Annotated in this window: 59 protein-coding genes, 2 tRNA genes and 2 pseudogenes (1 of these 63 running past the window's edge); 25 read left to right on the plus strand and 38 right to left on the minus strand. The window is 72.4% G+C overall.

The genetic code is table 11. From position 1 onward, the window contains the following. Positions 1 to 152: 152 nt before the first annotated feature. The 6 genes from AB0B35_RS37140 to AB0B35_RS37165 form a co-directional block, all read right to left on the minus strand. Positions 153 to 1196, minus strand: coding sequence for a hypothetical protein (locus AB0B35_RS37140; protein ID WP_361055148.1), 1044 nt, complete (start codon positions 1194 to 1196; stop codon positions 153 to 155). After that, the gene (locus tag AB0B35_RS37145; RefSeq protein WP_360541261.1) at positions 1193 to 1807 is read right to left on the minus strand and encodes a hypothetical protein; all 615 of its coding nucleotides are present in this window, start codon (positions 1805 to 1807) and stop codon (positions 1193 to 1195) included. The genes AB0B35_RS37140 and AB0B35_RS37145 overlap by 4 nt, the downstream gene beginning before the upstream one ends. A gap of 57 nt (positions 1808 to 1864) precedes the next feature. Further along, a tRNA-Asp gene (locus AB0B35_RS37150) sits at positions 1865 to 1937 on the minus strand. 19 nt (positions 1938 to 1956) lie between these two features. Continuing rightward, positions 1957 to 2029, minus strand: a tRNA-Trp gene (locus AB0B35_RS37155). Positions 2030 to 2284: 255 nt separating this feature from the next. Continuing rightward, positions 2285 to 3070, minus strand: a complete 786-nt coding sequence (gene yaaA, locus AB0B35_RS37160; protein ID WP_361055150.1) for a peroxide stress protein YaaA — start codon at positions 3068 to 3070, stop codon at positions 2285 to 2287. Between the two features lie 50 nt (positions 3071 to 3120). After that, positions 3121 to 3543 (minus strand): DUF1801 domain-containing protein, encoded by a 423-nt coding sequence (locus AB0B35_RS37165; RefSeq protein WP_361055153.1) that lies wholly within the window; start codon positions 3541 to 3543, stop codon positions 3121 to 3123. A 79-nt stretch (positions 3544 to 3622) separates the two neighbouring features. Here AB0B35_RS37165 and AB0B35_RS37170 point away from each other — a divergent pair, with 79 nt between their 5' ends. The 4 genes from AB0B35_RS37170 (at position 3623) to AB0B35_RS37185 (ending at position 6181) form a co-directional block, all read left to right on the plus strand. After that, positions 3623 to 4066: an NUDIX domain-containing protein gene (locus AB0B35_RS37170; RefSeq protein WP_361055156.1), complete on the plus strand. Its 444-nt coding sequence runs from the start codon at positions 3623 to 3625 to the stop codon at positions 4064 to 4066. Then, positions 4066 to 5022: a DUF1152 domain-containing protein gene (locus AB0B35_RS37175; protein ID WP_361055159.1), complete on the plus strand. Its 957-nt coding sequence runs from the start codon at positions 4066 to 4068 to the stop codon at positions 5020 to 5022. Before AB0B35_RS37170 ends, AB0B35_RS37175 begins: the two co-directional genes overlap by 1 nt. Positions 5023 to 5095: 73 nt before the next feature. Beyond that, complete coding sequence (locus AB0B35_RS37180; RefSeq protein ID WP_360541251.1) at positions 5096 to 5350, plus strand: hypothetical protein; 255 nt, start codon at positions 5096 to 5098, stop codon at positions 5348 to 5350. Between the two features lie 63 nt (positions 5351 to 5413). Further along, complete coding sequence (locus AB0B35_RS37185) at positions 5414 to 6181, plus strand: alpha/beta hydrolase (RefSeq protein ID WP_360541249.1); 768 nt, start codon at positions 5414 to 5416, stop codon at positions 6179 to 6181. A 47-nt stretch (positions 6182 to 6228) separates the two neighbouring features. Here AB0B35_RS37185 and AB0B35_RS37190 read toward each other — a convergent pair whose 3' ends face one another. Both AB0B35_RS37190 and tnpB read right to left on the minus strand, forming a co-directional pair. Beyond that, positions 6229 to 6663 carry an HIT family protein gene (locus AB0B35_RS37190; protein ID WP_360541247.1) on the minus strand — a complete coding sequence of 145 codons (435 nt, stop codon included), beginning with the start codon at positions 6661 to 6663 and terminating at the stop codon, positions 6229 to 6231. Beyond that, the gene (tnpB, locus tag AB0B35_RS37195; RefSeq protein WP_360541245.1) at positions 6656 to 8158 is read right to left on the minus strand and encodes an IS607 family element RNA-guided endonuclease TnpB; all 1503 of its coding nucleotides are present in this window, start codon (positions 8156 to 8158) and stop codon (positions 6656 to 6658) included. The genes AB0B35_RS37190 and tnpB overlap by 8 nt, the downstream gene beginning before the upstream one ends. Positions 8159 to 8299: 141 nt before the next feature. Here tnpB and AB0B35_RS37200 point away from each other — a divergent pair, with 141 nt between their 5' ends. Next, entirely contained in the window at positions 8300 to 8854 is a 555-nt protein-coding gene (locus tag AB0B35_RS37200; RefSeq protein ID WP_361055162.1) for a YbaK/EbsC family protein, read from the plus strand. Between the two features lie 47 nt (positions 8855 to 8901). On the opposite strand, the gene AB0B35_RS37205 is transcribed toward AB0B35_RS37200, so the two are convergent. Next, positions 8902 to 9618 (minus strand): hypothetical protein, encoded by a 717-nt coding sequence (locus AB0B35_RS37205; RefSeq protein ID WP_360541242.1) that lies wholly within the window; start codon positions 9616 to 9618, stop codon positions 8902 to 8904. Between the two features lie 158 nt (positions 9619 to 9776). Here AB0B35_RS37205 and AB0B35_RS37210 point away from each other — a divergent pair, with 158 nt between their 5' ends. The 3 genes from AB0B35_RS37210 to AB0B35_RS37220 all read left to right on the plus strand — a co-directional run bounded on the left by AB0B35_RS37210 (position 9777) and on the right by AB0B35_RS37220 (position 12564). Continuing rightward, entirely contained in the window at positions 9777 to 10226 is a 450-nt protein-coding gene (locus AB0B35_RS37210) for a DUF3307 domain-containing protein (protein WP_361055165.1), read from the plus strand. A 140-nt stretch (positions 10227 to 10366) separates the two neighbouring features. After that, positions 10367 to 11323 (plus strand): phosphotransferase, encoded by a 957-nt coding sequence (locus AB0B35_RS37215; protein ID WP_361055168.1) that lies wholly within the window; start codon positions 10367 to 10369, stop codon positions 11321 to 11323. A 212-nt stretch (positions 11324 to 11535) separates the two neighbouring features. After that, positions 11536 to 12564 carry a prenyltransferase gene (locus tag AB0B35_RS37220; RefSeq protein ID WP_361055171.1) on the plus strand — a complete coding sequence of 343 codons (1029 nt, stop codon included), beginning with the start codon at positions 11536 to 11538 and terminating at the stop codon, positions 12562 to 12564. Positions 12565 to 12657: 93 nt separating this feature from the next. On the opposite strand, the gene AB0B35_RS37225 is transcribed toward AB0B35_RS37220, so the two are convergent. The 3 genes from AB0B35_RS37225 to AB0B35_RS37235 are packed head-to-tail and all read right to left on the minus strand — an operon-like array spanning position 12658 to position 16054. Beyond that, positions 12658 to 13404, minus strand: a complete 747-nt coding sequence (locus tag AB0B35_RS37225; RefSeq protein WP_360541275.1) for a succinate dehydrogenase/fumarate reductase iron-sulfur subunit — start codon at positions 13402 to 13404, stop codon at positions 12658 to 12660. Between the two features lie 11 nt (positions 13405 to 13415). Further along, a complete protein-coding gene (locus AB0B35_RS37230; RefSeq protein WP_361055174.1) occupies positions 13416 to 15356 on the minus strand; it encodes a fumarate reductase/succinate dehydrogenase flavoprotein subunit in 1941 nt (646 codons plus the stop codon). Then, positions 15353 to 16054 carry a succinate dehydrogenase cytochrome b subunit gene (locus AB0B35_RS37235; protein ID WP_361055177.1) on the minus strand — a complete coding sequence of 234 codons (702 nt, stop codon included), beginning with the start codon at positions 16052 to 16054 and terminating at the stop codon, positions 15353 to 15355. The genes AB0B35_RS37230 and AB0B35_RS37235 overlap by 4 nt, the downstream gene beginning before the upstream one ends. Before the next feature lie 254 nt (positions 16055 to 16308). On the opposite strand from AB0B35_RS37235, the gene AB0B35_RS37240 reads away from it, so the two are divergent. Beyond that, positions 16309 to 17244: a LysR substrate-binding domain-containing protein gene (locus AB0B35_RS37240; RefSeq protein WP_361055180.1), complete on the plus strand. Its 936-nt coding sequence runs from the start codon at positions 16309 to 16311 to the stop codon at positions 17242 to 17244. A gap of 367 nt (positions 17245 to 17611) precedes the next feature. Here the strand turns inward: AB0B35_RS37240 and AB0B35_RS37245 are convergent, their stop codons facing one another. From AB0B35_RS37245 to AB0B35_RS37265, 5 genes are all read right to left on the minus strand, one after another. Continuing rightward, complete coding sequence (locus AB0B35_RS37245; protein ID WP_361055183.1) at positions 17612 to 18421, minus strand: GNAT family N-acetyltransferase; 810 nt, start codon at positions 18419 to 18421, stop codon at positions 17612 to 17614. 185 nt (positions 18422 to 18606) lie between these two features. Then, positions 18607 to 19257, minus strand: a complete 651-nt coding sequence (locus AB0B35_RS37250) for a nucleotidyl transferase AbiEii/AbiGii toxin family protein (RefSeq protein ID WP_361055186.1) — start codon at positions 19255 to 19257, stop codon at positions 18607 to 18609. Then, positions 19254 to 19619 (minus strand): hypothetical protein, encoded by a 366-nt coding sequence (locus AB0B35_RS37255; protein ID WP_361055189.1) that lies wholly within the window; start codon positions 19617 to 19619, stop codon positions 19254 to 19256. Before AB0B35_RS37255 ends, AB0B35_RS37250 begins: the two co-directional genes overlap by 4 nt. Before the next feature lie 199 nt (positions 19620 to 19818). Further along, entirely contained in the window at positions 19819 to 20727 is a 909-nt protein-coding gene (locus AB0B35_RS37260; protein WP_361055192.1) for a pentapeptide repeat-containing protein, read from the minus strand. 56 nt (positions 20728 to 20783) lie between these two features. Next, on the minus strand, positions 20784 to 21308 hold the full coding sequence (locus AB0B35_RS37265; protein WP_361055195.1) for a DinB family protein: 525 nt from the start codon (positions 21306 to 21308) through the stop codon (positions 20784 to 20786). A gap of 72 nt (positions 21309 to 21380) precedes the next feature. On the opposite strand from AB0B35_RS37265, the gene AB0B35_RS37270 reads away from it, so the two are divergent. Then, positions 21381 to 21842, plus strand: a complete 462-nt coding sequence (locus AB0B35_RS37270) for a GNAT family N-acetyltransferase (RefSeq protein ID WP_361055198.1) — start codon at positions 21381 to 21383, stop codon at positions 21840 to 21842. Here the strand turns inward: AB0B35_RS37270 and AB0B35_RS37275 are convergent. Next, a complete protein-coding gene (locus tag AB0B35_RS37275; RefSeq protein ID WP_361055201.1) occupies positions 21799 to 22386 on the minus strand; it encodes a histidine phosphatase family protein in 588 nt (195 codons plus the stop codon). The genes AB0B35_RS37270 and AB0B35_RS37275 overlap by 44 nt on opposite strands. 95 nt (positions 22387 to 22481) lie before the next feature. On the opposite strand from AB0B35_RS37275, the gene AB0B35_RS37280 reads away from it, so the two are divergent. Continuing rightward, positions 22482 to 22670, plus strand: a complete 189-nt coding sequence (locus AB0B35_RS37280; protein WP_203694847.1) for a DUF1918 domain-containing protein — start codon at positions 22482 to 22484, stop codon at positions 22668 to 22670. A gap of 87 nt (positions 22671 to 22757) precedes the next feature. On the opposite strand, the gene AB0B35_RS37285 is transcribed toward AB0B35_RS37280, so the two are convergent. Then, positions 22758 to 23516 carry a MerR family transcriptional regulator gene (locus AB0B35_RS37285; RefSeq protein ID WP_360541215.1) on the minus strand — a complete coding sequence of 253 codons (759 nt, stop codon included), beginning with the start codon at positions 23514 to 23516 and terminating at the stop codon, positions 22758 to 22760. A 152-nt stretch (positions 23517 to 23668) separates the two neighbouring features. On the opposite strand from AB0B35_RS37285, the pseudogene AB0B35_RS37290 reads away from it, so the two are divergent. From AB0B35_RS37290 to AB0B35_RS37300, 3 genes and pseudogenes are all read left to right on the plus strand, one after another. Beyond that, a pseudogene (locus AB0B35_RS37290) lies at positions 23669 to 24070 on the plus strand (ASCH domain-containing protein); the annotation flags it as partial. Between the two features lie 39 nt (positions 24071 to 24109). Beyond that, positions 24110 to 24751, plus strand: a pseudogene (locus tag AB0B35_RS37295) (maleylpyruvate isomerase N-terminal domain-containing protein); the annotation flags it as partial. Between the two features lies 1 nt (position 24752). Then, entirely contained in the window at positions 24753 to 26015 is a 1263-nt protein-coding gene (locus tag AB0B35_RS37300; protein WP_361055204.1) for an FAD-dependent oxidoreductase, read from the plus strand. A 96-nt stretch (positions 26016 to 26111) separates the two neighbouring features. Here the strand turns inward: AB0B35_RS37300 and AB0B35_RS37305 are convergent, their stop codons facing one another. Both AB0B35_RS37305 and AB0B35_RS37310 read right to left on the minus strand, forming a co-directional pair. Continuing rightward, a complete protein-coding gene (locus tag AB0B35_RS37305; RefSeq protein WP_361055207.1) occupies positions 26112 to 27068 on the minus strand; it encodes an XRE family transcriptional regulator in 957 nt (318 codons plus the stop codon). A 12-nt stretch (positions 27069 to 27080) separates the two neighbouring features. Further along, a complete protein-coding gene (locus AB0B35_RS37310) occupies positions 27081 to 28571 on the minus strand; it encodes a peptide MFS transporter (protein WP_361055210.1) in 1491 nt (496 codons plus the stop codon). 185 nt (positions 28572 to 28756) lie between these two features. On the opposite strand from AB0B35_RS37310, the gene AB0B35_RS37315 reads away from it, so the two are divergent. Next, positions 28757 to 29095 carry an RNA polymerase-binding protein RbpA gene (locus tag AB0B35_RS37315; RefSeq protein ID WP_360541067.1) on the plus strand — a complete coding sequence of 113 codons (339 nt, stop codon included), beginning with the start codon at positions 28757 to 28759 and terminating at the stop codon, positions 29093 to 29095. 49 nt (positions 29096 to 29144) lie between these two features. Here AB0B35_RS37315 and AB0B35_RS37320 read toward each other — a convergent pair whose 3' ends face one another. From AB0B35_RS37320 to AB0B35_RS37360, 9 genes are all read right to left on the minus strand, one after another. Then, on the minus strand, positions 29145 to 29660 hold the full coding sequence (locus AB0B35_RS37320) for an FxsA family protein (RefSeq protein WP_361055213.1): 516 nt from the start codon (positions 29658 to 29660) through the stop codon (positions 29145 to 29147). Between the two features lie 34 nt (positions 29661 to 29694). Continuing rightward, positions 29695 to 30480, minus strand: a complete 786-nt coding sequence (locus tag AB0B35_RS37325) for a polyprenol monophosphomannose synthase (RefSeq protein ID WP_361055216.1) — start codon at positions 30478 to 30480, stop codon at positions 29695 to 29697. Between the two features lie 11 nt (positions 30481 to 30491). Beyond that, on the minus strand, positions 30492 to 32093 hold the full coding sequence (gene lnt, locus AB0B35_RS37330; RefSeq protein WP_361055284.1) for an apolipoprotein N-acyltransferase: 1602 nt from the start codon (positions 32091 to 32093) through the stop codon (positions 30492 to 30494). Positions 32094 to 32653: 560 nt separating this feature from the next. Beyond that, positions 32654 to 33988, minus strand: coding sequence for a glutamate mutase L (locus AB0B35_RS37335; protein ID WP_361055219.1), 1335 nt, complete (start codon positions 33986 to 33988; stop codon positions 32654 to 32656). Continuing rightward, a complete protein-coding gene (locus AB0B35_RS37340) occupies positions 33985 to 34365 on the minus strand; it encodes a hotdog domain-containing protein (RefSeq protein ID WP_360541075.1) in 381 nt (126 codons plus the stop codon). Before AB0B35_RS37340 ends, AB0B35_RS37335 begins: the two co-directional genes overlap by 4 nt. Next, positions 34362 to 35123, minus strand: a complete 762-nt coding sequence (locus AB0B35_RS37345) for an OAM dimerization domain-containing protein (protein WP_203694802.1) — start codon at positions 35121 to 35123, stop codon at positions 34362 to 34364. The genes AB0B35_RS37340 and AB0B35_RS37345 overlap by 4 nt, the downstream gene beginning before the upstream one ends. Then, positions 35120 to 36706 carry a lysine 5,6-aminomutase subunit alpha gene (locus AB0B35_RS37350; RefSeq protein ID WP_361055221.1) on the minus strand — a complete coding sequence of 529 codons (1587 nt, stop codon included), beginning with the start codon at positions 36704 to 36706 and terminating at the stop codon, positions 35120 to 35122. The genes AB0B35_RS37345 and AB0B35_RS37350 overlap by 4 nt, the downstream gene beginning before the upstream one ends. Beyond that, positions 36693 to 38237 carry an amidohydrolase family protein gene (locus AB0B35_RS37355; protein ID WP_361055223.1) on the minus strand — a complete coding sequence of 515 codons (1545 nt, stop codon included), beginning with the start codon at positions 38235 to 38237 and terminating at the stop codon, positions 36693 to 36695. The genes AB0B35_RS37350 and AB0B35_RS37355 overlap by 14 nt, the downstream gene beginning before the upstream one ends. Positions 38238 to 38241: 4 nt before the next feature. Beyond that, complete coding sequence (locus tag AB0B35_RS37360; RefSeq protein WP_361055226.1) at positions 38242 to 39306, minus strand: L-erythro-3,5-diaminohexanoate dehydrogenase; 1065 nt, start codon at positions 39304 to 39306, stop codon at positions 38242 to 38244. Positions 39307 to 39459: 153 nt separating this feature from the next. Here AB0B35_RS37360 and AB0B35_RS37365 point away from each other — a divergent pair, with 153 nt between their 5' ends. Next, positions 39460 to 40824, plus strand: coding sequence for a lysine 2,3-aminomutase (locus AB0B35_RS37365; RefSeq protein WP_361055229.1), 1365 nt, complete (start codon positions 39460 to 39462; stop codon positions 40822 to 40824). Between the two features lie 65 nt (positions 40825 to 40889). On the opposite strand, the gene AB0B35_RS37370 is transcribed toward AB0B35_RS37365, so the two are convergent. Then, the gene (locus AB0B35_RS37370) at positions 40890 to 41750 is read right to left on the minus strand and encodes a methyltransferase domain-containing protein (protein WP_361055232.1); all 861 of its coding nucleotides are present in this window, start codon (positions 41748 to 41750) and stop codon (positions 40890 to 40892) included. A 168-nt stretch (positions 41751 to 41918) separates the two neighbouring features. Here AB0B35_RS37370 and AB0B35_RS37375 point away from each other — a divergent pair, with 168 nt between their 5' ends. Next, the gene (locus tag AB0B35_RS37375) at positions 41919 to 42482 is read left to right on the plus strand and encodes a histidine phosphatase family protein (RefSeq protein ID WP_360541087.1); all 564 of its coding nucleotides are present in this window, start codon (positions 41919 to 41921) and stop codon (positions 42480 to 42482) included. Positions 42483 to 42558: 76 nt separating this feature from the next. On the opposite strand, the gene AB0B35_RS37380 is transcribed toward AB0B35_RS37375, so the two are convergent. Further along, positions 42559 to 43395 (minus strand): oxidoreductase, encoded by an 837-nt coding sequence (locus tag AB0B35_RS37380; protein WP_360541089.1) that lies wholly within the window; start codon positions 43393 to 43395, stop codon positions 42559 to 42561. 157 nt (positions 43396 to 43552) lie between these two features. Here AB0B35_RS37380 and AB0B35_RS37385 point away from each other — a divergent pair, with 157 nt between their 5' ends. Then, positions 43553 to 44443, plus strand: a complete 891-nt coding sequence (locus tag AB0B35_RS37385; RefSeq protein WP_360541091.1) for a helix-turn-helix transcriptional regulator — start codon at positions 43553 to 43555, stop codon at positions 44441 to 44443. 39 nt (positions 44444 to 44482) lie between these two features. On the opposite strand, the gene AB0B35_RS37390 is transcribed toward AB0B35_RS37385, so the two are convergent. Both AB0B35_RS37390 and AB0B35_RS37395 read right to left on the minus strand, forming a co-directional pair. Continuing rightward, the gene (locus tag AB0B35_RS37390; protein WP_361055235.1) at positions 44483 to 44659 is read right to left on the minus strand and encodes a hypothetical protein; all 177 of its coding nucleotides are present in this window, start codon (positions 44657 to 44659) and stop codon (positions 44483 to 44485) included. Positions 44660 to 44679: 20 nt separating this feature from the next. Then, positions 44680 to 45300 (minus strand): TetR/AcrR family transcriptional regulator, encoded by a 621-nt coding sequence (locus tag AB0B35_RS37395; protein ID WP_360541094.1) that lies wholly within the window; start codon positions 45298 to 45300, stop codon positions 44680 to 44682. A gap of 82 nt (positions 45301 to 45382) precedes the next feature. Between AB0B35_RS37395 and AB0B35_RS37400 the strand changes: the two genes are divergently transcribed. The 6 genes from AB0B35_RS37400 to AB0B35_RS37425 all read left to right on the plus strand — a co-directional run bounded on the left by AB0B35_RS37400 (position 45383) and on the right by AB0B35_RS37425 (position 49840). After that, the gene (locus tag AB0B35_RS37400; protein WP_361055238.1) at positions 45383 to 46099 is read left to right on the plus strand and encodes an SDR family oxidoreductase; all 717 of its coding nucleotides are present in this window, start codon (positions 45383 to 45385) and stop codon (positions 46097 to 46099) included. Positions 46100 to 46128: 29 nt separating this feature from the next. Then, positions 46129 to 46368, plus strand: a complete 240-nt coding sequence (locus AB0B35_RS37405) for a 4-oxalocrotonate tautomerase family protein (RefSeq protein WP_360541098.1) — start codon at positions 46129 to 46131, stop codon at positions 46366 to 46368. Positions 46369 to 46443: 75 nt separating this feature from the next. After that, positions 46444 to 47829, plus strand: a complete 1386-nt coding sequence (locus tag AB0B35_RS37410; protein WP_361055240.1) for a ferredoxin reductase family protein — start codon at positions 46444 to 46446, stop codon at positions 47827 to 47829. Between the two features lie 3 nt (positions 47830 to 47832). Continuing rightward, positions 47833 to 48255 carry an FMN-binding protein gene (locus AB0B35_RS37415; RefSeq protein WP_361055243.1) on the plus strand — a complete coding sequence of 141 codons (423 nt, stop codon included), beginning with the start codon at positions 47833 to 47835 and terminating at the stop codon, positions 48253 to 48255. Between the two features lie 2 nt (positions 48256 to 48257). Next, positions 48258 to 49043: an FAD:protein FMN transferase gene (locus AB0B35_RS37420; RefSeq protein ID WP_361055246.1), complete on the plus strand. Its 786-nt coding sequence runs from the start codon at positions 48258 to 48260 to the stop codon at positions 49041 to 49043. Positions 49044 to 49231: 188 nt separating this feature from the next. After that, positions 49232 to 49840 carry a hypothetical protein gene (locus tag AB0B35_RS37425; protein WP_361055249.1) on the plus strand — a complete coding sequence of 203 codons (609 nt, stop codon included), beginning with the start codon at positions 49232 to 49234 and terminating at the stop codon, positions 49838 to 49840. A 25-nt stretch (positions 49841 to 49865) separates the two neighbouring features. On the opposite strand, the gene AB0B35_RS37430 is transcribed toward AB0B35_RS37425, so the two are convergent. The 3 genes from AB0B35_RS37430 to AB0B35_RS37440 are packed head-to-tail and all read right to left on the minus strand — an operon-like array spanning position 49866 to position 51889. Continuing rightward, a complete protein-coding gene (locus AB0B35_RS37430) occupies positions 49866 to 50405 on the minus strand; it encodes a winged helix-turn-helix transcriptional regulator (protein ID WP_361055251.1) in 540 nt (179 codons plus the stop codon). A 10-nt stretch (positions 50406 to 50415) separates the two neighbouring features. Continuing rightward, positions 50416 to 51468: a zinc-dependent alcohol dehydrogenase family protein gene (locus AB0B35_RS37435; RefSeq protein ID WP_361055254.1), complete on the minus strand. Its 1053-nt coding sequence runs from the start codon at positions 51466 to 51468 to the stop codon at positions 50416 to 50418. Positions 51469 to 51526: 58 nt separating this feature from the next. Further along, a complete protein-coding gene (locus AB0B35_RS37440; RefSeq protein ID WP_361055256.1) occupies positions 51527 to 51889 on the minus strand; it encodes a VOC family protein in 363 nt (120 codons plus the stop codon). A gap of 146 nt (positions 51890 to 52035) precedes the next feature. Between AB0B35_RS37440 and AB0B35_RS37445 the strand changes: the two genes are divergently transcribed. Continuing rightward, the gene (locus AB0B35_RS37445; protein WP_361055259.1) at positions 52036 to 53136 is read left to right on the plus strand and encodes a LacI family DNA-binding transcriptional regulator; all 1101 of its coding nucleotides are present in this window, start codon (positions 52036 to 52038) and stop codon (positions 53134 to 53136) included. A gap of 11 nt (positions 53137 to 53147) precedes the next feature. Here AB0B35_RS37445 and AB0B35_RS37450 read toward each other — a convergent pair whose 3' ends face one another. After that, on the minus strand, positions 53148 to 53693 hold the 3' portion of the coding sequence (locus AB0B35_RS37450) for an ATP-grasp domain-containing protein (protein WP_361055262.1). It continues 318 nt past the right edge of the window; 546 of the gene's 864 nt are visible here — the last part of the coding sequence; its start codon lies beyond the right edge, outside the window; the stop codon is at positions 53148 to 53150.

Below are 53693 nucleotides of genomic sequence, written 5' to 3' on the forward strand. Positions count from 1 at the left end.
GCGAAGGGCTTCACCGAGCTCACCAAGTCGCTGACCGTCGTCACCGGCGCGGCCGAGGGCCTGACCCTCTCGCCCCCCGAGGTGGGACGTCCCGCGAAACGTGCCCGGCGGCGGCCGATACGTGGCAGGTAGGAGGCGGCCGCCGGGAGTCTTTACCGTTCCAGCAGCTGCTGGTGGAAGTCGCGGTAGCGCTGCACGGCCAGCCGCAGCTGCTCGGTGTCCGCGCCGGCGTCGCCGAACGCGTCGTCCAGCTCCCGCTGCCGGTCGGCCAGCGACTCCTGCAACGTGCGTACGGCCTCACCGACCAGGTCACGCAGCTCCGCCGCCACCGCCGGCGGGTCGTCGACGAACCGCAGCTGCGCGGCCTGCCACCGGTCCCGCAGGTCCTCGGCGGCCGCCGCGGGCCACAGCGATGCCGCGGCGACCAGCGCACCGACGTCGGCAGGCTCGGCCGCGGGCGGGTCGACCGCGTCCGGGCCGCCCACGACCACCGCGTCGTCGGCGGCCGGGGTCTCGTCGGCCGTCGCCTCAGGGTGGTTCGTGTCGTCGGCACCGGTGAGTTCGGCGACGGCGGACTCGTCGACGGGCGTACCGGGCGTGGTCAGGTCCTCCACCGCCTGATCGGCCGGGGTGGGTTCGTCGTCGGGGGTGTCGTCGCGGGCCACGGCCTCGTCGGTGAGGGCGTCGTCGGCCGGGACCTCCACATCGGCCAGGTCGTCGAGCGTCCTGGTCTCGGTGTCGGCGGGCTCGTCGTCGGCGTTCACGGCCTGCGCGACCGTCTCGTCCTGCACCTCGTCGGCCGGGACGACCGGGTCGAAGCGCTCGTCCGGGTCCTCGCCGAGGTGCGCCTCGGGGTGAGCGGGGTCGTCGGTGGCGGCGGGCTCGGTGGCGGCGGTGTCCTCCAGAGCCGAAGTGTCGCCGTCGTCGGGGGTGGCGACGTCGTGGCCGCCCTCGGTGGTGCCGCCGAAGCCGTCGAGGTCCACCGGCTCGACCGGGTCACCATCGCGTGCCGCGTCCTCGGCGGATACGGCACCGTCCTGGTCGTGACGGTGCTCCGGCTCGTTGTCGACGAGTTCGCCGTCGACGACGTCGTCGGTGCGGTCCTGGTGCGGCACGCCGTCGTGCCGCGGCGGGCGGTTGTCGTCGTCGGAGTCGACGAGACCGTGGCTGAACTGGGCTCGGGTGTCGTAGGTCATGCGTGGACCTCCTCGTCACGGCGGGGGGTGGCAGCCGCGGCGGTGTCGCGCTCCGCGGCGGGGGTGGGGTTCGCGGGCACCGGGTCCTCGCCGAGCAGCTGGGCGACCAGCTCGCGGTAGCGGACCACCGCGACCCGCAGGTCCTCGGTGCCGGCTTCGCCGCGGCTGTTGCGGTCGGCGATCTCCTTGGCCTCGCGGTACGAGGCGAGCGTCGCGGCGTGGTCGACGGACAGCTGCGCGAGCTGCTCCTCGTCGTCGTCGGCCGGGTACCCACGCGCCGTGATCAGGTCGCGGACCAGCACGTCGGCCTCCCCCACCGCGTCGGCCGGGGCGTCGATGAAGTGCGACTGCAGCGCGTGCCAGCGGACCACGAACTGGGCGTGGTCCTGCGGGCTGAGCTCGCGCAGCTCCAGCTCCGCGTGGCGGCGCTCGCGGTCGCGCAGGTCGCGCTCGGCGTCGGTCCTGGTGTCGTGCTCGGCGACGGCGCGGTCGTACTCGGGGCCGAAGCGGCGGCGCAGCGACTGGCGGCGCATGGCCGTCCAGGCGACGTACGCGGCGGCCGCGACGGCGGCGAGCACGATCAGCAAGATGATGATCTGTCCGGTGTCCATCGAGTTCCTCCTTCGCAGGAGGAGATACCCCTTTTCACGGCGCTAAACCGTGCGCTGCGCCGGTGACGGGATTCGAACCCGCGACCCCCCGCTCGACAGGCGGGTGCTCTCACCACTGAGCCACACCGGCAGCGTATGAAGTTGTGTCGCACGGGCGGCAGGATTCGAACCCGCAACCTTCGGATTTGGAGGCCGGCGCTCTGACCGTTGAGCTACACCCGCGTGCGTGGAGAACAAGAAACCGCCCGTCCCCGGTGATCCGGGGCGCGGGCGGCGCAGGCCGTTCGCGTGGCGCTCAGCCGCGCCGGTCACCCGGGGTCGGATCGTCGGTGTCGGCCGTGGACCACGAGCGGGTCACGGCACGGCGGGACGGGGACCATCGCTGATCGTGCTGGGCTCGCATCGCTGTCCTCCTGTCCTGACCGGGTGGTGTGCATACCGTAGGCGGCGATGGCCGCCCGGCACAAAGGATTTAGTTCAGAGCTCGGTGACGACGATGTCGAGCTGCCAGGGGCGGCCGGGTTTGGCGGGCGGCAGCTCTTCGACGGTGTGTTTGAGGTCGCGCAGGGCGGTGGCGAGCTCGGCCGGGGTGCGCGGGTTGGCGCCGTCGAGGAGCAGGTCGCGGACGAGGCGGCCCTTGGTGGCCTTGTTGAAGTGGCTGACGACGGTGCGGGCGCCGTTGCGCTCGTGCAGGACGCGCACGGTCGCGGTGCGGGCGGCGACGTCGCCGCGGGGGGTCCACGCGGGGGTGTACATCGACGAGCGCAGGTCCAGGACCAGGCCGGTGCCCGCGGCTTCGGGCAGGGCCTGGGCCATGGCGTCGCGCCAGTGGGTGCTGAGCAGGCCGACGCCGGGCAGGCGGACGCCCATGGCGCAGCGGTACGGCGGGACGCGGTCGTCGATGCGCAGCGCGCCCCACAGCCCGGAGAAGATCAGCAGTGTGCGCTTGGCGCGGGTCTTGGCGGGGGCGGGCAGGTCGGCCAGGCCCAGGTTGTCGTAGAGCACGCCGGTGTACAGGCTGCCCGCGGGCAGTGCCCTGGCGGTGCGCAGCTGCGTGTTGCGGGTGATCTCGCCGCGCAGGCCGGGGCTGAGGCCGAGGGTGTCCGCGGCGGTGTCGGCGTCGCCGGCGCACAGCGCGATCAGCGCGTCGAGGGCCTGCTCGCGGGCGGGGTGCAGGGCGGGCAGGGACAGCCGTGCCAGGTCGAGCGGTTTGCCGGAGCCGGTGTCGGCCTTGCCCTCCGAGGGCGGCAGCAGGATCAGCACCGGCTCACTCTAGGTGACCAGCCGGGCGGGTCCGCCGTCGGCACGGCCGGTCAGCTGGTGATCGTCTTCCCGTGGACCTGGGTGAACGCCGCGGCGACGAGCTCGCGCAGGGCGGCGGTGTCGACGTCGGCGAGCTTCTTCACGTACACGCAGGCTTTGCTGGTGGTGACCGGGCCGAGCCGGGACAGCAGGTCGCCGTGCACGTCGAAGCCTTCGGCGACGTACAGGACCAGGGCCTGCTTGCGCGGGGAGAAGCCGACGGCAGGCCAGTCGCCCTGCTTGCCGGAGGCGTAGACGTAGCGGTACTGCCCGAAGCCGACGATGGCGCTGCCCCACATGACCGGCGGTTGGCCGGTGACGTCCTCCATCAGCTCGCAGACGGCCTGGGCGTCGGCGCGGCGGCGGGCGTCGGCGACCCCCGCGAGGAACTCCTCGACGTCGCCGTCGTTCTTCGTCGTCTTCGGTTCGGCCATGTGGCCAGACTATGCCGCCGGTCCGACAGCCGCCGTCGCGGGACAGCGCGGGGGTGACGATGCGAAGTAGGCTCGCCCCATGACCACCCGTATCGTGCTGACCGCCCTGGTGGGCCGGACCGGAGCCGTGCTGCTGCGGATGCGCGACGAGCAGTCCGCGGTGCGGGCCAACCGGTGGAGCCTGCCCGGGGGCGCGATCCGGCCCGGGGAGAGCCCGGTCAACGCCGCCAAGCGGCACATCGCCGAGCAGACCGGTCTGCCGGTCGACGGCGAGCCGGCGCTGTTCTGGCACGGGTTCCTGCCGGGCACCCGTACCGACGTGTTCTTCTTCGCCGCGGGCACCCCGGCGTGGAATCCCGACATCGTGGCGCAGCCGGGGGTGCTGGCCGAGTTCGTGGCGGGCGAGGACGTGCTCAGCGGGCGGGCGTTCACCCCGGCGTCGGGGTTCGTGCTGGGCCGGTTCCTGGAGTCCAACGAATACCTGGCGCTGGCCGGGCGGTACTTCCCCGCCGATCCCGTCTGATGGCGTCGCTGCGCACGCCGGGGCTGTTCGAGGCGCTGGCCGGATGCGAGCGTGTCCTGATCGCCGGTGCCGGGGGCGGCTTCGATGTGTACGCGGGACTGCCGCTGGCCCTGCAGCTGCACGGCGACGGCGTTCAGGTGCACCTGGCGAACCTGTCTTTCGCGGACCTGCACGCCCTGGACGTCGAGGTGTGGCTGGAGCCTGACCTGGCCGCGGTCGGCCCGGCGACCGAGGGCCTGGACGGCTACTTCCCCGAGCGGACCCTCGCGCAGTGGCTGGACCTCAACGGGCTGCCGTCGACGGTGTACGCCTTCCCGAAGACGGGCGTGCAGCCGCTGCGGGCGGCGTACCGGGCGCTGGTGGACCTGCTGCGGCCCGACGCGATCGTGCTGGTCGACGGCGGCACCGACATCCTGATGCGCGGTGACGAGACCGGGCTGGGCACGCCCGAGGAGGACATGACCAGCCTCGCCGCGGTCGCCGGGCTGGACGTGGGCATCAAGCTGGTCTGCTGCCTCGGGTTCGGCATCGACGCGTACCACGGCGTCAACCATGTGCAGGTGCTGGAGAACCTCGCCGAGCTCGACCAGGCCGGGGCGTACCTGGGCGCGCTATCGATCCCGGGCGACTCGCCGCAGGCGCGGGCATACGTGGAGGCGGTCGTGCACGCGCGGGCGCTGACGCCGGGCTGGCCGAGCATCGTCAACGGGCAGATCGCCGCGGCGCTGCAGGGCCTGCACGGCGACGTGCAGTTCACCCGCCGCACCGGCGGCAGCCGGCTGTTCGTCAACCCGCTGATGGCGGTGTACTTCACCGTCGACCTGGCCGGGTTGGCGGCGCGCAACCTGCTGCTCGACCGGATCGAGGGCACGCACGTGATGCGGCAGGTCAGCGTCGCGATCGAGGAGTTCCGCCACGAGACGGACACCCGGATCCCACGGGTGTATCCGCACTGAGCGCCCGAAGCGGGCGGACATTGTGGATGAATGAGGTATCGCACTGAGTCGATCGAGCCGTTATTTTTTGTGCATGTCCGGGGACGCGCTGATGATCGGCATTATCGGAGTGCTGCTGGGGATCCTGGTCGGCCGGCGCTGGCTGAAGATGCAGCAGGCGGGCGCCGGGTACAAGTCCGCGGTCGCCGGCGTGCCGAAGGCCAAGGCCGGGGTGAAGACGGCTCGCAAGGCGTGGATGCTGGCGATCCGGGCCGCGATGCTGGCCGTGGTGCTGCTGTTCGTGTACGTCCTGGCCACGACGACGGCGGTGTTCCAGTCGGCGCGGTGAGCAAGATCACCGGTGGGATAACTCGGAGGCGCGGCTCCGCCTTGATCACTAGCCTGGCCCGCGATGACTCTTTCACATGACGTGGCCGGTGACGGCCCGACGATCGTCCTGCTCCACTCCACGGTCTGCGACCGGCGCATGTGGGACCCGCAGGTGCCGGCCCTGACCGGCGCGGGTTACCGCGTGGTGCGCTGCGACCTGCGCGGCTTCGGCGACAGCCCGATGCCCGACCGGCCCTACAACAACGCCGACGACGTCGCCGACCTGCTCGACGAGCTCGGCGCCGAGCAGGCCGCGCTGATCGGCGCGTCCGGCGGCGGCCGGGTCGCGCTGGAGTTCGCGGCCCGCTTCCCGCAGCGCACGACCGCACTGGCGCTGCTGTGCACCGCCGTCGCCGACCACGAGCCGAGCGAGCGCCTGCGCGCGTTCGGCGACCAGGAGGACGCGCTGCTGGAAGCGGGCGACGTCGCCGGGGCGACGGAGCTCAACGTCACCGCGTGGGTCGGCCCGTTCGCCGACGACGCGACCCGCGACCTGGTGCGGCGGATGCAGCGGCACGCGTTCGAGGTGCAGCTCGCCCCGCAGGAGGAGGAGCACGGCTCGGTCAAGCACGACGTCGACCTCGCCGCGGTCACCGCCCCGGTGCTGCTGGTGTCCGGCGAGCACGACTTCGCCGACTTCCACGACATCGCGGTGCGGCTGAACAAGCAGTTCGCCGGGTCGCGTCATGTGCACCTGGACTGGGCCGGGCACCTGCCGAGCATGGAGCGGCCTGACGAGCTGAACCCGATTCTGCTGGACTTCCTCCGCGAGACCGTCCCGGCTCGCTGACCGCCAGTGCGGCGAGGGGGCGGCTGCCCCTTCGCCGCACGCCCGGTTCAGGCGGCGAGCGCGGCGGCGATGGCGTCGGCGTGCTCGCGGGCCTGGGCGTCGTCGGTGTACTTGGTGCGGGGCCAGAAGAAGCCGCGCAGGCCGTCGCCCTTGCGGCGCGGCACGACATGGGTGTGAAGGTGCGGCACACTCTGACTGATCTTGTTGTTGAGGGCGACGAAGGTGCCCTGGGCCGACATCGCCGACTCGACGGCCCCGGCGATGCGCTGCACCTGCTGGAAGTAGCCGCCCACGGCGTCGGCGGGCAGGTCGTGCAGGGTCGGCACGTGTCCGCGCGGCACCACCAGCACGTGCCCGGGGAACACCGGGCGGGTGTCGAGGAACGCGACGACCGTGTCGTCGGCGTGCACCAGCCACGCCGGGCGTGCCCCGGCCACGATCTCGCAGAACAGACATCCGTTGCTGATTCCATAGTCAGACATCAGCAATCCCGACCTTTCGATCGGGAAGGTTCATGCCTCGCCGAAGCGTGACCGCTTGGGTTTGGCGATGATCTCCCGTTTCTGTCCGCTGGTGCGGGATTGCGCCACCTGCCCGCCCACCCGGCCGCCGAGGCGGTCGGGTGGTGGTGCGGGTCTTACGGTCGGCTCCACGAGGTTTCGACGCTTGCGCGTCCTGGTCTCCGGCCCCTCCGGTACCAGTCGATCCAGCCGCCGCCGCCAGGGTGGCAAGGGCAGCAAGGTTACGGGCCGCGTTGGCATCACGGTCCATGACCAACGGGCACTGCCCGCATTTGAAGGTCCGGACGTGCAGCGGCAGCTTGGTCTTCACCGCGCCGCAGTCCGAGCAGGTCTTCGAGGACGGGAACCAGCGCGAGGCCGCGATGGTGACCCCACCGGCCCACTCGCCTTTATAGGTCAATTGTCGGCGTATCTGCCCGAACCCGGCATCAGCGATCTTGCGGGCCAGACGGCGGTTGGCCATCATCCCCGCCACGTTCAAGTCCTCGACCACCACCGTGGCGTAATCGGCCCGGATGCTGGTGGTGAGCTTGTGCAGGGCGTCAGTGCGCAGGTTCGCCACCCGGTGGTGGACTCGGTTGCGTTCGGCGTCGGCTTTGACCCACCGCCGCGACGGGGTGCGCCCGGTACGCCGGTCGGGGCCTTGGCGGCGCGAGACCCGCCGCGACAGTCGACGCAGCCGGCCCAGCGCGGCATCGAAGTACCCAGGATTGGGCACGTAAGTGATCTTCCCTGTGCTGTCGGCCAGCACCGCCAGATGCTTGACCCCCAGATCAACGCCGACGGCCGTGCCCGGCGGGGCGGGACGGGGGGCGTCGCGGATGATTTCGACCTGGAACGACACGAACCAGCGACCACGCGCGAAGCTCACCGTCGCCGACAGGATCCGGGCCGTGCCGGCGGCCAGGCGGCGCTGAAGTTTGCGAGTGTTCTCATGGACCCGGATCGTGCCCAACCGAGGCAACGTCACGTGCCTGCGGTCGGCCTCGACCCGGATCGCGCCGGTCGTGAACCGGCACGACAAGCGCGCCCGACGCTTGGACTTGCGCCGGGGCATTCCCATCGCCCTGCCTTTGCGCACGCCTTGGCGGGAGGCGGTGTAGTTGTCGAACGCCACCGCCGCATTGGCCAGACCAGTACTGTAGGCCTCTTTCGAATTTTCGGCCCACCAGTCGGCGAACCGCGGATCGGTGTGCTTGACCTCGTTGAATGCCTTCCGCAACGCAGGCAGCGACTGCGGCCGCCACGGGGTGAGCTGCTCCTCGTCGACGATGCCATAGGACTGCTCGGCCCTACGCTGCCACCATGACGCCGTCACCCACGACACCGCCCAGTTGTACGCAGCACGCGCCGCACCGCAATGCGAACGCAACCCGGCCTCCTGGCCCACGTTCGGGTCAAGAGCAAACCGGTACGCTTGCACCACAAAACCCGGCCGGAGCTCGAACTTCCTCACCCCCGGCCACCCCGGCCCACACGCCCCACCCCGGCACCATACATGCCCATGCCTGACGACCTTCGTCGGCACAATCGGGAACAGCTGGCAACCCTCCATGGCAACGCCGAGCTTATCGGTTGTCTGGGTAGCATCGGTCGCATGTCTGCTGCACCGATCGGGAACTTCGAGGCGGCCTGGCCCGCCGTGGACCGCGCCGACCTCGTCGCCGCGCCCGTGGCCGAGGCCCTGGCGGGTTGGTCAGGCACCGAGCCGGTCGAGTCGGTGCTGGTCGTCGACACCGACCCGGAGCTGGCCGACACCGGCAACTTCGGCCAGGCGTACGAGGTGGCCCCGGAGCTGTCCGCCAACTGCGTGGTGGTGGCCGCCAAGCGCGGCCAGGACGTGACCTACGCCGCGTGCATGGTGCTGGCCAGCACCCGCGCCGACGTCAACGGTCTGGTCCGCAAGCACCTCGGGGCGCGCAAGGCGTCGTTCGCGCCGATGGACGAGGCCGTGGAGCTGACCGGGATGCAGTACGGCGGCATCACCCCGATCGGGCTGCCCGACGGCTGGCCGGTGCTGGTGGACGCCGCCGTCGCGGACGCGCCGTACGTGGTGATCGGGTCCGGCAACCGGCGCGGGAAGATCATCGTGCCGGGCAAGGTGCTGGCCGGACTGCCCGGCGCGGCGGTGCTGGAAGGCCTGGGCCTGTAGGTCGCGGTGGGCCCGGGCCGCCGGGGAAGCGGCCCGGGCCCACCGGTTCAGTTCGGCAGGGCGGCCAGCAGGCCCAGCAGCTCCCAGCGCTCGGCGTCGGTCAGTGCGTCGTAGACCGGCTCGTCGCGGCGGTTCGTGTCCCGCTCGATCGACACCCGCACGGGGTCGGTCGGCGACAGGGCACGCAGCTGGTCCAGGGTCAGCCCGGCGGCGGCCCAGGCGGCCCGGTGCGCGTCGCCGCGGTGGTGGCGCAGCGCGCCCAGCCGGGTGCTGACCTGCATCGCGGAAGAGGCGCCGGCCGGCTCGTACACCGGCGTCGCCGCCCGGAACGCGGGACCGCCGGTGGCCTCACCGGCCTTGAGCAGCACGGCGAGCAGCTCGGCCAGCCGCGGCAGCGCCGCCTCGCCCGGCAGCGCGCCGCGGAACGTCTGGGCCCACCGCTCCTGCGCCGCGTCGGCGATCACCTGCTGCAACGCCAGCGTGTACGCCCGGCCCGAGTCGGTCAGCGACCACGTTCCGGCATCGTCGACGGTCATGATGGCCTGCTCCAATTCGTCGCTCATGTCACCCGCGCCGTAGGCGGTGACCGCGGCGAACGCGTCGGCGGGCATCGGCCGGGCGAGCAGCCCGAAGTAGAAGCTGCTGTTCAGACCCTGGCGCAGCCCGGTCTGCTCGGTCAGGCGGCGCACCGGGTCGCGGGCGGCGTCGCGCATTCCGATGTAGACGCGGTCGATCGCGGGCCGGACGAGCGCGGCGTACGACATGTGGACTCCCCGTGGTCGGTTTCGCTGAACCCGCCACCCTACCGAGCGGACCGAACGAGTTCCAGGCCACAATCCACGCTCACTCCGTAGTGCAGCACACATCGAAACTGTCGGCTGGATCGCAGCAGGACGCGCTGAAGCGAGCCACCATGGAGGGCATGTCCACCGTTGCCGACCCGATGGTGGTGGCCCGCGCGGCCACCTTCGCCGTGGTGCTCCTCGTGCTGTATGTCGGGCACCAGCTCGGCGACCACGTCGCGCAGACCGACCGGCAGGCGGAGGGCAAAGCCGCGCCCGGCCGGCGCGGCTGGGCGGCGATGGCCGGGCACCTGGCCGGCTACCACGTGACCATGGCCGTGCTGCTGGCCGGCACCACCGCCGTGCTGCGGCTGCCGCTGTCGGGCTGGGGCATCGCCGCGGGCCTGGCGTTCTCCGTGGCCACCCACGCGCTACTGGACCGCCGCTGGCCGGTTCGGGCCCTACTCCGGGCCACCGGCTCCCGCAACTTCGCCGAGCTGACCACCCCCGTGTGCGGCATGTACGCCGCCGACCAGGCCCTGCACCTGCTCGCCCTGCTCATCTCGGCCCTGCTCATCGTCGCCGTCTGAGGCGAAGCGCACCGTCAGAGGAAAGGAAGGGCACCTTCACATCGCTATGTGTTGTAGAAGGTGCCCTTCCTTTCCTCGCGCCGGGTGGGCAGGTAGAAATGGCGGGCGGGTCGGATGGGCGCGCCGGTAGCCTGCCCGGCATGGACAACACGGTGACACCCGACTGGGCCCAGGCCCTGGCCTGGATCGACGACACGCTGGCCGGAGCGGGGCTGACGGCCGCCGGGCCGGTCGAGCAGACGCGGGTGCGGCCATGGTCGGTGCTGGCCAAGGTTCCCGTCGGCGACACCGTGGTGTGGTTCAAGGCCAACGGGCACTGCTCGACGTACGAGGCCCGGCTGCTGGACGCGCTCGGGCGCTGGGCCCCGGGACGGGTCCTGGAACCGATCGCGATCGACGGCGAGCTCGGCTGGTCGCTGCTGCCTGACGGGGGCCGCACGCTGCGCGAGGTCGCCGCAGACGACCCGGCGCACTGGGAGGAGCTGCTGGCCAGGCACGCCGAGCTGCAGTGTGACCTCGTGCCGCGGGCTGCCGAGATGGTCGCGCTGGGCGTGCCGGACATGACCGCCGCGCAGCTGCCCGGCCATTTCGCGGCCCTGCTCGACGATCCGGGTGTCGGCGGAGCCCTGCCCGCGGAGCAGCAGGCTCGGTTGCGGGCCTACGAACCGGAGTATCGGCTGCTGTGCGAGCGGGTCGCGGCGAGTCCGCTGCCGGTGACGGTGCAGCACGACGACCTGCACGACGGGAACGTGTTGGTCGGCGACGGGTACCGGTTCTTCGACTGGGGTGACGCGTCGGTGGCGCACCCGTTCGCGGTGCTGCTGATCGCCATGCGGGTCGCCGCCGACCGCTACAGCCTCAAGCCCGGTGATCCGCTGCTGGCCCGGCTGCGCGACGCCTACCTGGAGCCGTGGACCGGGTACGGCAGCCGGGCCGAGCTGGCCGCCGAGGTCGAGCCCGCGGTGCAGGCCGCGAAGGTGAGCCGGGCCCTGTCCTGGCAGCGCTCCCTGGAGGGAGCGGACGCCGAGGCGCTGGAGAAGTACGGCCCCGCCGTGCCCGGCTGGCTGGAGGAAGTGCTCGTGGCCAACGTGCTGTGAGCATCCGGCCGCGCCCGCTCGCGGGACGCGGGTGTGCGTCGCCGGAGCCGCATTCGGCTCGGGCCATGAACCCGTCCCGCGACGAATACGCACGCGCGGGCATATACGCGGCTGCGGGCGACGGGCGGCCTGCCGTGGGGCGACGAGCCCGTTTCGACGCAGGTGGGCTGCGGGCCGTGTGCCTACGGCGTCGGCGGGGGTACCGTACGGCCGTGACGGCTGAGACTTCACCGCTGCCGCTGAAGGCGCGGCTGGCGGCGTGGCGGTACGCGTTCCTCACCACGAACCCGCCTGAGCAGGGTGTCGTCGACGGGGTGACCCGGTGGCTGGTGGTGACCCGGGCGGGGGTGCTGCCGATGACGCTGACCTCGGGCTTGCTGGCGGTCCTGCTGGCCGCAGTGTCCGACGCAACGGTCGACTGGCTCAACGTGACCCTGGCCGTGGTCGGCATCGTCGTGGCGCATCTGGCGAACAACCTCATGAACGACCTCGCCGACACCGAGGTCGGCAGCGACACGGCCGACTATCCCCGGGCGCTGTACGCCCCGCATCCGATCCTGGCCGGGCTGGTCACCAAGAAGCAGCTGGTGGTGGGCATCCTGCTCTGCCAGGTGATCGATCTGGCGATCATGGCGACGCTGGTGGTGCGGCAGGACTGGTGGATCGTCGCGTTCGCGGTCGGCGGGCTGATCCTGTCGTACGCGTACACGGCGCCGCCGCTGCGGTTGAAGAAGATCGGGCTGGGCGAGCTGGACGTGCTGATCACGTGGGGTCCGCTGATGGTCGGCGGGGTGTACTACGCGGGCACCGGCACGCTGCCGTGGCAGGTGGTGGCCGCGGCGACGGTGTACGCGCTGCTGCCGACGACGGTGCTGATGGCCAAGCACATCGACAAGCTGCCATACGACGGCCCGGCCGGCACGCGGACGTTCCCGGTGCTGATCGGCGAGCGGGCCGCCAAGCGGCTGACCCAGGCGATGATGGTCGCGTTCTATGTGGGCGTCGCGGTGCTGGTGGCGGTGCGGGCGCTGCCGTGGCCCGCGCTGCTGGTGGTGTTCGCGATCCCGCTGCTGGTCAAGGCGGTCGCGGCGTTCAACCGGCCGGTGCCCGCCGAGCCGTCTGCGCAGAACCCGGTGTGGCCGCTGTGGTGGGCCCCGATCGCGTTCCTGCACACCCGCCGCGCGGGCGGGCTGCTGCTACTCGGCCTGCTCGGCTGGACACTCTGGCTCACCACCCGCTGACCGCCCCGCCCCGCCGCCGCAGGCGGAGAACGAAGGAAGGGCACCTTCTTGACGGACGTCCGTTAAGAAGGTGCCCTTCCTTCGTTCGAGACCTCAGCTGGAGGCGCGCAGGGCCTGGCGGTAGTCCTTGTTGAGGCGGGCGATGGTCTCCAGGGGGATGCCCTTGGGGCAGACCGAGGTGCACTCGCCGGTGTTGGTGCAGCCGCCGAAGCCGGCCTCGTCATGCGCGTTGATCATGTCGATGACGCGGGTGTCGCGCTCGGGCTGGCCCTGCGGGAGCAGGCCCAGGTGGGTGATCTTCGCGGCGGTGAACAGCATGCCGGAGCCGTTCGGGCACGCCGCGACGCACGCGCCGCAGCCGATGCAGGTCGCGGCCTCGAAGGCGAGGTCGGCGTCGGCCTTGGGCACCGGGGTCGCGTGCGCGTCCGGCGCGGAGCCGGTCGGCGCGGAGATGTACCCGCCCGCCTGGATGATCTTGTCGAAGGCGCGGCGGTCCACGACCAGGTCCTTCACGACCGGGAACGCGGCGGCCCGCCACGGCTCGATGTCGATCGTCTCGCCGTCGTTGAAGTGCCGCATGTGCAGCTGGCAGGTCGTGGTCGCCTTCTCCGGGCCGTGCGGCACACCGTTGATGACCAGGCTGCACGCGCCGCAGATGCCCTCGCGGCAGTCGTGGTCGAACGCGACCGGGTCCTCGCCGTCGAGCGTCAGGCGCTCGTTGAGCACGTCGAGCATCTCCAGGAACGACATGTCCGGGGAGACGTTCTGCAGCTGGTACGTCACCATGCTGCCCTTGTCCGCCGCGTCGGCCTGCCGCCAGATGCGCAGCTTCAGGCTCATCAGCTTCTCGGTCACTTGTAGCTCCGCTGGCTCGGGTGTACGTACTCGAAGGTCAGGTCCTCCTTGTGGAGGACCGGCGTGTCGCCGCCGAACTCCCAGGCCGCGACGTAGCTGAACGTGTCGTCGTCGCGCTGCGCCTCGCCCTCCTCGGTCTGGCTCTCGGCGCGGAAGTGGCCGCCGCAGGACTCCTCGCGGTGCAGCGCGTCGATGCACATCAGCTCCGCCAGCTCGAAGAAGTCGGCCACCCGGCCGGCCCGCTCCAGGGACTGGTTGAGGCCCTCGCCGTCGCCGGGCACCTTGGCCCGCTGCCAGAACTCGGCCTTCAGCTCGCGGATCTCGCTGATCGCCTTGCGCAGGCCCGCGTCGGTGCGCTCCATGCCGCAGTACTCCCACATGATGCGGCCCAGCTCGCGGTGGAACGAGTCGACGGTGCGGTCACCGTTGATCGACAGCAGCTTCTCGATGCGGTCCTCGACCAGCTTGCGCGCCTCGGCCACCTCGGCGTTCTCGGCGTCCAGCTTCGGGAACGGGCCCGCGGCCAGGTAGTCGCCGATGGTGTTCGGGAGCACGAAGTAGCCGTCGGCCAGGCCCTGCATCAGCGCGGACGCGCCCAGGCGGTTCGCGCCGTGGTCGGAGAAGTTCGCCTCGCCGATCACGAACAGGCCGGGGATCGTCGACTGCAGGTCGTAGTCCACCCACAGGCCGCCCATGGTGTAGTGCACGGCCGGGTAGATGCGCATCGGCGTGGTGTACGGGTCCTCGCCGGTGATGCGCTGGTACATCTCGAACAGGTTGCCGTACTTGGCCTCGACCGCGTCGCGGCCCAGGCGGCCGATCGCGGCGGCGAAGTCCAGGTAGACGCCCAGGCCGCCGGGGCCGACGCCGCGGCCCTCGTCGCAGACGTTCTTCGCGGCGCGCGAGGCGATGTCGCGCGGCACCAGGTTGCCGAACGCCGGGTAGATGCGCTCCAGGTAGTAGTCGCGCTCGTCCTCGGGGATGTCGGCCGGGACCCGGTTGTCGCCCTTGGCCTTGGGCACCCACACCCGGCCGTCGTTGCGCAGCGACTCCGACATCAAGGTCAGCTTCGACTGGTGGTCGCCGGAGACCGGGATACACGTCGGGTGGATCTGCGTGTAGCACGGGTTGGCGAACAGCGCGCCCTTGCGGTGCGCCCGCCACGAGGCGGTGACGTTGCAGCCCTTGGCGTTGGTGGACAGGAAGAACACGTTGCCGTACCCGCCGGAGGCGAGCACGACCGCGTCGGCGAACTCGGTGCTGATCTCGCCGGTGACCAGGTCGCGGACCACGATGCCGCGGGCCCGGCCGTCCACGATGATCAGTTCGAGCATCTCGTGCCGGTCGTGCATCGTCACGGTGCCGGCCGCGATCTGGCGCTCCAGCGCCTGGTACGCGCCGAGCAGCAGCTGCTGGCCCGTTTGGCCGCGGGCGTAGAAGGTCCGGGAGACCTGCGCGCCGCCGAAGGAGCGGGTGTCGAGCAGGCCGCCGTACTCACGGGCGAACGGGACGCCCTGCGCCACGCACTGATCGATGATCTGCACGGAGATCTGCGCCAGGCGGTGCACGTTGGACTCGCGGCTACGGAAGTCGCCGCCCTTGACGGTGTCGTAGAACAGCCGGTGCACCGAGTCGCCGTCGTTGCGGTAGTTCTTGGCGGCGTTGATGCCGCCCTGCGCCGCGATGGAGTGCGCACGGCGCGGGGAGTCCTGGTAGCAGTACGACTTGACCTGGTAGCCCAGCTCGCCCAGGGTCGCCGCCGCGCTGCCGCCGGCCAGGCCGGTGCCGACCACGATGACCGTCAGCTTGCGCTTGTTGGCCGGGTTGACCAGCTTCGCGCCGAAGCGGCGGCGCTCCCAGCGGGTCTCGATCGGGCCGTCGGGCGCCTTGGTGTCGGCGACCGGGTCACCGAGGGTGTAGTAGTCCGTCATGGTCATTTCACCAACCCTGTGAGTACGGCGAACGGAACGGCGAGGAAGCCCGCGCAGGTGACGAAGGCGACGGCGAACGCGGTGCCCTTCAGCACGCGCTCGCGGCGGGCGTTGCTGACACCGAGGGTCTGCAGCCCGCTCCAGATGCCGTGGCGCAGGTGGAACCCGAGCGTGACCACGGCCAGGACGTAGAAGGCGGTGACGTACCAGCGCTCGGGGGCGAAGCCCTGCACGACGGCGGCGTTGGCCTGGGCGGTGTCGGCGACCGGGTTGAACGTCCGGGTCGTCAGGTCCAGGATGTGGTAGACCACGAAGAAGAAGACGATCACCCCGCCCCAGCGCATGGTGCGTGCGGCGTAGCTGCCCTGGACCGGCTTGCGGTGGGCGTACTTGACCGGGCGGGCCTTGCGGGCGCGGATCGTCAGCACTGCCGCCGACCAGATGTGCAGGCCCAGCGCGGCCAGCAGGCCGACCCGCTGGATCCACAGGAAGCCCGAGTACGGCAGGAGCGGCTCGCCGATCTCGCGCAGCCAGTGCGCGTAGTGGTCGAACGCCTCCGCGCCGAAGAAGATCTTGAGGTTGCCGATCATGTGCGCGAGCAGGAACAGCACGAGTGCCGCGCCCGAGATCGCCATGATGACCTTGAGGCCGACCGAGGAACGGAAAAGTCCAGGTCGGGAGAGGGTCTGATTCGCTACTGCCACGCCTCGGAGGCTAGGGCGAAGTGGATCAGGCGTCCAATGCATGGGAGCCGCTGTGTCCATAGCCGGTGACTATCTGGAAACCTCCTGCACACCTGAACGCGTGCTGAAAGATCACCTTCAGCAGCGCGGACGTGGTCCCACCCACTGGACACCCTGTGACGTTTCCCTCAGCACGTGGCCAACCTCACTGCCAGCATGAACGGACTTTCCGGCACCCGGGGGCATGGCCGAAGCGATTTCGATAGCCCTAACCTATGAGCATGCAGCTGCAGCAGCTCAAGTACTTCGTCGCGGTCGCCGACACCCGGCACTTCACCCAGGCGGCCGAGCAGGCCGGGGTGACCCAGCCGTCGCTCAGCAAGCAGATCCACGTCCTGGAGACCGAGCTGGGCGCGCCGCTGTTCACCCGCTCGCGGGGCAACATCATGCTCACCCCGGCCGGGGAGGCGCTGCTGCCCCGCGCCCGGCGCATCCTCGCCGACGTCGAGACCGCGCGGCTGGAGGTGCAGGAGCTGATCGGGGTGCGCCGCGGCCGGCTGCGCCTGGGCGCCACGCCCAGCCTGTGCACCAGCCTCGTCGCCCCGGTGCTGCGCCGCTACCAGGAGGGCTACCCGGGCGTACGCCTCATGCTCGAAGAAGGCGGCTCGCAGGACCTGGTCGGCAAGCTCGCCCGCGGCGGCCTGGACCTGGCCCTGATCGTGCTGCCCGACCAGGGCACCGACCCGGCGCTGCGGGCCGAGCCGATCCTGCGCGAGAGCCTGGTCGTCGCGTCCTCGGCGACGCTGCCCCCGCCGACCGAGGCCGGTGCGCTGAGCCTGTCCGAGCTCGACGGGCAGCCGCTGGTCATGTTCCGACCGGGCTACGACCTGCGCGACGCCACCCTGGAGGCGTGCCGCCGGGCCGGGTTCACGCCGACGTTCGCGATCGAGGGCGGCGAGATGGACGCCGTGCTCGGCTTCGTCGAGGCGGGCCTGGGCGTCGCGCTGGTGCCGTCCCTGGTCCTGTCGGGCCGCACCCGGCTGCGGTCCACTCCCCTGGCCCCGCCGGGCGTGCAGCGCACCATCGCCCTGGCCCACCGCCGCGACGTCACGCCCACCCACGCCGCCCGCGCCCTGCGCGAGGTGCTGCTGGCCTACGTACACGAGGAGTCGGCCTGGTCCCGGCTGCCCGTCGGCGTCGAACCCATCTGACCGACGGCCTCCGTCGCCTGCCCGACGTGAAAGGAAGGGCACCTTCACATCGCCATACGTTGTGGAAGGTGCCCTTCCTTTCCTCGCGGAGCGTCGGCCCGTAACCTCGCCGCCCTGGCGGCGGCAGTCAAGGCTGGTACCGGAGTGGCCGGAGACCAGGACGCGCAAGCGTCGAACCCCCGTGGAGCCGACCGTAAGACCTGCGCCACCACCCGACCGCCCAGGCGGCCGGGTGGGCGGGCAGGTGGCGCAATCCCGCACCAGCGGACAGAAACGGGAGATCATCGCCAAACCCAAGCGACAACGCTACGGTGAGGCAAGAACCGTCCCGACCGAAAGGTCGGGATTGCTGATATCGACTATGGAATTAGCAGCGGTCGGCGATGCAGGCGGTGGCGACGCGGACGAAGCCCTGGCGCTCGTACACCCGCGCCACATCCTCCGAGGCCGCGGACAGGAACACCAGCGCCGCGCCCTGGTCGAGGGCGTGGCGGGCGAGCAGCGCGGTGACGGCCCCGCCGAGGCCGCGGCGGCGCGCCGAGGGCAGCGTGGCCACTCCGACGATCTCGGCGACGTCACCTGCGCGCTGGTAGAGACCGCTGGCCGCCGCGCCCTGGCCGGGCAGCTCGGCGACGGCGTGGGCGCGTACGCCGCTGCGGATGTCGGCGAGCTGCCGGGCCAGCGCTTCACCGTCGGGGACGTTCAGCGCGCCGTCGCGTTCGGCCGGCCCAGCCTCGCCGGACGCAGTGCCCGGAGAGCCGAACCCGACGTGCGCGACGGCGGCGATCGCCGCCAGGTCGGCGGCGGCGTCCGGGGCGTCGGCGGCGACGATGCGGGCCGCGCCGGTGTCGGCGGGCAGCCGGGCGGGGTCGAGCACGAGCAGCGGGGCGCGCAGCACCGACAAGCCGGAGGCTTCGGCCAGCGCCAGCAGTCCTGGGGTGGTCTCGTCAACCCACTCGAATGCCTCGGGCACGTCGAGTTCGCGCTGGCGGGCGCGTACGGCGGCGATGTCGGCCGCGGTCGGGACGGGCCCGCCGAGCACCGGCCGGGCGTAGAACGGGTACGGCGTGTTCTGGCGCAGGAACAGTTCGAGGCCGCCGTGCCGTTCCACGGCGGTCCGGTCGCGGGGCACGGCGTCGTAGAAGCGTTCGAGGCGGTTCAGCAGATCGTCGGTCACCGGCTGAGGCTAATGGCCGCCCCGCGTCGGGTCGCGCGGAATACCCGGCGCGCCGTGACCGGAGACGGCCGCCGCAAGACGGGCTGTGGCGCCCCCACCGTGACCAGGCGCCCGCCGGGAGTGGGGATGGGAAGGGCACCTTCTACAACGCGGAGCGTTGTGAAGGTGCCCTTCCTTCGTTCGGGTCAGGGGCGGGGCCAGGTGGTGAAGGCGGCGCGGACGGTGGCGCAGGCTTGCGGGGACAGGCCGTAGAGGTGCTGCCAGACGTCGTCGGACAGGCGGTCGAGGCGGGCCATGGCGGCGGTGAAGTCCTCGTCGGACAGGGTCGGGTCGGCCCGCAGGCCGAACTCGACGAGCTGCTCGCGGGTGTAGTCGCGCAACGCGCCCGCGACGTCGATGTAGTCGCGGGGCTCGGCCCGGGTCGCCAGCGCGGCGACCTTGCCGCCGAGCACGTCCTCGACGTGCAGCACCGGGCCGATGTCCATGACGACGGTGCCCCGGTTGCGGTCGAACCGGGCCAGGGTCAGCCGCATCACCGCGTCGGCGCGCGTGATCTGGAACTCGACGAGCTCGTCGTCGAGGCCGCCGAAGACCTCGCCGAGGTCGTCGCCGTACGCCGCGACGTCCAGCCCGGCCGCGGCCAGCGCCCGGGCGACCAGTGCCCCGGCGGCGCGGACCCCGCCGTCGACGTCGGTGAACAGGTCCACGTCCTCGGTCGCGCGGTGCACGATGCCGTACAGGTTGAGCGCGTGCCCGCCGCCGAGGGCGAACCCGTGCGCCTGTGCCACACCGAGCGCGATCCGCGCGACCTCGACCTGGAGTTCCTCGACCGTCATCCGGTGGCCGTCATCGCCCGCCGGTCGGCGGCGCGCAGCGCCGGGTGCCGCTGCTCCCACGCCTGGCGCACCCCGCGCGGCAGGAACAGCTGCGGCCACAGCCGCACCAGGGTCGGCCCGTCGAGCCAGGCCCGCAGCTCCTCGGTGGTGCTCGCCTCGCGCAGCACCGTCTCGTACATCCACTGCAGCAGGTGCGGGTTGTCCAGCTCGACGCGGCGGTCGGCCTGCCAGAACAGCCGGTGCGGCAGCACCGCGACCCCCGAGGTCGGCCCGGCGAGCGCGGTCAGGTCCGGGGCCACCAGCGCACGGCGGCCCGGCCGCGCGCTCGGGGGCGCGGCACTGCGGCGATCACGGCGGTCCACACACTGAGGGTAGCGGCTGCCGGACCCGCCGGAACAGCCACACATGTCCGCCTTCGCCCGCCGGTGACCGCCACACCGCGTGACCTCGGCATACGCTGCCGCGCTCCCCCGGTCGGTGCGACGCGCAGGCGCGGCACGCAGACCGGGCCGCGGCCTTCGGTGTTTGGCGGGGGCGCAACGGCCGGGTCGCGCGCCGGGCTCAGCGGCGGCGGGCGGGGCGGTTGCGCGCCGGGCGGGACGGGCGGGCGCGGCTGCCCGCGTCGCCGGTGGCGGTGTGCGTGGCGGGCCAGTGGGCGGGGCGGGTGTGCGTCGGCGGCAGCAGGGTGCCGAGGTCGCCGCGGGCCGCGTCGAGCTGCGACTGGAGCAGGTACAGGCAGCCGGTGAGGTCCGCGCCGCGGATGTCCGCCCCGCGCAGGTCCGCGCCCAGCAGATCGGCTCCGCGCAGGTTCGCGCCGCGCAGGTCGGCGCCGATCAGGTACGTCCCGCGCAGGCTCCCCCGGCGCAGATCGACATCCCGCAGGTCCGCGCCCATCAGGTCGGCCCCGGACCGGTCGGGTCCGAGCGGCCCGCCGCGCCCGCGCACCGCCGCGCTGGTCTGGCGCAGCAGGTCGGCGGCCTCGCGGCGGCGCGCGTCGACGTCGACGGCGGCCAGTTCCGCGGGCGTGCTGGCGGTGAGCAGCTCGGTCTGGGCCAGCACCCGGGCCAGGTCCGCGCCCAGCGAGCCGGCCGGCTGCAGCGACACCGCCTCGTGCAGCAGGTACAGCAGCTCGTGCAGGTGCCGCATGACCGTGAAGGAGGCGAACATGTCCCGGGCCGTGGCGGGTGCGGCGCGCCAGTCGCGGCCGCCGAAGGTCACCTGGGCGACCTGCTGGCCCGCGCCGAAGCAGTCGAACACGGTGCACCCGGCGAAGCCGCGCTCCCGCAGCTGGGTGTGGATGCCGCAGCGGAAGTCCTCGCGCAGGTTAGGGCAGGCGGTGCCGGCGGGTTTGTCGATCGCGAAGTCGCTGGAGCGGGCGAACGCGGGCGCGACGCAGCACAGCGCGAAGCAGCGCGAGCAGTCGGCGTGCAGGCGCTCGCGCCAGGTCTCGGCGGGTGGGGCGCTGGACACGACGACGGCTCCTGAGCTGGTCTTCTGGCGGTCGCTTCCGAGCGTAGCGGGCGGGTTCACTCGCCGGTGACACCGTCGACGGCCTCGCGGATCAGGTCGGCGTGGCCGTTGTGGCGGGCGTACTCCTCGATCATGTGCAGGTACACCCAGCGCAGGGTCATGGTCTCGTGGAGGCGCTCGTGGGTGAAGGTGTCGTCCAGCGAGGCGGCGGCGACGGCGTCGCGGCAGGCCTGCTGCTCGGCGGCGAGCGTGGCGAGGTCGGCGGCGGCGTGGTCCGGGTCGGCCAGGTCGAAGGAGGCCCCGGGGCGGCCGTCGGGGTGGGCGTACAGCGCGGGGACGGCCTCGCCGCGGACCCGGCGGCGGAACCAGGTGCGCTCCACGTCGGCCAGGTGCCGGACCAGGCCGAGCAGGGTCAGCGTCGACGGGGGCGCGGACGCGGTGACGAGTTGCTGCCCGGTGAGCCCGGCGCACTTGTGCAGCAGGGTGGCCCGGTGGCGGTCCAGGAGGCCGTCCAGCAGGGTGCGCTCGTCGGCGGCGTACGGCTCGTCGGTGCGGGTGATCTGGGGAGCGGTCCACGTCATGTGAGGCATGATGCCTGTTTCGTCCCCGGTGGGCGAGACGGGGGTACGTCGCGCCGGTACGCTGCTGGACTTGTGATCGAGACCGAGCGGCTGGTGCTGCGTCCCCTGACCCCGATCCTGGCGGCGAGGATCGCCGACGGCGCGCCGCGTGAGCAGCGCTGGGCCGACGACTACCCGTTCGAGGGCGACCAGGCCGCCGCCCGGGGCTACCTGGGCGCGGGCGCGCCCGCCGGGCCGTGGGTGCCGTACACGATCGAGGTCCGCGCGAGCGGCCTGGTGGTGGGCGGCGTGGGCTTCCACGGCGCGCCCGACGACACCGGCACGGTCGAGATCGGGTACGGCCTGGCCGAGTCCGCGCGCGGCCGGGGTTACGCCGCGGAGGCCGCGTCGGCGCTGGTCGCGCTGGCGTTCCAGCTCGGCGCGCGGCAGATCGTGGCGACCCTCGAGTACGACAACCAGGCCAGCGCGAACGTGCTGCGCCGGGCCGGTTTCACCGAGCAGAGCCCATTGCACTGGGTCCTGGCGCCGGCCTGACCCAGCCCGCGGGCAGCGTGTACTCCCACCCCGGCTGCCACGTGAACGGCGCGCCGACCCGCTCGGCCAGGTCCGCACCGCCCAGCAGCACGGCCAGGGCGTACCGGTTGGCCGCGTGCGTCACCAGCAGCACCCGTCGCCCGTCGTGGTCGGCGGCCAGCTCCTCCAGCAGGTCCGCGGTGCGCTCCACGACCTGCCGGTAGGACTCCCCGCCCGGAAACGGCACGTCGACGCGGTGGGCCCGCTCGGCGTCCAGCCGCGCCACCGGCATACCGTTGAGCTCCCCGTAGTTGATCTCCCGCAGGCGCGGATCGGTGCGGTGCTCGACCCCGCTGCCACCGAACGCGATCCGCGCGGTCTGCACCGCCCGGTGCAGATCCGAGCTGACGACCAGGTCCAGCCGCTCGCCGCGACGGCGTTCGCCCAGCTCCGCGGCCCTTTTCAGCCCGGTGGGCGACAGCTGCCCGGGCAGCCACCCGGTCGCGATACCGGCCTCGTTGTCCAGCGTCGGCGAGTGCGTCTCGTACACCAGGGACACGGCCATGGCCTGGAGTCTGGCACAGCCGACGCGGGCCGTGGTTGCCCGAAACGTGCATCCGACCCCGATTCGTCCGGACAATGGACGAGGAGGTGGAGGCCATGAAGGCAAAGGTCGGCGACACCATCGTCGTCGAGGGCACGCACGTCGGGGACCACCGCAGAATCGGGGTGATCACCGCGGTGCCGCACGAGGACGGCAGCCCGCCGTACACGGTCCGCTGGGAGGACGACCAGCACGAGGGAATCCTCTACCCGGGCCCCGATACCCACATCAAGACCACGACCTGACCAGAGATCACGACGATCTTGCGTGAACTGTCGCGGGTTCGCCCCGCCGGGGTTTACCCGCCGTACACGCAAGATCGTCGTGATGTCTTAGGCGCGGGCCACGGCGTTGGCGTGGATCGCGTCGTGGAGGTACTGGGTCATGCCCGGCTTGATCGCCTCGTAGGTGGCGGTGAAGCGGTCGTCGGCGAGGTACATGTCGGCCAGGCCGGTGTGGATCTCGTAGCTGCACTCGTAGAACCAGCGGCTGATCAGCTGACGGTGCTCCTCGGCCAGGTCCATCGCCTCGGGGCCCTCGGCGGGCGCGCCGGAGTCCATCAGGGCGGTGAAGCGGCGGCCCCAGTCCTCGTTCTCCTGCTTGTTACGCAGCCAGTCGTCCTTGGTGTAGCGGGCGGTGCGCCGGCTGGACTCCTTATAGGCGTCCGTACCGCCCCAGCGCTGCTCCACCTCCTCCGTGTAGTCGTCGGGGTTGAAGTCCCCGAAGACCTCGAAGCGCTCCTCGGGGGTGAGGTTGATTCCCACTTTGCTCGCCTCCATCGCGAACTCGATCGCGGTGACCATCTCCTGCATTCGTTTGATGCGCCCGGTCAGCAGTTCGTGCTGGCGGCGCAGGTGCGCCGTCGCGTCGGACTGCGGATCGTCGAGGATGGCCGCGATCTCTTCCAGCGAGAACTGCAGCTCCCGGTAGTACAGGATCTGCTGCAGCCGCTCCAGGTCGGCGTCGACGTACCGGCGGTAGCCGGTGGCCGAGCGCTCGCTGGGCGACAGCAGGCCGATCTCGTCGTAGTGGTGCAGCGTCCGGACGGTCACGCCGGCGAGTTCGGCGACCTTGCCCACGGTGTAAGCCACGGTTCTCTCCCTTCCGAGAACCAGGTTCGAGTCTCCCGTTACGTGAGAGTCAAGCCGATAACGCGCCGCTGCGCGACCGGGTCGCGGTGACGGCCCGTCCCGGCAGACGCGGTCGACACTTGATCTAGGCTGGCGGCGTGGTCTACGACTCGCTGGGCGATTACGAACTGGGATTTCCGGGGCCGCTGCGCGACAAGCTCGTGGCGGCGGTGCTGGACGGGAGCAAGACCTCCACGACGGGGCTGCTGATCGGGTACGAGGTCGACGGCGAGCCGCTGCCGCTGCCCGGCCACCGGTCGACCCTGATCGACTCCGGCGGGCAGCCGGTCGCGATCCTCGAGGTCACCGAGGTGCGGCAGGTGCCGGTCGGCGAGATCGACCTCGCACACGCGATCGACGAGGGCGAGGGCTACACCACCGTCGCGGACTGGCGGGCCGCGCACGAGGACTTCTGGCACTCGCCGCAGCTGCGCGAATACCTGGGGCAGCCGGACTTCACGGTCGACGACGGCACCGTCGCGGTCGCCGAGCGGTTCCGGGTCACCTCGTTGATCCCGGACGAGACCACCGTCGGCGCGGCGGTCGCGGCCGAGTCGGCCGCGCTGGTCGCCGCGCTGCGCACGGCCCCCGTCGCGGACCTGGACCGGCCGACGTGCTGCCCGCCGTGGACGGTGCGCGGCGAGTTCGCGCATGCCGCGATCGCGCTGTCGCGCACCCTGGCGATGCTCGACGCGCCCGCGCCGGCGGGGCCGCCGGTCGACACGGCCCGCTACTACTCCCCCGACGAGCGGTTCAGCCCGGCGACCGACCGGCAGCGGGTCGACACCGCGCAGGAGTACGCCGAGCAGCGCACCCCGGCGGAGCTGATCGACTGGTTCGAGCAGATGTCCGCGCAGGTCGTCGCCCGGGTCGCCGGGGTTTCGGGGTCGCGGCTGGTCACCACTCGCCACGGTGACCCGATGCGGCTGACCGACTTCCAGGTCACCCGGGTCGTGGAGCTGGCCGTGCACGGCCTCGACCTGGCCGACGCCCTCGGTGTCGCGCCGTGGCTGACCGCGCAGGCCGCCGGGGTCGTCGAGGGCCTGCTGTTCGGCCTGGCGGCACCACGGGCGGCGCGGGAGCTGGGCGTGGACCGCGCCGGGCTGCTGCGCCGCGTCACCGGGCGGACACCGCTGTCGGACGCCGAGCGCGCCCGGTTGCGGGAGCTGGGCATCACCTGGCTGACGCTGGGCTGACGTGCGTCAGCCGCGGCCGGTCGCGTGGGCGGTGTCGCGCTGGAGCGCCGACCCCTGGTCGCGCGGCGCGTGGACGGGCCTGCTGCTCGGCGGGACCGGCGCGGACCGGGCCCGGCTGGCCGCGCCGGTGTCGGACCGGCTCGTGCTGGCCGGGGAGGGCGTGCACCCGACCCGCCCGGCGATGGTGCACGGCGCGTACGAGTCGGGCCTGACCGCCGCCGGGCACCTGCTCGCCACGGGCCGCCCCGGCGAACTGGTCACCGTCGTCGGCGCTGGCGTCGCGGGCCTGGCCGCGGCTCGTGAGCTGCGCCGCCACGGCCGCCGGGTGCGGATCGTGGAGGCGCGCGGGCGCGTCGGCGGGCGGGTGCACACGGTGGACCTGGGTGGGGTCGCCGCCGACCTGGGCGCCGCCTGGCTGCAGCAGTATCCCGGCAACACCCTGGCCGCCCTGGCCCGCGCGTGGGATCTGCCGACCGTCGCGACGGACTTCGCGAATCCGCTGACCCTGTCGGCGTCCGGGCCGGTCCACGGCGCGCCCGAGGCCCTCGACGCGCTGTCGGCCGCCGCGCAGGCGCTGACCGCGGACGCGGACCGCCCCGTGGCCGACGTGATCGCCGCCCACGGCGCCACGCTCGACGACTCGGCCCGGCGGCTGCTGGCGTACGCCGTGGAGGCCGGGGTGGTGCTGGAATCCGGGCTGGACCCGCGGCTGGCATCGGCCCGGGGCGCGTTCGGCGAGCCGGGGGTCGGCGAGGGCGACCGCTGGCTGCCCGGCGGCCTGGGCGCGGTCGTGGCCCACCTGGCGGCCGGGCTGGACATCGCCCTCGACCGTCCGGTGACCGAGGTTCGCCACGACCCGGACGGCGTGACCGTGTCCGGGCGGTGGGGCGCGCTGCACGCCGACCGGGCCGTGCTCGCGCTGCCCCTGGCGGTGCTCGCGGACCTGGCGGTGAGCCTGCCCACCGGGCACCGGGCGGCGCTGGCCCGGATCGGCACCGGCCGGGCCGAGAAGGTGCTGCTGCGGTATCCGGAGCGGTTCTGGCCGGTCTCCCCCGGCGGCTACCTGTGGTGGGGCGAGGACGCGCCCACCTGGTGCGAGTGGGCCGACCTGACCGGCGGTCTCGGGCAGCCGACGCTGGCGCTGCTGGCAGCGGGTGACGCCGCGGCCGCCCTGCACCATCCCGCCCGCACGGACACCGAGATCGTCGCCCAGGCCCACGCCACGGTCGTGAAGCTGACCGCGGCCTGGCCCGGCCCTGCCTGACCGCGCGCCGGCCGGCCTGACGAGCGGCACCGCGCGCCGGTCAGGATGCCGCGCGGCCGTGCGTGTCCGACGCCCCGCCGGGGGCCTGACCTGTGGTCAGCTGGCCAGCGCCGACGCGGGGCGCTGGGCGAACCATTCGATCTGGGCGCGCAGGTCGCGGGCCTCGGGCACGTCGGTGAAACGGGAGTCGCGCAGCGCGTCGCCGACCCGGTTGACCCCGGCCATCACCTCGGCGGTACGCCGCGGCAGGTCCAGGCGCAGCACCGGCCCGAGCGTGTCGCGGGCCGCGGCCGCGTCCCCGGCCCACACCCGGGTCAGCGCGAGAACGCAGCGCGCGCCCGCCTCGTCGCCGAAGGAGCGCTGCTCGGGCGGAGCGGCGGCGTACAGGGCGATGGACCGGGTGGCCTCGTGCACGGCGCGTTCGTTCTGGCCGGGCAGGCAGGCGTAGGCGTCGGCGGCGTAGTGGTGGTGGCGGGGAGGTGCGAACCAGAAGATCCCGCCGATCGCGTCGAGGTCGTCGTGCACGTGGTGCTCGCGCATGTCGTCGGCGCGCACCAGGGCCAGCCGGGCCGGTTCGGCCGCGCCGAGCCGAGCCAGCGCGCGGGCCTGGGAGCAGGCCAGCCACGAGGTCACCGAGCCGTGCTGCCCGTCGGCGATCCGCGCGCCGCAGTCGGCGAACGCGGCGGCCTCCTGCGGCCGGCCCGCCGAGTACGCCAGCAGGCTCTGCAGCCCCCGGCTCCACGCCCGCAGCCCGTGGTGGCCGATGTTGTCGGCGCACACGTACGCCATCCGGGCCAGCGACATCGCCTGGTGCTCGCGGTCGAGGTCGTGGTGGGCCTTGGCGAGCATCCCGGACACCAGCGCCGCGAGCAGGTACAGGTCGTTCGCGTGGTCGGGTTCGGGATCGTTCTCCAGCCGGTTGAAGACCCGTTCCTGGACCTCCAGCAGCGGACCGAACAGCTCGGTCACCGGGTCGCACAGGCACCGCCCGGCAAGCGAGGTGACGTCGTCGCGCAGCTGCTCGACGGTGATGGTGTCGGCAAGGATGGTCATCGGTGTCGCCTCTCAGTGCACGCCGGACATCAGGTCGCCGATCCGGCGGGCGCCGAACCAGAAGCAGACGCCCACGATGATCGCCAGCACGCCGAGGCTGCCGTAGTACGCGGCGTCGGACAGTTTGCCGCTCAGCGGCGTCACCCAGGTGTTGAGGGCGTTGCCGGCGGCGGTGGCCAGGAACCACAGGCCCATCACCTGGCTGGCGTAGCGCAGCGGGGCGAGTTTGGTGGTGACGGACAGCCCGACCGGGGACAGCAGCAGCTCGGCGCAGGTCTGGATGAAGTACACCAGCACGATCCACCAGGGTGAGATCAGCCCGCGCGCGGCGGCCGCGCCCGCGGCACCCATGACCAGGAACGACAGGCCGATGCCGAGCAGGGCGAGGGAGAACTTGACCGGGGTGCCGGGCTGGCGGCGGTCGAGTTTGGTCCACATCCACGCGAACACGGGCGCGAGCAGCAGGATCAGCACCGGGTTGACGGACTGGAACCAGGCGGTGGGGATCTCGAAGCTGCCGACCTGCCGGTCGACCTTCTCGTTGGTGAACAGGTTGACCAGGCTGCCGGCCTGGTCGTAGATCATCCAGAACAGCGCCGCGCCAATGAAGATCCACACGTAGGCACTGACCCGGGAGCGCTCCTGGTGGGTGAGGCTGCGGTCGCGGAACATCATGATGAAGTACAGCGCCGGCACGACCAGCGCCAGGACGGTGAGCGCGTTCTTGACGTGGTCGGCCTTGAAGGTGCCCGCGGCGACGTCGATCGCCAGCAGCACGACCACGACGGCCAGGCACACTGCGGCGATCTTCAGGATCTTGTTGCGCTCGTGGTGCTGCAGGGGCTTGTGCGCCTTGAGGCCGACGCCTTCGAGCCGCCGGTAGCCGAGCACGTACTGGATCACGGCGATGGTCATGCCGACCGCGGCGATGCCGAACGCCACGTGCCAGTCCTTGCGGGCGGCGAAGATGCCGGTCAGCAGCGGGGCGATGAACGCGCCCAGGTTGATGCCGAGGTAGAACAGCGTGAAGCCGGCGTCGCGGCGGGACTCGTGCATCTCCGGGTGCTTGTCGTACAGCTCGCCGACCATGGCCGAGATGTTGGGTTTGAGCAGGCCGGTGCCGAGCACGATGAGCACCAGGCCGAGGTAGAACATGGACCGGGCGGAGAAGGCCAGGGAGTAGTGGCCCAGCGCGATGATGATGCCGCCCCACAGCACGCTGCGGCGGGTGCCCATGATCCGGTCGGCGATCCAGCCGCCGGGCAGGGCCATGAAGTACACCATCGAGTTGTAGATGGAGTACAGCGAGGCGGCGGCGACGTCGTCCATGCCGAAGCCGCCGTCGGTCAGTTCGGTGGCCAGGAACAGGGTGAGGATGGCCCGCATGCCGTAGAAGCTGAACCGCTCCCACATCTCGGTGAGGAACAGCACGACCAGGCCACCGGGGTGCCCGAGCCAGGTTTTGACCGGTTTGCCCGATGCCGGCACCGCCGTGGTGGCCATCGCGTTACCCCCGGATGTGATGTACCCCGCAAAAGTGGTCCAATCGGACGATATCGCGCCGCCTGGGCACACATGAGGAGCTCTCCGGAATCGGGCGCGGCAGCGGCGTGGGTCACGGCAGGGAATCGTCGCGCCGTCCGGGTCGTTGCATCACCCGGAAGCCAATCGACTGCTGAGGAGCTGACATGGGCGATCGGATGCTGCGGGGAAGCCGCCTGGGGGCCGTCAGCTACGAGTCCGAGCGCAACACCGAACTCGCGCCGCGTCAGATGCGCGAGTTCCAGTGCGCCCAGGGCCACCGCTTCGAGGTGCCGTTCGCGGTCGAAGCCGAAGTGCCCGCCATCTGGGAGTGCAAGTTCGACGGGAGCGTGGCGCGCCTGGTCGACGGCACCGAGCCGGAGGAGAAGAAGGTCAAGCCTCCGCGTACCCACTGGGACATGCTGCTGGAGCGGCGTTCCATGACCGAACTCGACGACATCCTCAACGAGCGCCTGGCCGACGTGCGCACCAGACGCGGCCGCTGAGCCGACACGAAAATGCCCGCCCCGATCTCCGGGGCGGGCATTTTCGTGCTCAGTCGACGATCTCGCCCTCGATGACCTCGCTCGGCCCGGGGCGTCCGGCCGTGGGCGGCTGCTGCGCCTGCGGCTGGTGGTGCGGATCGTGCGGCGTGCTGACCCGGACCCGCCTGGGCCCGAACACGCTGTTGGCGGCCGACGCCGGGATGCGCTTCTCCGTCGCCGCGCGCACTCGCCCGCGGGCCAGCCGACGCACCGGCGGGATCAGCAGCAGCAGCCCGACGGCCGCGGTCAACAGGCCTGGAATGACCAGCAGCAGGGCCGCGATCAGCCCGACCACCCCGTCGACGGCCTGATCACCGCGGGCCTGCCCGGCCAGCCGCGCCTCACGCAGCCGCCGCCATGCCGACAGCCCCTCCCGGCGCAGCAGCACCACGCCCAGCAGCATCAGGCCGATCGCGAGCAGCAGGGTCAGGCCCAGGCCGAGCACACGGCTCACGCCCCAGAAGACGGCGAACTCCACCACGCCGAGCAGCAGCACGGCCAGCGGCACCCACCGCAGCTTGCGCATCCGGTCACCTCCAGCCGGTCGAGCCGGCACGGGGTCACGGCCAGCGGTCACTCGGCTTGAACATACGCCGCACCGAGTCGCGGCGGGACTGCGCACCCCACACCGTGACCTTCCACAGCGCCTCCTTGATGATGGAGCCGCTCATCTTGGACACGCCGTGCTCGCGCTCGGCGAACGTGATCGGCACCTCCACGATGCGGAAGCCCTGCCGGTGGGTGCGATGGGTCAGCTCGACCTGGAAGCTGTAGCCGCGCGAGGTCACCGTCTCGACGTCGATCTTGCGCAGGACGGGCAGCCGGTAGGCGCGGTAGCCGCCGGTGGCGTCCTTGACGCCCATGCCCATCACGATGCGGGTGTAGAAGTTCGCCCCGCGCGACAGGATGAGCCGCCGCACCGGCCAGTTGATCACCTTGCCGCCGCGTACCCAGCGCGAGCCGATGACCGCGTCCGCGCCGCGCAGCGCGTCCAGCAGCCGGGGCAGCTCCTCGGGGGCGTGCGAGCCGTCGGCGTCCATCTCGACGACGGCGTCGTAGCCGTGCTCGTGGGCCCAGTCGAAGCCCGCGATGTACGCCGCGCCCAGGCCCTGCTTGCCGGGCCGGTGCAGAACCTTGACGTGGTCGTCGGCGGCGGCCATCTCGTCGGCGATCGCACCGGTGCCGTCGGGGCTGTTGTCGTCGGCGACGAGGATGTCGACGTCGGGCGTGGCCTGGCGCACCCGGGGCACGATCAGGCGCACGTTCTCCGACTCGTTGTACGTCGGGATGATCACCACGACCCGGCCCACGCCGGGGTACCCGATCTCCGCCTCGTTGCCGCTCACCGGGGCCTCCACTATGCCGCTGCCGTCTGTCCAGTCTCCTCCACCGGCGCGGTCCGGCGCCTGCGCGCCACGCCCGCCGCGACCAGCAACGCGAGCGCCGCGGCCGTCAGCAGGTACTCCGGCCACGCCCCGAGCCGCGTCGCCGGCGTGGTGCCGGAGCCGAGGCGCAGGTCACGCACGATCACCGCTTCGGTATTGAAACCAGTAGCATCATGCACATTTCCGTCGGCAGTTACAAATCCGGACACACCGACAGTCGAGGCCATGAGGCTGTCGCGGCCGTGCTCGACGGCCCGCAGCCGCACCATGGCCATCTGCTGCATCGCCTCGGACTCGTCGAACGTGGCGTTGTTGGTCTGCACCGCGAGCAGCTGCGCCCCGGCCAGCACGGTGTCGCGTACGACGTCGTCGTAGGCGACCTCGAAGCAGATCACGTCGCCGACCTTCGCCGGGCCGAGGGTCAGCACGCCGGGCGCGGTGCCGGCGACGAAGTCGGTGCGCAGCAGCTTGGCCTGGTTGGTGATCGCCTGCGCGATCGGCTCGACGATCGGTCGCAGCGGCAGGTACTCGGCGAACGGCACCGGGTGCTGCTTGAGGTACATCTGCTGCGGCTGCGTGCCGGGCGCGAGGTCGGTCGGCCAGACGATTCCCGCGTTGCGGGACTCGCCCTCCCCCGGGCCGGACAGCACCGCTCCGACCAGGATCGGCGCGCCGATCGCCTGCGCGGCGGTGTTGATCGCGCCGGCGGCGCTCGGGTTGCGCAGGGGGTCTATGTCGGAGGCGTTCTCCGGCCATACCACGAGGTCGGGCTGCTTGGCCTGCCCGGCGCGGACCCGCTCGGCCAGGGCGACGGTCGCGGCGACGTGGTTGTTGAGCACGGCCTGCCGCTGGGCGTTGAAGTCCAGGCCCAGGCGCGGCACGTTGCCCTGCACGACCGCGACGCTGACCACCGGCCCGGCCGGGGTCGTGCCGGGCAGGACCAGCCCGACCAGCATGACCGCGAGCGCCCCGCCGGTCGCGGCCGCGGCGCGCGTCCAGGCCCGCGCGGCGACCAGTTCGCCGACGGCGTACGCCAGCAGCCCGCCGGCCGCCGCGACGGCGAACGTCACCAGCGGCGCGCCGCCGTATCCGGCCAGCGCCAGCGTCGGGGCATCAGCCTGGCTGAACGCGAGCCGCCCCCACGGGAACCCGCCGAACGGCGCCCGGTCCCGCAGCGCCTCCTGCGCGACCCACAGCAGCGCGATGCCCACCGGCCACACCCACGGCCGCTTCCCGGCGAGCCCGCTGATCCACGCCAGCGCCATCCCGAGCAGCCCGAGGTAGGTCGCCTGGAACAGCGTGAGCAGGATCCACGGCGTGTACCCGACGTGCATGTTCGTCCACGCCAGCAGCGGCCCGAAGAACACCGCCCCGGCCACCAGCCCGAGCCCGAACCCAGCCCGCAGCCGCCGCCCCCGCACCGCCACGGCCAGCAGCGCCACCCCGACCGGAGCGGTCCACCACAGCCCGTACAGCGGAAACGCCACCAGCAGCGCCACCCCGGCAAGAACCGCCAGGACCAGCGCGACGGGCAGCCGCAGCGGCCCACGCCCAACGGCCGCCCCACCGGCCACACCGTCCGGGCCGGTCTGGCCGTCCGCCGGAGCGAGGGTCTGCACAGTCACCACGTCACCAATCTTTCGCCGCCGCGCGCGCACGTATACCACCCACGCCAAGATCGCCGCCCGGGTGCCGCTGCAAGGCTACACATGCCGCCCGCCGCCACCCCGCTGCCCCAACCTCACCCCAAGATCGCGACGATCTTGCGCGAACGGTTGCCTAATTGCCGGATACGGGCGTGTCGTCCCCACAGCTCGCGCAAGATCGTCGCGATCTTGGGGTGGGGGCGGGAAAAGGCCGGGGCGCGGTCGAGAAGACCGCGCCCCGCACTCCCAACTCCTACGGCGGCACCAGCCGACCTTCGGGCCGATCGGCTTCCGGCGCCTGAACCGGGGGCCGATCGTTTTCTACTGATCGGTGCTGCCGCCTGCCGCGCCCGGCCGCCGGATCGGCGACGCCCGCCAGGGAACGGCGGCAGGCACGGTGGAGGACCTCACGACGGTACCGGCGCGGCCGCGCACGGTCAATTTCACGATGTGGTCACCGACCGTGACGAGCACCGCAGTTCAGGACATCAGCCCAGTTCAGCGGCGAGCAGCGCGGCCGCGGCGTCGGGATGTTCGACCGACAGGAGTCCGGCCGCGGCCAGAATGTAGGACGCGTCGACGACCGTGCGGGCCGCCCTCGGCAGCGCCCACCCGCCCGCGGTGTCGCCCAGGCCCGCGCCGAGCACCGCTTCGGCGACCTGCGGCGGGCTGTGCCGCAGCACCCCGCCGGACCCGATGACGGTGCGCACCGCCCGCAGGTCACGGCCGCCACGGCGCGGGCCGCCCGCCACGACGGCCTCGCCGCGGGCGTGGCGGCGCAGCGCGACCATGACGGCCAGTTCGGCCAGTCGCCGGTCCACGGCCTTCTCGACACCGTCGTCGGCGACGTATCCCGGGTGCTCGGCGCGGGCGGCCGCGGCGAGTTCCAGCGCGGGCGCCTCGTCCGGCCCGACGATCTTCTCCAGGGCGGCGGCGGCCACCACCCCGGGCGCGGACCAGCGCATACCCAGATCACCCTCGACGGTACGGGCCGCCCAGAGCACCCCCGCGACCTCGTCGCGCACCCCGGCGAGCTGTTCGGCATCCGGGGTGAGCACCGAGTACACGTCGGTCGTCGCCCCGCCGATGTCCACGACCAGCAGGTCCTCGGCGCTGCGGGCCGCGAGCAGCTCCACGCCCGACAGCACCGCGTCCGGCGTCGCCGCCTTCACCAGCGACGCGAAGCGCGGCCCCCGGGACAGCTTCTTGCCCCCGATGACGTGCTGCAGGAACACCTGCCGGATGGCGGCGCGGGCCGGACCCGGGTCGAGGACCCCGATCGCGGGCAGCACGTTGTCGACCGCGACGACCGGCACGCCCGCCCCGGCCAGCAGGTCCGCGAGCTGCTGGCGGCAGTCGGCGTTGCCGGCCAGCACCGTCGGCACCCGCCACCGGGCGTTGGCGAGCCGGGTCGCGTTGTGGGTGATCGTCTCGGTGTCGCCGCCGTCGGTCCCGCCGACCAGCAGCACCACGTCCGGCCGGGCGGCGCGCAGTTCGGCGAGCCCGGCCCGGTCGAGGCGGCCCGCGGCGACGTGCACGACCCGCGACCCGGCCGACAGGCCGACCCGGTGCCCGGCCTGCGCCGTGACCAGGCGCTCGTAGCCGACGACGGCCAGCCGCAGCCCGCCGCCGGCCGACGAGCACACCAGCAGCCCGTCCGGGTCCCGCCCCGTCGCGGCCACGGCCGCGTCGAGGCCGTGCAGGACGTCGGTGCCGACGGTGGTGCGGTGCGAGCCGGTCGCGACGAGTTCACCGCTGCCGGTGTCGACCAGGGCCGCCTTGGTGAACGTCGACCCGACGTCGACACAGCAGAGCAGGCTCACTTGGCGGGGACCACCACGGTCCCGGTCGCGGTCACCGCGACGACGGGCGGGTCGAGGACCTCGGCCGCCGACTCGGACCGGTCGGGGCGGCCCCGGCACACGACGCGCGCCTCGAAGTCGATGGTGCGGCTGCGGGTGCCCATCCGGGCCACCGTCGCGACGACCTCCAGCACGTCGCCGGCCCGCATCGGGGCCTTGAACTGCACGTCGGAGTACGACGCGAACAGGCCCTCGTCGCCGTCGAGCTGGATGCACACCTCGGTCGCGACGTCGCCGAACGCCGCGAGGGCGTACGCCCCGTCGACGAGGTTGCCCGCGTAGTGCGCGTGGCTGTACGGCACGTACTTCCGATGGGTGACGGTGTATCCCACGCTCATGCTGCGACTGCCTTCTTCCGCTCGGCCTTGTTGGTGATCAGCGCGTGGACCAGGTAGCTGGCGACCTCGCGCGGGGTGGTGCCGCGGCCGAAGATCCGGTCCACGCCGAGCTCGTCGGTCATCAGCTCGTCGAAGCGCGGCCCGCCGACGATCAGCAGCGGCCGCTTGTCGGCGGGCAGCGCCTCGCGGAACGCCGCCGACATCTCCCGGGTGTTGTGCAGGTGCGCGTCGCGCTGCGTGACGACCTGCGACACCAGGACCGCGTCGGCCTTCTCCGCCTTCGCGGCCGCCACCAGCTCCGGCACCGTGATCTGCGCGCCCATGTTGACGACCTTCAGCTCCCGGTAGTACTCCAGGCCCTTCTCGCCGGCGATGCCCTTGAGGTTGAGGATCGCGTCGATGCCGACGGTGTGCGCGTCGGTGCCGATGCACGCCCCGACCACCGACAGCTTGCGGCGCATCTTCTGCTTGACGACCGTGTTGACCTCTTTGGCGGTCAGCAGCGGGAAGTCGCGCTCGACGACCTGGACCTTGTCGAGTTCGACCAGGTGCCGGACGCTGCCGTAGACGACGAAGAAGGTGAAGCCGTCGCCCATCTGCTTGGCGTGCACGAGCATCGCCGGCTCCAGGCCCATCTTCGCCGCGAGCTGCAGCGCCGCGCCCTCGGCCTTCTTGTCGTGCGGCAGCGGCAGGGTGAAGCTGACCTGGGTCATGCCGTCGCCGGTGGTGTCGCCGTACGGGCGGACGACCGTCTTCACTGCTCCTCCTTGGCGGGGGTCTCCAGGATCTCGGTGGCCGGGTTGTAGTAGCCGTCGTCGTGCTCGGCGACGCCGTCCAGGCCCTTGCCCCGGTCCGCGGGGCGCTTCATGATCCCGAACGTGCCGTCGGCGATCGCGTTGAGCAGGGTGTCGTCCTCGATCTTCTCGAGCAGGTCGATGGCCTCGTCGAGGACCTGGTGGGCGCGGCGCTGGATGAAACCGTCGGGGGCGGGCACGAAGTCCTCGTGCAGGTTGCCGGCCGCGCCGAGCACGTACCGCACGTTCTGCAGCGCGATGTCCCGGTCGGACAGCCACGGGGTGACGACGGCCTCGGTCATCATGCCGACGAGCAGGATGCCCTGCCCGGTCAGCGCCCCGACCAGGTTGAAGAACCCGTCGAGCAGGTTGCCGCGGAACACGTCGCCGGTCATGTGCTTGGTCGGTGGCATCCACTTGAGCGGCGCGTCCGGGAACAGCTCCCGCGCCAGCAGCGCGTGGGCCAGTTCGAGCCGGAACGACTCGGGCAGGTCCGGGTTGATCTCGAACGCGTGCCCGAGGCCGAGCTGCCAGTCCGCGAGCCCCGCCTCGTGCGCGAAGTACTCGTTGAGCAGCTGCGACACGGTGACGGTGTGCGCGGCCTCGACCGCGTCGGCGGTGGTGAGGTAGTTGTCCTCACCGGTGTTGATGATGATCCCGGCGCGGGCGTGGATCTGGCGGGAGAACCGCTGGTCCACGAACGTGCGGATCGGGTTGATGTCGCGGAACAGGATGCCGTACATCGAGTCGTTGAGCATCATGTCGAGGCGCTGCAGCCCGGCCAGGGTCGCGATCTCGGGCATGCACAGGCCGGACGCGTAGTTGGTCAGGCGGACGTAGCGGCCCAGCTCCTTGCTGGACTCGTCCAGGGCCGCCCGCATCAGCCGGAAGTTCTCCTGAGTGGCGTACGTGCCCGCGAAACCCTCCCGGGTCGCGCCCTCGGGCACGTAGTCCAGCAGCGACTGGCCCGTGGACCGGATCACCGCGATGACGTCCGCGCCCGCGCGGGCCGCCGCCTGCGCCTGCGGGATGTCCTCGTAGATGTCGCCGGTCGCCACGATCAGGTAGATCCAGGGCCGCTGCTTCGGGTCGCCGTACCGCTTGATCATCTTGTCGCGGTCGGCGCGGTTGCGGTCGATCTGCTTGATGCCCGCGGCGACCTGGCGGCGCGACACCTTCTTCGCCGCGGTGACGGCCTTGCCGGTGGGCAGGTCGAAGCGCACCGAACCGGACGCCGCCTTCTGCGCCAGCAGCGTCAGCTCGGCCGCGGTCGGCTCCAGGCCGTGCTCGGCGAGGGCGTGGAACACCGGCAGCGCCACGCCGTGACCGAGGCCGACGTCGTTGCGCACCGCGTCGACCAGGCGGTTCACCCACGGGATGCCGTCCGGGTCGGCGCCGGTCACCCCGGCCAGCCGCAGGACGGCCCGCTCCACAGACACCGTCGTGTGCGACCGTGCCATGTCCACCACGGGCCGCCCGGCCTTGGCCGCCAGCGCCCGCGCCCGGTGCACCAGCGCCGGGTCGAGACCGAGTTTATTGCTGCTCATAGATCGTTTCTCCACGCAGTACCGTACGGACACAGACCGGCAGCTCGTCGTGCTGCTCAAGGCTGGGAAGGGTGCCGGACAAGCCGGCCGGGGTGCGCCACACCGCGAACGTCGCCGGGGCGCCGGGCACGAGCACGCCCTCGGCGTCCCGGTGCACCGCACGCCAGCCGCCCCGGGTGTGCGCCGCGAACGCCGACTTCGCGCTCATCCGCTGATGGGTGTTGAAGTGCTGCATCGCCGCCCGGACGCTGCCCCACGGGTCCAGCGGCGTCACCGGGCTGTCCGACCCGAACGCCAGCGCGACCCCCGTGTTGTGCATCTGCCCCATCGGGTTCGACGCCAGACTCCGGGCGACCCCGAGCCGCTGGGCGTACATCTGGTGCTCGCCGCCCCACAGGCGGTCGAACGCGGGCTGCATCGACGCGATGATGCCGTACTCCACGAACGCGGCGATCAGCCGCTTGTCCATGATCTCCGCGTGCTCGACGCGGTGCCGGGCGTCGCGCAGCGCGTCGGTGCCGAGCACCTCGTCGGCGGCCGCGAACCCGGCCACCACCGTCGAGATCGCCGCGTCGCCGATGGCGTGGAAGCCGCCCTGCATACCGTGCCGATGGCAGTCCAGCAGGTGATCGCGCACCTGCTCGGCAGTCACGTAGCCGTGGCCGCAGCCGCGCTCGCCGTCCAGGTAGTCCTCACCCAGGTGCGCGGTCCGCGAACCGAGCGCCCCGTCGGCGTACAGGTCGCCGCCCGCGCCGACCGCGCCCAGCTCCCGGGCCTTGGCCGCGCCCATCAGCTCGCCCCAGAACCCGTACACCTCCGGCAGCCCCTGCCCCGACAGGCGCAGCAGCTCGGTGAAGTCGTCCTCACTGGACGTGCCCGGCCCGCCGCACTCGTGCACCGCCGCGATACCCAGCGACGCGGCATGGCGCAGCATCCGCATCTGCGCGTCCCGCCGCTGCACGATGGTGATCTGCCCGAACGCCGCCGCCCGCACCACGTGGTGCGCGTCGCGGCGCACCCACCCCGACGGGTCGTAGCCGGGGGCGTCGGCGGCCAGGGCCAGCAGGTCCGAGGAGACCAGCGCCGAGTGGATCGACGCCTGCGACAGGTACACGCTGCGCCCGCCCGCGGCCCGGTCCAGCTCGGCCGCGGTCGGCGGGGTCTGCGACGCACCCCACGTGCTCTCGTCGAAGCCGTGCCCCAGCACGACCGCCTCCGGGCCCAGCCCGGACGCGAACTCGGCCACCGCCTTGAGCAGCTCGGCGGCGGCACGCACCGAGGACAGGTCCAGCCCGGCCAGGGCCAGGCCGGTGTCGGTCGCGTGCACGTGCGCGTCGACGAACGCGGGCGTGACCAGGGCCCCGCCCAGGTCCACCCGCAGGTCGGCGGTCGGGGCGTCGGCCAGCGGCCCGAGCCAGACGATGTGCTGGCCGCGGGTCAGCAGCGCGGTGGCGCCGGGGTCGGCAGGGCTGCGGACGACGGCGTTGTGCCAGAGCGTCGTGCGCTCGGCCGGCAAGGCGGAGATCTGCATGGGCTCAGTCTGCCGTGCCGGACGTGGCCCGCGAGGCCTCGTGGTGCAGACGGGACTCGAACATCGCCCGCACCGCCGGCACCTGCCGCAGCAGATCCAGCGCGTACGCCGCGTGCCCGGGCACGTAACCGTTGCCGACCAGCATCGTCACGTCCGCGGCAAGACCCTCCGCGCCGAGCGCGGCGGCGGCGAAACTCGTCGCCATCGAGAAGAAGATCACGGTGCCGCCGTCGGCGGTCGACAGGATCGCCCCGTGCTCGCAGCCCGGCACGTCCACGCAGACCACGGTCACGTCCGCGGCCCGCCCGCCCAGGGCCGCCTCGACCGCCTCGGCGAGCGCGACCGGGTTGCGGGCGTCGGCCAGCGCCACCACGTCGGCCAGGCCCGCGTCCGCCAGCATCGTGCGCTCGCGCTCGACCGGGACGACGCCGACCGTCCGGCTCGCGCCCGCGGCCCTGGCGGCGGCCAGCGACAGCGAGCCGCTCTTGCCCGCGCCGCCGATCACGGCCACGGTCGGGTCGTCGTACTGCGCCACCACCCGGGCGGTCAGCGCCGGTGCGCCGCACACGTCCATCACGGCCAGGGCCAGCTCCGGGTCCAGGTCGGCGGGCAGCACCGCGGCGATCGAGCGCGCGAACAGGATCGCGTGGCCCTCGCAGGGCACCTGCTCGCTGCCGCCGTCCCAGTGCTTGAGGCCGTCGCTGATCGACAGCGGCGTCAGGGTGAGCGAGACCAGGGTGGCGACCTTGTCGCCGACCTCGAGGCCGAGCGGGGACTGCGGGCCGACCGCCTCGACGGTGCCGATCAGCATGCCGCCGGAGCCGGTGACCGGGTTCTGCATCTTGCCCCGGGCGCCGATGATCTCCAGGACCTCACCGCGGACCGCCGCGCCGTCGCCCGCGTGCTTGGTCGACAACTGGCGGAAGCTCGCCGCGTCCAGGTTGAGCCGCTCGACGGCGATCCGCACCTCGTCTGCCCCGATCTCAGACGAATTGTCCAGGCGAAGTGCCGCCTGGGGCAATACCCCGCTCGGTTCCAGGACCCGGTGCAGGCCGATCGGTGACGTCATTGTCCGGTTCTCCTAAAAAGTGAAGTCCACCCGCGAGATCAAAACCAAAATTGCGGTTAGATTTGATGCGTGCGGGAAATTCTACGGCAGACTAGTTGGTACGCCGGAGAACTTCCAGTATGGTCAACGGCGACCGCAAAGGAGAGGCCACCGATGAACGCTGGGCAACCCTACGAGTACCGACGCGTAGAGCTGATCGAGCCGGACTGGACCCGGTTTCCGGGCTGGCGCGATGTCACGGCTGCGCAGTGGGAGTCCGCGCAGTGGCAGCGCGTCAACTGCATCAAGAACATCAAGCAGCTGCGCGCCGTGCTCGGCGACACCGTCGACGAGCGCTTCTACGCCTACCTCGAGGCCGACCAGAAGGCTCTGGCCACGATGTCGATGCTGGTCCCCCCGCAGATGATCAACACCATGGCGCGGGAGGAGCTGACCACCGAGGCGTTCTACGCCGACCCGGTGCGCCGCTACATGATCCCGGTCGCCTCCGACCGGCTCACCGAGTGGGCCAGCCACCCGCACGCCAGCCGCGACAGCCTGCACGAGCACGACATGTGGGTCGCCGAGGGCCTCACCCACCGCTACCCCACCAAGGTGCTCGCCGAGCTGCTGTCCACCTGCCCGCAGTACTGCGGCCACTGCACCCGGATGGACCTGGTCGGCAACTCCACCCCCGCGGTCGAGAAGCTCAAGCTCACCCTCAAGCCCGTTGACCGCTACGACGCGCACATCGCCTACCTCAAGGCCCACCCGGGCGTGCGTGACGTCGTCGTCTCCGGCGGCGACGTGGCCAACGTGCCGTGGAAGAACCTCGAGTCGTACCTGATGCGCCTGCTGGAGATCGACACCATCCGCGACATCCGGCTGGCCACCAAGGCGCTGATGGGCCTGCCCCAGCACTGGCTGCAGCCCGAGGTCGTCGAGGGCCTGGAGCGCGTGGCCCGCACCGCCCGCCGGCGCGGCGTCAACCTGGCGATCCACACCCACGTCAACCACGCCAACTCGATCACCCCGACCGTGGCCCGCGCCGCGAAGACGGCCCTCGAGGTCGGCGTACGCGACGTGCGCAACCAGGGCGTGCTCATGCGCGGCGTCAACGCCACGTCGCCCGACCTGCTCGACCTCTGCTTCGCGCTGCAGGGCGAGGCGAACATCCTGCCGTACTACTTCTACATGTGCGACATGATCCCCAACGCCGAGCACTGGCGGGTCTCGGTCGGCCACGCCCAGGCCCTGCAGCACGACATCATGGGCTACCTGCCCGGCTACGCGACCCCGCGCATCGTCTGCGACGTCCCGTTCGTCGGCAAGCGCTGGGTGCACATGGTCACCGAGTACGACCGCGAGAACGGCATCTCGTACTGGACCAAGAACTACCGCACCTCGATCGAGGCCGACCAGAACGTCGACGTGCTGTCCCAGCGCTACGCGTACTACGACCCGATCGACACCCTGCCCGAGTCCGGCCAGAAGTGGTGGCGCAAGCAGCTCGACGAGCAGCTCGCGGCGCAGGCCTGACCCGTCCCGCACGTCCGGGGCCCCGCCCGAGCCGCCCACGCGGCTCACGGCGGGGCCTTCGCCGTTCACGCCGGGACCGTGCCCGCGACCACCCACACCGTCAGCGCCACCAGGAAGTCCTCCCGCTCGTCGGCGTCGCGCACCGCGTCCAGCCAGCGGTCCACCATCGCCGCGGTGTCGCCGTCCTCCTCCCCCACGATGTGCAGCAGCAGGTCACGGTCGAAGTACGGCACCACGTGCTGCGCCTCGGCCGGGTCGGTGAAGCACATCGTCATCGGGTGGCACTCCAGCTCGTACACCCCCAGCCGGCGCAGCCGGTTGCGCAGCGTGCGGCCCATCGTCGGGTTGCACATCACGCTGTGGTGCCGCAGCCGCCACATCATCGGCGTCAGCACCTCCGCGGGCAGCCCGTCGAAGACCAGCGACTCCCAGTCGGTGTCGATCAGGCAGATCCGCCCCTGCGGCCGGGTCACCCGGACCAGCTCCGCGATCACCGCCTCGGCCTGCGGCAGGTGCTGCAGCGTACGCTCGCACCGCACCGCGTCGAAGACGCCGTCCGGGTAGTCCAGCCTGGTCATGCACCCGGTGACGAAGCGGACCTCGCCGGCGTCGGGGTGGGTCTGCCGCCAACGCTCGTAGCGGTGCGCGGCCAGCGACAGCATGCTGCGCGAGTTGTCCACGCCGTCGACGCGGCCGTCCACCCCGACCAGCAGCGCCAGCACACACGCCTCCTCCCCCAGCCCGCACCCGCCGTCGAGCACGTGGTGGCCCGGTTTGACGTGCATGGTCTCGGCGGCCCGCGCCCGGATCTCGGTGATCGCCCGGTAGCCGGCCGCCTTGTCGAGGTACGCCACGAGCCGTGCCTGCATCTGCGGCGGGCTCTGATCGACCCGCGCGTAGTGCGGCATGAGCGGCGCGTCCGTCATACCTCAATTCTGTGAGCCCGGCAGCCTCCGCAGGCGAATCCACCAAGATCAACCTTTAGGCGGCACCGCCGCCAGGACGCCGGGTGGCAGGCTCACCGGTCGAAACCGCCCGTCCGGGTGGCGACCACCGCTAACGTGTCCTCAGGAACACGAGCGGGGAGGATCGGCATGCGAGAGATCGTGCTGCTCCGGCACGGGCAGACCGAGTGGAGCGCGGCCGGCCGCCACACCTCCTTCACGGACCTGTCGCTCACCCCCGAGGGGGAACGCCAGGCGGGCCAGCTCGCCGGACGGCTGGCCGGACGGGCCTTCGCCGCGGTGCTGTGCAGCCCGCTCCAGCGCGCCGTACGCACCGCCGCGCTGGCCGGTCTGGAGATCACCGCCACCGACGACGACCTGCTGGAATGGAACTACGGCGCGTACGAGGGCCGCACCACGCTGGAGATCCGCCAGGAGCGCCCCGAGTGGACCCTGTGGCAGTACGGCTGCCCCGGCGGCGAGACGGCTGCCCAGGTCGGGGCGCGCTGCGACCGGGTCCTGGAACGTGCCCGGACGATGCTGGCCAGCGGCGACGTCGCCCTCGTCGGGCACGGCCACCTGCTGCGTGCGCTCACCGCCCGCTGGCTGGGCCTGCCCGCGCAGGACGGCGCGCTGTTCCGCCTGGAGACGGCCACGCTCAGCGTGCTCGGCTTCGAGCGCGAGCAGCCGGTGCTGCTGCGCTGGAACAGCTGAGACACCGCTCACCCGACGCCGGGCGTCCGGTCGGGACGGCGCGGCCTGGCCGCGTCCCGACCGGACGCCCTGGGTCTCACACCGCGGCGAAGTCGGTCGTCAGCGAGATCTCGCGCCAGGTGTCGAGCTCGGCGCGGGCCGACCTGAGCTTCGCCTCGATGTCGGTGACCGCGGCCGCGCCCAGCGCCAGCCGGGCGGGCATCGCCTCGGCGTCCACCACGGCGAGGATCGCCGTCGCCGCCTTGACCGGGTCGCCGTCCTGGGCGTGGTTGGTGCCGTCGGCCCAAGCGCGCATCGCGCCGGCGCTGTCGCCGTACCCGGTGATCTCCTTCGCGGTGCGGTGCAGTGAGCTCGGGTCGAGGAAGTCGGTGCGGAACGGGCCGGGCTCGACGGCGATGGCCTGGATGCCGTACGGGCCGACCTCGAACCGCAGCGACTCCGTGATCGCCTCCACGGCGAACTTCGTCGCGCAGTAGACGCCCCAGCCGGGCCAGGACACGAACCCGCCGACCGAACTCATGTTGACGATGCGCCCCGAACCCTGGGCGCGCATCACGGGCAGCACCGCCCGGGTGACCGCGAGCAGCCCGAACACGTTCGTGTCGAATACCGCCCGGACCTCGGCGTCGGCGGCCTCCTCGATCGCGCCGAGCAGGCCTCGCCCCGCGTTGTTGACCAGCACGTCGATGCCGCCGAACCGGGCCTTCGCCGCCTCGACCGCCTGGTGTGCCTGCTGCTCGTCGGTCACGTCGAGCGCGACGGCGAGCAGCCGGTCCGCGTACCCGGGCAGGGCCTTCTCGACGGCCTGCGGGTCGCGGGCGGTCGCCACGACGTCGTCACCGCGTTCGAGGGCCTGCTTGGCGATCTCCAGGCCGAAGCCGCGGGACGCGCCGGTGATGAACCATGTGGTCACGGAATTGCCTTTCGCAGTGGGCCCTGCGGCCCGGTGGTCGCCTTCGACTCTGCGCGGACCCGTCGACGGGGGCCAGGCAGCCGTCCTCCCCGGGTCGGGCGTTCCTGGGACCGGCAGTACCAGGCACCGGCGGCGGCCCGCGCCGATAATGGCGGGTATGAACAGCCCGGAGCCCGCCGACCTCACGCTGGGCGACTTCCTGCGCGCCTGCCGGGCGCGGGTGCGTCCCGAGGACGTGGGCCTGCCCGGCGGCGGCCGTCCGCGGCGGGTCCCGGGACTGCGGCGCGAGGAGCTCGCGCTGCTGGCCCATGTGAGCGTCGACTACCTGGTCCGGCTCGAGCAGGGCCGCGCCACCCGGGTGTCCGCCGAGGTGCTGCAGGCCCTGTCGGACGGGCTGCGGCTGCGACCGGACGAGCACGAGTACCTGATGCGGGTGGCGCGGCCGCCGCGCCCGGCCGCCCGCCCGGCGGCGCAGCGGGTGCGCCCGCAGACCCGGCAGCTGCTCGACAGCCTGGACGAGTTCCCGGCGCTGCTGCTCGGCCGCCGCATGGACGTGCTCGCCTGGAACCCGCTCGGGGCGGCGCTGCTGACCGACTTCGGCGCGCTGCCCGCAGGTCGGCGCAACCTCGTCCGGCTGGCCTTCACCGACCCCACCTGGCGCACCCTGTACGCCGACTGGGCCACCGCGGCCCGCGAATGCGTGGCCTACCTGCGAATGGATGCCGCGCGCTGGCCGGACGACCCCTCACTGACCGCGCTCGTCGAGGAGCTGTCCGCCAAGGACGACGACTTCCGGCGCTGGTGGCGCGACCACCGGGTGCGGGCGCGCGCGTTCGGGCGCAAGGCGTTCCGGCATCCCGTGGCCGGGCCGATGGAGCTGGACTTCCAGGCGCTGGGTGTCGGCGACGATCCGGACCAGACCCTGTTCGTGTACACCGCCGAAGCGGACTCGCCCTCGCAGGAAGCGCTGCGTTTCCTCGCCGCCTGGTCGGCGGGTCCGCACCGGCCGGCACAGGCCCGGCTGCGGGGCGACAGCCCTCCCGGCTGACCTGGCGGCGGCTCGGTCACCGCCCGCTACCGGTGCCGCTCACCTGCGCAGGGCGTCGTCCGGGTCGGCGCCGACGGCGGACAGCACGCCGCTGAAGAAGCGGCGGATGCGCACGGCCAGCACGACCTGCAGGATGTCCGCGTCGGTCAGGCCGAATCCGCGCAGCGGGACGGCGTCCTGCTCGGTGATCGTGGTCGGGTCCGCAGTGTCCCCCATCCGTCAGCAGACGGGGACGGTCAGGCTCGCGCGGGCAGCGCGTCGGCCGGCGCCTGCAGCAGGCCGAGGCTGTTCTGCCAGAGCGTGCCGAGCTGGCCGGGGTCGTCGAGCAGCTTGGCCAGCAGCACCCGTCCCTCGATCTGGGCGACGATCGAGCGCGCCGCGTCGCGGGTGTCGACGGCCGGACCGGCCTGCCCGGCGTCCTTGGCCTCGACGACCACCTTCTCGATCATGTCGATCTGGGCCTCGAAGATCTCCTGCAGCCGGTCGCGGATCTCCGGGACCTGGTTGCTGAGCTCGGCGGCGAGGTTGCCGAACAGGCAGCCGACGACCAGGCCGGCCTGCTGCCGACCGACCCGCTGGAAGTCCTCGGTGGCCGCGAACAGGTCGCCCAGCCGCTCCAGCGGGGACCGCCCGCTGCCGAGCAGTTCGCTCCACTGCTGCCGTTGAGCGGCCCAGTGCTCGTCGATGACGGTGAGCGCGAGCGCCTGCTTGGAGGCGAAGAAGTGGTAGAAGCTGCCCTTCGGCACCCCGGCGGCGGCGCAGATCTCGGCGACGCCCAGCGCGGAGTAGCCCCGCTGCTCGATCAGCGTCCTGGCCGCTTCGAGGATCTTGTTCCGCGCGTCACTCGTCCTGCCCATGGCGTTGACGATACACGACCAGTCGTCTAGCTTTTAGTAGACCGGTCGTCTAGTGGCCGCGAAACAGCAAAGGAACAGGCACATGAGCACCGAGAACACGCAGAAGGTCGCCGTCATCACCGGCGCCTCCCAGGGCATCGGCGCGGGCCTCGTCGAGGGCTACCGCAAGCTCGGCTACGGCGTCGTGGCCGTCTCCCGCACCATCCCCGCCTCCGCCGATCCGGACGTCGTGACCGTGCAGGGCGACATCGCCGACGCCGGCACCGCCGAGCGGGTGACCCGGGCCGCGCTGGACCGCTTCGGCCGCATCGACACCCTGGTCAACAATGCCGGCATCTTCATCGCCAAGCCGTTCACCGACTACACCGCCGACGACTTCGCGCAGGTCACCGCCATCAACGTCGGCGGATTCTTCCACCTGACGCAACGGGTGCTGCCGCACCTGCTCGCCGTCGGCGGCGGCCACATCGTCAGCATCACCACGGCCCTGGTGGATCAGGCCGACAAGAACGTGCCGTCGGTGCTCGCCTCGCTGACCAAGGGTGGCATCAACTCCGCCACCAAGTCGCTGGCCATCGAGTACGCCTCGCGCGGCGTGCGGGTCAACGCGGTCGCCCCGGGCATCATCAAGACGCCGATGCACCCGGTCGAGTACCACGAGACGTACGCCGGGCTGCACCCCGTCGGCCGGATGGGCGAGACGAGCGACATCGTCGGCGCGGTCCTCTACCTGGAGTCCGCTCCCTTCGTCACCGGCGAGATCCTGCACGTCGACGGCGGACAGAACGCCGGCCACTGACCCGCCCGAAGCATCCGGAAGGACCGATCATGCCCATCGTCAACATCCAGATCACCCGTGAGGGCAGCACACCGGGCACGACGGCGGCGACCGCCGAGCAGAAGGCGGCGCTCATCGCCGGGGTCAGCCAACTGCTGCTGGATGTGCTGGACAAGCCACTGGACTCGACGTTCGTCGTCATCGACGAGGTCGAACTGGAGAACTGGGGCCGCGGCGGCCTGTCCGTCCCGCAGTACCGCGAGCAGCAGCGCGCGGGCGGCGGCGAGTAGGCCGCGGCTGCGCAGGGGCGCGTGGATTCCGGGTGACACCGGGAACTGCGCGCCCCTTTCGTGACTCGCCGTGACGTGACCCCTGACCGATTCCCCCTCCCCCGGCCCCGCGACGGGGTGCTCGGGCGCGCCGTCACCGCCGCCCTGGCCTGCGCCACCGTGCTGGTGGTCGTGGCCCTGTGGGTGTCCGCCGGCGGCCCGGCCGCGCTGGGCGCCGACGGCACCGGCCTGGTGACCGCGGCTCGCCTGGCCGGTCTGGTCGCCGCCGACCTGCTCCTGCTGCAGGTCCTCGCGATGGCGCGGGTGCCCTGGGTGGAGCGCGCCTGGGGCCAGGACCGGCTGGCCCGGATCCACCGCCTGCTCGGCTTCACCTCGTTCTGGCTGATGGCGGCACACGTGGCGCTGGTCGTGGCCGGGTATGCCGCGTCCACCGGCACCGGCGCGCTCGCCCAGCTGGCCGACCTGGTCGTGCGCTACCCGGGCATGCTGCTCGCGGCGGCGGGCACGGCGCTGCTGGCGCTGGTCGTGGTGCTGTCGGTGCGGGCGGCGCGGCGGCGGGTGCGCTACGAGAACTGGCACCTGCTGCACCTGTACGCGTACCTCGGGGTGGGCCTGGCCGTGCCGCACCAGCTGTGGAACGGCGCGCACTTCGTCACCTCCGCCACCGCCTCGGCGTACTGGTGGACGCTGTGGGGTGCGGCCGCCGCCGCGCTGGCCGTGTTCAGGATCGGGCGGCCGCTGTGGCTGTCGCGCCGGCATCGGCTCACCGTCGCCGAGGTGCGCCACGAGGCGTCGGACGTGTACTCGGTGTACCTGTCGGGGCGGTCGCTGGAACGGCTGGCGGCCCGGCCCGGGCAGTTCCTGACCTGGCGGCTGCGCACCGGGCACGGCTGGAGCCGGGCGCACCCGTTCTCGCTGTCCGAAGCGCCGCGCGCCGACCGGCTGCGGTTCACCTTCCGGACCGCGGGCGACGACGGCGCGCGGCTGGCCGGGGCTGCGCCGGGCACGGCGGTGCTGATCGAAGGCCCGTTCGGCACCCTCACCGAGGGCCGCCGCCGCGGCGAGCGGGTGCTGCTGATGGCCGCCGGCATCGGCATCACGCCGATGCGCGCCCTGCTCGAAGGCATGCGGTACGCCGACAGCGAGCTGACCCTGATCTACCGCGCCCGCAGCGCCGACGAGCTGGTGCTGCGCGACGAGATCGACGCCATCGCGGCCGAGCGCGGCGCACAGGTGATCTACCTGCCCGGGCCGCCGCCGTCCGGGCGTGCCTCGTGGCTGACCGCCGAGCTGGCCGAGCGCTACGCGGACCACGAGGCGCTCACCGAGCTGGTCCCGGAGCTGGCCGTGCGGGACGTGTTCCTGTGCGGTCCCCCGCCCTGGATGGCGGCGGTTCGCGCCGCGCTGCGGGCCGCCGGGGTGCCCGCGCGGCAGATTCACGACGAGCGGTTCGGGTGGTGAGCGATGCGTAAGATCACGTTCTTCCTGCTGGCGACTCTCGCGGGCCTGGTCGGACTGTTCAGCTACCGCACCAGCTTCGGCGAAGCGGTGCCGCGGTCCGCCGACGGGGCGACGCTGGCGCGGCCCGCCCCCGGGCTGATCGTCGGCGATCGGCTGGTCGATGGTGACGCGGTGGTCACCGACTACGGCACGGTGCAGGTGCGGGTCGCCTTCGCGGGCGGGCGCATCATCGACGTGGTGATCGTGCAAAAGCACACGGTGCACGAGCACTCGCTGGTGCTGAACGAATTCGCCCTGCCGCGGCTGCGCGAGCAGGTGCTCGCCGTCCAGTCGGCCGACGTGGACACGGTCACCGGCGCGACCGCCACCAGCCGGGCGTACCTGGACTCGCTGCAGTCCGCGATCGACCGGGCGCACACCCGGTGAGCATGCTCGCGCCACCGCGCCGGGCCTGGGTCGAGCAGATCATGGGGATGCCGGTCAGCCTGCACCTACGCGGCCCCGGCCTGGACTCGGCACCGGTGCGGCGCACCGTCGACGCCGTGTTCGCGCTGCTGCGCGAGGCCGACGAGGTGTTCAGCACGTACCGGGCGGACAGTGAGGTGAGCCGGGTCAACCGGGGCGAGCTCGCGGTGGCGGACGCGCATCCGTGGGTGGCGGAGGTCGCGACGCTGTGCGGCGAGGCCCGCGAGCGCACCGGCGGCTGGTTCGACACGTGGCTGCCCGGATCGGACGGTATGCGCCAGTGGGACCCGTCCGGGCTGGTCAAGGGCTGGGCGGTGGAGCGGGCGGCGAGACTGCCGTGGCACGACTTCTGCCTCAACGCCGGAGGCGACGTGGTCGTGTCGACGGCACCGGGCAATCCGCCATGGCGGGTGGGGGTGGAGGACCCGCTGTCGCCGTCACGGCTGGTCGAGGTGATGGCCCTGGCGGCGGGCGCGGCGGCCACCTCGGGCACCGCCCGGCGGGGCGCGCACATCGTCGACCCGCATCGGGGCGTGCCGACGGCGGAGGTGGCGGGAGTGACCGTCGTGGGACCGTCGCTGTGCTGGGCCGATGTGTACGCGACCGCTGCCGCCGCCAAGGGGGTATCCGGGTTGGACCTGCTGGCGAGGACCGGTTACGAAGGACTGCTGATCGGCCGGGACGGGCTGGTCCGCGTGACGGGCGGGTTCCGTCGCTTCCGGACCTCAGGTCCCGTCATCGACCCTTGATCACTAACGGCGCCTTGACAACGCTCCCGGCACACTTCGCGCGGGTGCGGGCCGAACGCCGGTTCCGCATGGCCAGGCTGGCCCCCGACATCCGCCGGCGGACCGGGCGTTAACGGCCCGCTAACACCATGGTGGACAGAGTGACTTTGGCGACCGCGGGCCGCGGTCGCGGACGAGACGGAGGTGACATGGCCGAACCGGCGACGACCACGACGCAACGACACCTGGTGGTGGCCTGGGTGTCCGCCACGGCACGGCGGCTCGTACACCCCGCGTTCGGGGGTGTGGCGGCGGTCGGCGGGGCCATGATCTTCGCGGCGATCGGGTGGACGGCCGTGGGCGTGGTGCTGCGCTCGGACCCCGACACGATCGTGCGGTACTGGCTGTGGCACATCGCCGCGGCGGCACTGCTCCCGGTCGGCCTGGGCGTGCTGTCGGTGCAGCTGACCCACCAGGGCGGCTACGGGGTGGGGGCCGAGCGGGCCTGGCTGGTGTGGGCGCAGGCCTGCGCCGCGCTCGCGCCGCTGACCGGCCTGCTGCTGATGGCCGCGCGGCCACTGCTGTTCCGTGGCTACGACGTCCACGATCGCTGGGGAGTGCCGGTGCTGCTGGCCGGTGGGTTTGCGCTGGCCTGCGCGGTCACGGCCGGGGTCCGGCGGGTGCGCCGCATCCCGCCAGGTCGGCGGGCCGAGGTGACCCGGCTCATGGCGGGGGTCGCCACCGCGTCGACCGGCCTGGCCGCCATCGGGCTCACGGCCCTCTTCCTGCCCGCGCCGCTGCCCTGCTGCCACTGGTGATGCGAGAGCACAGGTGAGTGCGGCTTTACATCTTTTTTGATGTGGGCCACATCAAAAAAGATGTAACGCCACGTCGAGTGCTGTCCTCCGGCGGGGCCGGGCGCGGGCGCGGCTCAGTCGGCCAGGTGGATGCGGGGGCGCGCTGCTCGAACGGGGTGGACAGCACCACGGTCGTCCGGGTGGTCACGTTCGCCGACGTGCGGATCTCCTGGAGCAGGCGCTCCAGGTCCACCGGTGACGCGACGCGTACCAGCAGGATGTAGAAGTCCTCACCGGCCACGGAGAAGCACGACTCGATCTCCGACAGGTGCGCCAGGCGCTCGGGGGCGTCGTCGGGCTGCGCCGGGTCGAACGGGCGGATCGCCACGAACGCCGTCAGCGGCAGCCCGATCGCGTTGTAGTCCACCCGCGCGCCGTACCCGGTGATCACGCCGCGCTGCTCCAGCCTGCGCACCCGCTGGTGGACGGCGGACACGGACAGCCCGACCTTCTCGGCCAGGTCCGTGTACGACATGCGCCCGTCAGCGGTCAGGGCCGAAACGATGGCCTGGTCGGTCTCTTCCACGGCGCTCAAGCTACACCGCCCCGCCGTCCGGGCGCACCAGCACTTTCAGCGCTTTCCGATCATTCATCGCGGCATATCCGCCGGGCACCCCGTCCAGATCCACCGAGACGTCGAAGACCGGCGACGGGTCCAGCGTCCCGGCCAGCACGTCTGCCAGCAGCTCCGGAATGTACGCCCGCGCGGGCGCGACCCCGCCGCGCAGCGCGACGTTGCGGCCGAACATGTCGCCGATGTCGACCCCGGCCGAGCCCCCGTGCGGCACCCCGACGAATCCGACCGCGCCGCCGTCGCGGGCCACGCCGATCGCGGTGCGCATCGACTGCTCGGTGCCGACGGCCTCGATGACCGCGTGCGCGCCCTGCCCGCCGGTCAGCTCCCGCACGACGGCGACGGCCTCGTCGCCGCGCTCGGGCACCACGTCGGTCGCCCCGAACCGCCTGGCCAGCGCGGTACGGGCGTCGTGGCGGCCCAGCGCGATGATGCGCTCGGCGCCGAGGCGGTGCGCGGCGAGCACCCCGCACAGGCCGACCGCGCCGTCGCCGACCACGGCGACCGTGCCGCCCTTGCGCACCCCGGCCGCGAGCGCGGCGTGGTGGCCGGTCGACATCACATCGGACAGGGCGAGGATCTTGACGAGGTCCGCGTCGCCGAGCCCGGACGGCAGCTTGACCAGGGTGCCGTCGGCGTACGGGACGCGTACCGCCTGGCCCTGGCCGCCGTCGGAGCCGGGCTGTCCCCAGAAGCCGCCGACCGGGCACGAGGTGTGCAGGCTCTCCCGGCAGAACTCGCAGGTCCCGTCGGACCACACGAACGGGGCGACCACGGTGTCGCCGGGCTTGACGCCGGTGACGTCCGCGCCCGCCGACTCGACGACGCCGAGGAACTCGTGCCCGATGCGCTGGCCCGGCTCCCGCTTGGCGACGCCCTGGTAGGCCCACAGGTCGCTGCCGCAGATGCAGGCGTGCGTCACCCGGACCACCGCGTCGGTGGGGTGCACCAGGACCGGATCAGGCACGTCCTCGACCCTGACGTCGTGCGGACCGTAGATCACCGTTGCGCGCATGTGATCATCGTAGTCGCGGCGCGACGCCCCGGTCGCCGGGATCCCCGTGGCGCGCGGCTCAGTGGCGCTCGCGGAGCAGGCAGAACTCGTTGCCCTCGGGGTCGGCGTACACGGTGAGGTCGTCCTGCTCGCGGACCAGCCTCGCGCCCGCGGCGACGATCGCGGCCCGCTCCTCGTCGTCGGCGACGATGTCGAGGTGGATGCGCCCGACCGGGAGCAGATCGACCGCCTGGGCGATCCACACGTCCGGCTCGGTGCCCGACGGGTCGTGCAGCAGCACCGACTCGCGCTCCTCCAGGCCGCGCCCGGCGAGTTTCACCGCGTCCTCGTCGACGACGGGCAGGCCGGTGACCAGGCTCCAGAAGGGCGCCATGAGGTACGGATCCCGGCAGTGGATGACGACGGAGGAGATGTACGGCATGGCGGTCACCCTAACCGGGTAGGCGGTTCCCGCCGACCGGATAACCGAGCGGTCTTGACAGCGTCGCCTCGTGGCCGCTTACCGTGTGTAGCCGCCACCGGTCCGGTACCGGTACCGCGAGACGGCGTGGTTTCCCGGAGGTCCACATGCGCGTGACGATCGCCGACGTCGCCCGGCTGGCCGGAGTGAGCAAGGCGACGGTGTCGCGCGTGCTCAACGGCCGGCCCGACGTCGACCGGGCCACCCAGGCCCGCATCGAGGAGATCATGGCCGAGACCGGGTACGTGCCCAGTTCCCGCGCCGTCGACCTGGCTCGCGGGCGCACCCGGACGGTCGGGGTTCTCGCTCCGACGCTGCGTACGGCGTGGATGCCGGAACTGCTGCAGGGCGTCGCCGACGTCGTGGAGCCGTCCGGTTACGGGATGTTGCTGCACTCGGCCGCCGGTGGCGGCCCGGCGCTGGAGCGGTTCGCGGCGAGCGTGCGCGGCCACGCGGTGGACGGCGTGCTCGCCGTCGACCCCGGCGCGGCCCTGGACCACCTTCGCGACCTGCACCGGCAGGGTCTGCCGGTGGTCGTGGTGGACACCGTCGGCGTGCGGGCGGCGCTGCCGTCCGTCGGCGCGGACTACGCCGACGGCGGACGCCGCGCGGCGGAACTGCTGCTGGCCGCGGGGCGGCTACGGCTGGCCATGATCACAGGACCTGCCGAGGAGCCCACCGGGGCCGCCTGCGCCGACGGGTTCGCCGACCTGCTGACCGGCACCGGCGCGGTGCTGCGGGCCAGCCACGTGACCGAGGCCGACGGGACCGAGCAGGGCGGCTACGACGCGGTGCAGCGGCTGCTACGTGCGCGGTTGTTCTTCGACGGCCTGTTCGCGCACGGCGACGCGATGGCCGCGGGCGCGCTGCGGGCGCTGCAGGAGGCCGGGCGGCAGGTGCCCGGCGAGGTCGCCGTGGTCGGCTTCGGCGACGTCCCGCCCGCCGCGTACACCGTGCCGCCGCTGACCACGGTGCGGGTGCCGTGGGAGGAGATGGGCGCGGCCGCCGCGCGCTCGCTCATCGATCGCCTGCGCGGCGAACCCGTCTCCGACGAGCCGGAAGTGTTCGAGACCTCCCTGGTCAGCAGGGGTAGCACCCCGCCGGTGGGCCGCATCCCCGGCCAGCGCAACCGGCGCGCGGCGCGCACCCCGGAGCTGCCCGTGTTCCGGGCCTCGACATCGGTCCCGGAACCGGTACCGGAGCTGTGAGCTGCTGATACTCAGCTCAGGTGGTCGAGGAGGGCCGACGGATCGACACCGGTCGGCAGGTCGCTCACCTGGCCGTCGCCGAGTTCGACCACCCGCCAGGCGCCGTCGTCACGCAGCGCGACGTCGGTGGTGACGAACGGGTGCCCGAACGCCGCCACCAGCGGGGCGATCGCCGTCAGGTCGGGCTCGCAGGACAGTTCCGGCGTGTCCGGGTGCGGGCCGGTCAGTATCGGCTCGCCGCGCACCCACCAGACGCGGGCCTCGACGGTGCGGCCGTCCTGCTGCGCGAAGCGCTCGAACCGGCGTACCACGATGCCGCCCTGCAGGGACTCCTCCTGCAGCTCGACCATGCGGGCCACGATCCGGTGCGCCTGCGCGGCGTCGGCGAGGTCGGGGATGAAGCAGGCCTGCGCCCACTCGTGCTTTCGCGACTTCACGTAGTCCTTGACGATCGCGGGTCCGCCGCCCAGCGGCCCGACCAGCTTTGCGACTTGTTCCACCGTCGGCGGCTCGGACGGCTGCCACGGCGTCCACACACTGTCCGGCGTGACCTGCGC

Origin of the sequence: Catellatospora sp. NPDC049133 (assembly GCF_040648455.1) — a bacterium.
Classification (GTDB): domain Bacteria; phylum Actinomycetota; class Actinomycetes; order Mycobacteriales; family Micromonosporaceae; genus Catellatospora; species Catellatospora aurea.

Excerpts from the sequence above, each read along its gene's own strand:
- AB0B35_RS37140 (WP_361055148.1), bottom strand. The coding sequence starts at position 1,196 with ATGACCTACGACACCCGAGCCCAGTTCAGCCACGGTCTCGTCGACTCC.
- AB0B35_RS37145 (WP_360541261.1), bottom strand. The coding sequence starts at position 1,807 with ATGGACACCGGACAGATCATCATCTTGCTGATCGTGCTCGCCGCCGTC.
- AB0B35_RS37165 (WP_361055153.1), bottom strand. The coding sequence starts at position 3,543 with ATGGCCGAACCGAAGACGACGAAGAACGACGGCGACGTCGAGGAGTTC.
- AB0B35_RS37170 (WP_361055156.1), top strand. The coding sequence starts at position 3,623 with ATGACCACCCGTATCGTGCTGACCGCCCTGGTGGGCCGGACCGGAGCC.
- AB0B35_RS37175 (WP_361055159.1), top strand. The coding sequence starts at position 4,066 with ATGGCGTCGCTGCGCACGCCGGGGCTGTTCGAGGCGCTGGCCGGATGC.
- AB0B35_RS37180 (WP_360541251.1), top strand. The coding sequence starts at position 5,096 with ATGTCCGGGGACGCGCTGATGATCGGCATTATCGGAGTGCTGCTGGGG.
- AB0B35_RS37185 (WP_360541249.1), top strand. The coding sequence starts at position 5,414 with ATGACTCTTTCACATGACGTGGCCGGTGACGGCCCGACGATCGTCCTG.
- AB0B35_RS37190 (WP_360541247.1), bottom strand. The coding sequence starts at position 6,663 with ATGTCTGACTATGGAATCAGCAACGGATGTCTGTTCTGCGAGATCGTG.
- AB0B35_RS37200 (WP_361055162.1), top strand. The coding sequence starts at position 8,300 with ATGTCTGCTGCACCGATCGGGAACTTCGAGGCGGCCTGGCCCGCCGTG.
- AB0B35_RS37205 (WP_360541242.1), bottom strand. The coding sequence starts at position 9,618 with ATGTCGTACGCCGCGCTCGTCCGGCCCGCGATCGACCGCGTCTACATC.
- AB0B35_RS37210 (WP_361055165.1), top strand. The coding sequence starts at position 9,777 with ATGTCCACCGTTGCCGACCCGATGGTGGTGGCCCGCGCGGCCACCTTC.
- AB0B35_RS37215 (WP_361055168.1), top strand. The coding sequence starts at position 10,367 with ATGGACAACACGGTGACACCCGACTGGGCCCAGGCCCTGGCCTGGATC.
- AB0B35_RS37225 (WP_360541275.1), bottom strand. The coding sequence starts at position 13,404 with ATGAGCCTGAAGCTGCGCATCTGGCGGCAGGCCGACGCGGCGGACAAG.
- AB0B35_RS37230 (WP_361055174.1), bottom strand. The coding sequence starts at position 15,356 with ATGACCATGACGGACTACTACACCCTCGGTGACCCGGTCGCCGACACC.
- AB0B35_RS37240 (WP_361055180.1), top strand. The coding sequence starts at position 16,309 with ATGAGCATGCAGCTGCAGCAGCTCAAGTACTTCGTCGCGGTCGCCGAC.
- AB0B35_RS37250 (WP_361055186.1), bottom strand. The coding sequence starts at position 19,257 with ATGACGGTCGAGGAACTCCAGGTCGAGGTCGCGCGGATCGCGCTCGGT.
- AB0B35_RS37265 (WP_361055195.1), bottom strand. The coding sequence starts at position 21,308 with ATGACGTGGACCGCTCCCCAGATCACCCGCACCGACGAGCCGTACGCC.
- AB0B35_RS37275 (WP_361055201.1), bottom strand. The coding sequence starts at position 22,386 with ATGGCCGTGTCCCTGGTGTACGAGACGCACTCGCCGACGCTGGACAAC.
- AB0B35_RS37280 (WP_203694847.1), top strand. The coding sequence starts at position 22,482 with ATGAAGGCAAAGGTCGGCGACACCATCGTCGTCGAGGGCACGCACGTC.
- AB0B35_RS37305 (WP_361055207.1), bottom strand. The coding sequence starts at position 27,068 with ATGACCATCCTTGCCGACACCATCACCGTCGAGCAGCTGCGCGACGAC.
- AB0B35_RS37310 (WP_361055210.1), bottom strand. The coding sequence starts at position 28,571 with ATGGCCACCACGGCGGTGCCGGCATCGGGCAAACCGGTCAAAACCTGG.
- AB0B35_RS37315 (WP_360541067.1), top strand. The coding sequence starts at position 28,757 with ATGGGCGATCGGATGCTGCGGGGAAGCCGCCTGGGGGCCGTCAGCTAC.
- AB0B35_RS37320 (WP_361055213.1), bottom strand. The coding sequence starts at position 29,660 with ATGCGCAAGCTGCGGTGGGTGCCGCTGGCCGTGCTGCTGCTCGGCGTG.
- AB0B35_RS37340 (WP_360541075.1), bottom strand. The coding sequence starts at position 34,365 with ATGAGCGTGGGATACACCGTCACCCATCGGAAGTACGTGCCGTACAGC.
- AB0B35_RS37350 (WP_361055221.1), bottom strand. The coding sequence starts at position 36,706 with ATGAGCAGCAATAAACTCGGTCTCGACCCGGCGCTGGTGCACCGGGCG.
- AB0B35_RS37355 (WP_361055223.1), bottom strand. The coding sequence starts at position 38,237 with ATGCAGATCTCCGCCTTGCCGGCCGAGCGCACGACGCTCTGGCACAAC.
- AB0B35_RS37360 (WP_361055226.1), bottom strand. The coding sequence starts at position 39,306 with ATGACGTCACCGATCGGCCTGCACCGGGTCCTGGAACCGAGCGGGGTA.
- AB0B35_RS37365 (WP_361055229.1), top strand. The coding sequence starts at position 39,460 with ATGAACGCTGGGCAACCCTACGAGTACCGACGCGTAGAGCTGATCGAG.
- AB0B35_RS37370 (WP_361055232.1), bottom strand. The coding sequence starts at position 41,750 with ATGACGGACGCGCCGCTCATGCCGCACTACGCGCGGGTCGATCAGAGC.
- AB0B35_RS37375 (WP_360541087.1), top strand. The coding sequence starts at position 41,919 with ATGCGAGAGATCGTGCTGCTCCGGCACGGGCAGACCGAGTGGAGCGCG.
- AB0B35_RS37385 (WP_360541091.1), top strand. The coding sequence starts at position 43,553 with ATGAACAGCCCGGAGCCCGCCGACCTCACGCTGGGCGACTTCCTGCGC.
- AB0B35_RS37390 (WP_361055235.1), bottom strand. The coding sequence starts at position 44,659 with ATGGGGGACACTGCGGACCCGACCACGATCACCGAGCAGGACGCCGTC.
- AB0B35_RS37395 (WP_360541094.1), bottom strand. The coding sequence starts at position 45,300 with ATGGGCAGGACGAGTGACGCGCGGAACAAGATCCTCGAAGCGGCCAGG.
- AB0B35_RS37400 (WP_361055238.1), top strand. The coding sequence starts at position 45,383 with ATGAGCACCGAGAACACGCAGAAGGTCGCCGTCATCACCGGCGCCTCC.
- AB0B35_RS37405 (WP_360541098.1), top strand. The coding sequence starts at position 46,129 with ATGCCCATCGTCAACATCCAGATCACCCGTGAGGGCAGCACACCGGGC.
- AB0B35_RS37415 (WP_361055243.1), top strand. The coding sequence starts at position 47,833 with ATGCGTAAGATCACGTTCTTCCTGCTGGCGACTCTCGCGGGCCTGGTC.
- AB0B35_RS37420 (WP_361055246.1), top strand. The coding sequence starts at position 48,258 with ATGCTCGCGCCACCGCGCCGGGCCTGGGTCGAGCAGATCATGGGGATG.
- AB0B35_RS37425 (WP_361055249.1), top strand. The coding sequence starts at position 49,232 with ATGGCCGAACCGGCGACGACCACGACGCAACGACACCTGGTGGTGGCC.
- AB0B35_RS37435 (WP_361055254.1), bottom strand. The coding sequence starts at position 51,468 with ATGCGCGCAACGGTGATCTACGGTCCGCACGACGTCAGGGTCGAGGAC.
- AB0B35_RS37440 (WP_361055256.1), bottom strand. The coding sequence starts at position 51,889 with ATGCCGTACATCTCCTCCGTCGTCATCCACTGCCGGGATCCGTACCTC.
- AB0B35_RS37445 (WP_361055259.1), top strand. The coding sequence starts at position 52,036 with ATGCGCGTGACGATCGCCGACGTCGCCCGGCTGGCCGGAGTGAGCAAG.